This is a genomic window from Corynebacterium sp. HMSC074A01 (assembly GCF_001831515.1).
In the GTDB taxonomy this organism is placed as follows: domain Bacteria; phylum Actinomycetota; class Actinomycetes; order Mycobacteriales; family Mycobacteriaceae; genus Corynebacterium.
On the sequence record NZ_KV825615.1, the window covers coordinates 131,270 to 187,645 of the forward strand.

At 65.2% G+C, this 56,376-nt stretch carries 51 protein-coding genes (2 of these 51 only partly in view); 12 read left to right on the forward strand and 39 right to left on the reverse strand.

Annotated features, from left to right (window positions below; genetic code table 11):
* The 4 genes from HMPREF2550_RS04375 to guaB form a co-directional block, all read right to left on the reverse strand.
* A protein-coding gene (locus tag HMPREF2550_RS04375; protein WP_141760524.1) for a Rib/alpha-like domain-containing protein crosses the window boundary here: on the reverse strand, positions 1–2,791 show its 5' portion. Its footprint begins 251 nt before the window's first position; the window shows 2,791 of its 3,042 coding nt (coding positions 1–2,791); the start codon lies at positions 2,789–2,791; the stop codon falls past the left edge of the window.
* Between the two features lie 161 nt (positions 2,792–2,952).
* Entirely contained in the window at positions 2,953–4,245 is a 1,293-nt protein-coding gene (locus HMPREF2550_RS04380; RefSeq protein ID WP_070789953.1) for a PAS domain-containing protein, read from the reverse strand.
* A 35-nt stretch (positions 4,246–4,280) separates the two neighbouring features.
* Positions 4,281–5,426, reverse strand: a complete 1,146-nt coding sequence (locus HMPREF2550_RS04385; RefSeq protein ID WP_070789955.1) for a GuaB3 family IMP dehydrogenase-related protein — start codon at positions 5,424–5,426, stop codon at positions 4,281–4,283.
* A gap of 18 nt (positions 5,427–5,444) precedes the next feature.
* Entirely contained in the window at positions 5,445–6,968 is a 1,524-nt protein-coding gene (gene guaB / locus HMPREF2550_RS04390) for an IMP dehydrogenase (protein WP_070789957.1), read from the reverse strand.
* 117 nt (positions 6,969–7,085) lie between these two features.
* On the opposite strand from guaB, the gene HMPREF2550_RS04395 reads away from it, so the two are divergent.
* Positions 7,086–7,466 carry a DUF5319 domain-containing protein gene (locus tag HMPREF2550_RS04395; protein ID WP_095066744.1) on the forward strand — a complete coding sequence of 127 codons (381 nt, stop codon included), beginning with the start codon at positions 7,086–7,088 and terminating at the stop codon, positions 7,464–7,466.
* Between the two features lie 87 nt (positions 7,467–7,553).
* On the opposite strand, the gene HMPREF2550_RS04400 is transcribed toward HMPREF2550_RS04395, so the two are convergent.
* Positions 7,554–8,528, reverse strand: a complete 975-nt coding sequence (locus HMPREF2550_RS04400; protein ID WP_070789958.1) for a hypothetical protein — start codon at positions 8,526–8,528, stop codon at positions 7,554–7,556.
* Positions 8,512–9,099 carry a sigma-70 family RNA polymerase sigma factor gene (locus HMPREF2550_RS04405; RefSeq protein ID WP_070789961.1) on the reverse strand — a complete coding sequence of 196 codons (588 nt, stop codon included), beginning with the start codon at positions 9,097–9,099 and terminating at the stop codon, positions 8,512–8,514. Before HMPREF2550_RS04405 ends, HMPREF2550_RS04400 begins: the two co-directional genes overlap by 17 nt.
* Before the next feature lie 360 nt (positions 9,100–9,459).
* Between HMPREF2550_RS04405 and HMPREF2550_RS04410 the strand changes: the two genes are divergently transcribed.
* Positions 9,460–9,777 (forward strand): WhiB family transcriptional regulator, encoded by a 318-nt coding sequence (locus HMPREF2550_RS04410; protein ID WP_070763201.1) that lies wholly within the window; start codon positions 9,460–9,462, stop codon positions 9,775–9,777.
* A gap of 72 nt (positions 9,778–9,849) precedes the next feature.
* On the opposite strand, the gene groL is transcribed toward HMPREF2550_RS04410, so the two are convergent.
* The 10 genes from groL to HMPREF2550_RS04460 form a co-directional block, all read right to left on the reverse strand.
* On the reverse strand, positions 9,850–11,466 hold the full coding sequence (groL, locus tag HMPREF2550_RS04415) for a chaperonin GroEL (protein ID WP_070789963.1): 1,617 nt from the start codon (positions 11,464–11,466) through the stop codon (positions 9,850–9,852).
* A 22-nt stretch (positions 11,467–11,488) separates the two neighbouring features.
* Positions 11,489–11,788, reverse strand: a complete 300-nt coding sequence (groES, locus tag HMPREF2550_RS04420) for a co-chaperone GroES (RefSeq protein ID WP_070789965.1) — start codon at positions 11,786–11,788, stop codon at positions 11,489–11,491.
* Between the two features lie 185 nt (positions 11,789–11,973).
* Positions 11,974–12,456: a hypothetical protein gene (locus tag HMPREF2550_RS04425; RefSeq protein WP_246819760.1), complete on the reverse strand. Its 483-nt coding sequence runs from the start codon at positions 12,454–12,456 to the stop codon at positions 11,974–11,976.
* A gap of 111 nt (positions 12,457–12,567) precedes the next feature.
* Positions 12,568–13,620 carry a tRNA (adenosine(37)-N6)-threonylcarbamoyltransferase complex transferase subunit TsaD gene (gene tsaD / locus HMPREF2550_RS04430; RefSeq protein ID WP_070789969.1) on the reverse strand — a complete coding sequence of 351 codons (1,053 nt, stop codon included), beginning with the start codon at positions 13,618–13,620 and terminating at the stop codon, positions 12,568–12,570.
* 9 nt (positions 13,621–13,629) lie between these two features.
* On the reverse strand, positions 13,630–14,112 hold the full coding sequence (gene rimI, locus HMPREF2550_RS04435; RefSeq protein WP_070789970.1) for a ribosomal protein S18-alanine N-acetyltransferase: 483 nt from the start codon (positions 14,110–14,112) through the stop codon (positions 13,630–13,632).
* Between the two features lie 2 nt (positions 14,113–14,114).
* Positions 14,115–14,813, reverse strand: a complete 699-nt coding sequence (gene tsaB, locus HMPREF2550_RS04440; RefSeq protein WP_070789972.1) for a tRNA (adenosine(37)-N6)-threonylcarbamoyltransferase complex dimerization subunit type 1 TsaB — start codon at positions 14,811–14,813, stop codon at positions 14,115–14,117.
* A complete protein-coding gene (locus HMPREF2550_RS04445) occupies positions 14,813–15,319 on the reverse strand; it encodes a hypothetical protein (RefSeq protein WP_070763211.1) in 507 nt (168 codons plus the stop codon). Before HMPREF2550_RS04445 ends, tsaB begins: the two co-directional genes overlap by 1 nt.
* A gap of 10 nt (positions 15,320–15,329) precedes the next feature.
* Positions 15,330–15,827 (reverse strand): tRNA (adenosine(37)-N6)-threonylcarbamoyltransferase complex ATPase subunit type 1 TsaE, encoded by a 498-nt coding sequence (tsaE, locus tag HMPREF2550_RS04450; protein ID WP_070789974.1) that lies wholly within the window; start codon positions 15,825–15,827, stop codon positions 15,330–15,332.
* A 35-nt stretch (positions 15,828–15,862) separates the two neighbouring features.
* Positions 15,863–16,960, reverse strand: coding sequence for an alanine racemase (gene alr / locus HMPREF2550_RS04455; protein ID WP_070790215.1), 1,098 nt, complete (start codon positions 16,958–16,960; stop codon positions 15,863–15,865).
* Positions 16,961–16,985: 25 nt separating this feature from the next.
* A complete protein-coding gene (locus HMPREF2550_RS04460) occupies positions 16,986–17,645 on the reverse strand; it encodes a hypothetical protein (RefSeq protein WP_038588514.1) in 660 nt (219 codons plus the stop codon).
* 83 nt (positions 17,646–17,728) lie between these two features.
* Here HMPREF2550_RS04460 and HMPREF2550_RS04465 point away from each other — a divergent pair, with 83 nt between their 5' ends.
* Entirely contained in the window at positions 17,729–18,583 is an 855-nt protein-coding gene (locus HMPREF2550_RS04465; protein WP_070789976.1) for a poly(ethylene terephthalate) hydrolase family protein, read from the forward strand.
* A gap of 122 nt (positions 18,584–18,705) precedes the next feature.
* Here the strand turns inward: HMPREF2550_RS04465 and HMPREF2550_RS04470 are convergent, their stop codons facing one another.
* The 10 genes from HMPREF2550_RS04470 to eccCa form a co-directional block, all read right to left on the reverse strand.
* A complete protein-coding gene (locus tag HMPREF2550_RS04470; protein ID WP_141757819.1) occupies positions 18,706–18,987 on the reverse strand; it encodes a hypothetical protein in 282 nt (93 codons plus the stop codon).
* Positions 18,987–20,513 (reverse strand): hypothetical protein, encoded by a 1,527-nt coding sequence (locus HMPREF2550_RS12240; RefSeq protein WP_168167684.1) that lies wholly within the window; start codon positions 20,511–20,513, stop codon positions 18,987–18,989. The genes HMPREF2550_RS04470 and HMPREF2550_RS12240 overlap by 1 nt, the downstream gene beginning before the upstream one ends.
* A complete protein-coding gene (locus HMPREF2550_RS04480; RefSeq protein ID WP_070789979.1) occupies positions 20,510–20,836 on the reverse strand; it encodes a hypothetical protein in 327 nt (108 codons plus the stop codon). The genes HMPREF2550_RS12240 and HMPREF2550_RS04480 overlap by 4 nt, the downstream gene beginning before the upstream one ends.
* A gap of 143 nt (positions 20,837–20,979) precedes the next feature.
* Positions 20,980–22,323 carry a phosphoglucosamine mutase gene (glmM, locus tag HMPREF2550_RS04485; protein ID WP_070789981.1) on the reverse strand — a complete coding sequence of 448 codons (1,344 nt, stop codon included), beginning with the start codon at positions 22,321–22,323 and terminating at the stop codon, positions 20,980–20,982.
* Between the two features lie 127 nt (positions 22,324–22,450).
* Positions 22,451–22,999, reverse strand: a complete 549-nt coding sequence (gene rpsI, locus HMPREF2550_RS04490; protein WP_038588496.1) for a 30S ribosomal protein S9 — start codon at positions 22,997–22,999, stop codon at positions 22,451–22,453.
* Positions 22,999–23,442 (reverse strand): 50S ribosomal protein L13, encoded by a 444-nt coding sequence (gene rplM, locus HMPREF2550_RS04495; protein WP_070789982.1) that lies wholly within the window; start codon positions 23,440–23,442, stop codon positions 22,999–23,001. The genes rpsI and rplM overlap by 1 nt, the downstream gene beginning before the upstream one ends.
* Positions 23,443–23,818: 376 nt before the next feature.
* A complete protein-coding gene (locus HMPREF2550_RS04500) occupies positions 23,819–24,103 on the reverse strand; it encodes a WXG100 family type VII secretion target (RefSeq protein WP_038588490.1) in 285 nt (94 codons plus the stop codon).
* Positions 24,104–24,140: 37 nt separating this feature from the next.
* A complete protein-coding gene (locus tag HMPREF2550_RS04505; RefSeq protein ID WP_070763227.1) occupies positions 24,141–24,458 on the reverse strand; it encodes a WXG100 family type VII secretion target in 318 nt (105 codons plus the stop codon).
* A 124-nt stretch (positions 24,459–24,582) separates the two neighbouring features.
* A complete protein-coding gene (locus HMPREF2550_RS04510) occupies positions 24,583–25,548 on the reverse strand; it encodes a type VII secretion-associated protein (protein WP_070789986.1) in 966 nt (321 codons plus the stop codon).
* The gene (eccCa, locus tag HMPREF2550_RS04515) at positions 25,545–29,213 is read right to left on the reverse strand and encodes a type VII secretion protein EccCa (RefSeq protein ID WP_070789987.1); all 3,669 of its coding nucleotides are present in this window, start codon (positions 29,211–29,213) and stop codon (positions 25,545–25,547) included. The genes HMPREF2550_RS04510 and eccCa overlap by 4 nt, the downstream gene beginning before the upstream one ends.
* A 178-nt stretch (positions 29,214–29,391) precedes the next feature.
* Here eccCa and eccD point away from each other — a divergent pair, with 178 nt between their 5' ends.
* Together eccD and HMPREF2550_RS04525 are read left to right on the forward strand one after the other, a co-directional pair.
* Positions 29,392–30,675, forward strand: a complete 1,284-nt coding sequence (gene eccD / locus HMPREF2550_RS04520; protein ID WP_070789988.1) for a type VII secretion integral membrane protein EccD — start codon at positions 29,392–29,394, stop codon at positions 30,673–30,675.
* Between the two features lie 2 nt (positions 30,676–30,677).
* Entirely contained in the window at positions 30,678–31,859 is a 1,182-nt protein-coding gene (locus tag HMPREF2550_RS04525; protein ID WP_070789991.1) for a S8 family serine peptidase, read from the forward strand.
* A 188-nt stretch (positions 31,860–32,047) separates the two neighbouring features.
* Here the strand turns inward: HMPREF2550_RS04525 and eccB are convergent, their stop codons facing one another.
* The 3 genes from eccB to truA form a co-directional block, all read right to left on the reverse strand.
* A complete protein-coding gene (eccB, locus tag HMPREF2550_RS04530; RefSeq protein WP_070789992.1) occupies positions 32,048–33,325 on the reverse strand; it encodes a type VII secretion protein EccB in 1,278 nt (425 codons plus the stop codon).
* 63 nt (positions 33,326–33,388) lie between these two features.
* A complete protein-coding gene (locus tag HMPREF2550_RS04535) occupies positions 33,389–35,545 on the reverse strand; it encodes a DUF6541 family protein (RefSeq protein WP_070789993.1) in 2,157 nt (718 codons plus the stop codon).
* A 43-nt stretch (positions 35,546–35,588) separates the two neighbouring features.
* Positions 35,589–36,458, reverse strand: coding sequence for a tRNA pseudouridine(38-40) synthase TruA (gene truA / locus HMPREF2550_RS04540; protein ID WP_246819761.1), 870 nt, complete (start codon positions 36,456–36,458; stop codon positions 35,589–35,591).
* A gap of 297 nt (positions 36,459–36,755) precedes the next feature.
* On the opposite strand from truA, the gene HMPREF2550_RS04545 reads away from it, so the two are divergent.
* The 4 genes from HMPREF2550_RS04545 to HMPREF2550_RS04560 all read left to right on the forward strand — a co-directional run bounded on the left by HMPREF2550_RS04545 (position 36,756) and on the right by HMPREF2550_RS04560 (position 46,136).
* Positions 36,756–38,387 carry a SpaH/EbpB family LPXTG-anchored major pilin gene (locus tag HMPREF2550_RS04545; RefSeq protein ID WP_070789995.1) on the forward strand — a complete coding sequence of 544 codons (1,632 nt, stop codon included), beginning with the start codon at positions 36,756–36,758 and terminating at the stop codon, positions 38,385–38,387.
* A gap of 63 nt (positions 38,388–38,450) precedes the next feature.
* On the forward strand, positions 38,451–39,353 hold the full coding sequence (locus HMPREF2550_RS04550) for a class C sortase (RefSeq protein WP_070789996.1): 903 nt from the start codon (positions 38,451–38,453) through the stop codon (positions 39,351–39,353).
* Positions 39,307–39,954: a hypothetical protein gene (locus HMPREF2550_RS04555; protein WP_070789997.1), complete on the forward strand. Its 648-nt coding sequence runs from the start codon at positions 39,307–39,309 to the stop codon at positions 39,952–39,954. The genes HMPREF2550_RS04550 and HMPREF2550_RS04555 overlap by 47 nt, the downstream gene beginning before the upstream one ends.
* Complete coding sequence (locus tag HMPREF2550_RS04560; protein ID WP_070790001.1) at positions 39,951–46,136, forward strand: DUF5979 domain-containing protein; 6,186 nt, start codon at positions 39,951–39,953, stop codon at positions 46,134–46,136. The genes HMPREF2550_RS04555 and HMPREF2550_RS04560 overlap by 4 nt, the downstream gene beginning before the upstream one ends.
* A gap of 404 nt (positions 46,137–46,540) precedes the next feature.
* Here the strand turns inward: HMPREF2550_RS04560 and rplQ are convergent, their stop codons facing one another.
* The 10 genes from rplQ to secY form a co-directional block, all read right to left on the reverse strand.
* Complete coding sequence (gene rplQ, locus HMPREF2550_RS04565) at positions 46,541–47,023, reverse strand: 50S ribosomal protein L17 (protein ID WP_070790002.1); 483 nt, start codon at positions 47,021–47,023, stop codon at positions 46,541–46,543.
* 54 nt (positions 47,024–47,077) lie between these two features.
* Positions 47,078–48,091 carry a DNA-directed RNA polymerase subunit alpha gene (locus tag HMPREF2550_RS04570; protein ID WP_070763249.1) on the reverse strand — a complete coding sequence of 338 codons (1,014 nt, stop codon included), beginning with the start codon at positions 48,089–48,091 and terminating at the stop codon, positions 47,078–47,080.
* A gap of 108 nt (positions 48,092–48,199) precedes the next feature.
* Positions 48,200–48,805: a 30S ribosomal protein S4 gene (rpsD, locus tag HMPREF2550_RS04575; RefSeq protein ID WP_038588446.1), complete on the reverse strand. Its 606-nt coding sequence runs from the start codon at positions 48,803–48,805 to the stop codon at positions 48,200–48,202.
* Positions 48,806–48,832: 27 nt separating this feature from the next.
* Complete coding sequence (gene rpsK, locus HMPREF2550_RS04580; protein WP_038588443.1) at positions 48,833–49,228, reverse strand: 30S ribosomal protein S11; 396 nt, start codon at positions 49,226–49,228, stop codon at positions 48,833–48,835.
* A gap of 3 nt (positions 49,229–49,231) precedes the next feature.
* The gene (rpsM, locus tag HMPREF2550_RS04585) at positions 49,232–49,600 is read right to left on the reverse strand and encodes a 30S ribosomal protein S13 (protein WP_038588440.1); all 369 of its coding nucleotides are present in this window, start codon (positions 49,598–49,600) and stop codon (positions 49,232–49,234) included.
* Between the two features lie 179 nt (positions 49,601–49,779).
* Positions 49,780–49,998: a translation initiation factor IF-1 gene (infA, locus tag HMPREF2550_RS04590; RefSeq protein ID WP_038588435.1), complete on the reverse strand. Its 219-nt coding sequence runs from the start codon at positions 49,996–49,998 to the stop codon at positions 49,780–49,782.
* Between the two features lie 190 nt (positions 49,999–50,188).
* Positions 50,189–51,025 carry a L,D-transpeptidase gene (locus tag HMPREF2550_RS04595; protein ID WP_038588430.1) on the reverse strand — a complete coding sequence of 279 codons (837 nt, stop codon included), beginning with the start codon at positions 51,023–51,025 and terminating at the stop codon, positions 50,189–50,191.
* Positions 51,026–51,063: 38 nt separating this feature from the next.
* Positions 51,064–51,873 (reverse strand): type I methionyl aminopeptidase, encoded by an 810-nt coding sequence (gene map, locus HMPREF2550_RS04600; RefSeq protein WP_070790004.1) that lies wholly within the window; start codon positions 51,871–51,873, stop codon positions 51,064–51,066.
* A 79-nt stretch (positions 51,874–51,952) separates the two neighbouring features.
* Positions 51,953–52,504 carry an adenylate kinase gene (locus tag HMPREF2550_RS04605; RefSeq protein WP_038588421.1) on the reverse strand — a complete coding sequence of 184 codons (552 nt, stop codon included), beginning with the start codon at positions 52,502–52,504 and terminating at the stop codon, positions 51,953–51,955.
* Positions 52,504–53,832, reverse strand: coding sequence for a preprotein translocase subunit SecY (gene secY, locus HMPREF2550_RS04610; protein ID WP_038588416.1), 1,329 nt, complete (start codon positions 53,830–53,832; stop codon positions 52,504–52,506). The genes HMPREF2550_RS04605 and secY overlap by 1 nt, the downstream gene beginning before the upstream one ends.
* A gap of 339 nt (positions 53,833–54,171) precedes the next feature.
* Here secY and HMPREF2550_RS04615 point away from each other — a divergent pair, with 339 nt between their 5' ends.
* The 3 genes in view from HMPREF2550_RS04615 to HMPREF2550_RS04625 are tightly spaced (at most 16 nt apart) and all read left to right on the forward strand, a layout consistent with a single transcriptional unit that may run on beyond the window.
* The gene (locus HMPREF2550_RS04615) at positions 54,172–55,002 is read left to right on the forward strand and encodes a MetQ/NlpA family ABC transporter substrate-binding protein (protein WP_070790005.1); all 831 of its coding nucleotides are present in this window, start codon (positions 54,172–54,174) and stop codon (positions 55,000–55,002) included.
* A gap of 16 nt (positions 55,003–55,018) precedes the next feature.
* On the forward strand, positions 55,019–56,065 hold the full coding sequence (locus HMPREF2550_RS04620; RefSeq protein ID WP_070790007.1) for a methionine ABC transporter ATP-binding protein: 1,047 nt from the start codon (positions 55,019–55,021) through the stop codon (positions 56,063–56,065).
* A 4-nt stretch (positions 56,066–56,069) separates the two neighbouring features.
* Positions 56,070–56,376 carry the 5' portion of a methionine ABC transporter permease gene (locus HMPREF2550_RS04625; RefSeq protein ID WP_070790009.1) on the forward strand. The gene runs 380 nt beyond the window's last position, so 307 of the gene's 687 nt are visible here — the first part of the coding sequence; the start codon lies at positions 56,070–56,072; its stop codon lies beyond the right edge, outside the window.

The window sequence follows — 56,376 nt, forward strand, 5'->3', positions numbered from 1 at the left end:
TGAGCAGCATGAGCGGGCTCATCGCAAGCGCAAGGCCCCTGCTTATCGACGTCCCACTCGACCCCTCCCCAGGCACCGTCGGTAGTGGCGTCTGCACCTGGGCTGTCTGGGTTGGCTGGGTTGGTTGCGTCGTCGGCGCTTCCGTCGGCGCGGTCGGGGTGGTTGGGACGGCTGGGGCCGCAGTCGTGGGCTGCGGTGCTGCGGTCGGCGTCGCCGTGGTTGCGGACGTGCTCACCGTTGCCGACGGGGCGCTCGTTGTCGCACTCGTTGCCGCACTCGTTGCCACAGTCGGTGTCGCAGGTGGCACAGTGCTCGTTTCCGCGCTCAGCGCAGGCACGGTTGTCGTGGGCTCCAGTGCCTCGCCGGGCGTGACCTGCGCGTTGAACTCCGCGTCCGCGTGGCTGCCATCCGGGAACCACAGCGAGATCTGCACTGCGGCGTGCTCGTCCGCCTTGGCGTTTTCCGGTGGGGTGAGGGTGATGGTGCCGGCGCCGTCGATAAGCTCGATGCCCCACTCGGAAGGGCCGGAGGCGGAGATGGCCGTGCCCTCCGGCAGCGGATCGCCCGTGTTCGCGGCGCGCAGCAGGTGCCCGCGCGGCCCGGCGACGTCCTCCCAGTTCACCGAGAGGCTTTCTGCCAGCGAGCGCATCCGCACCGTCACCACCTGCGTGTCGGTGCTTTCGTCGCTGTAGGTCGCGGTGATGCGCAGGCGCGCCGTGTCGCCGGGCTTCGCGTCTGGGCCCGGGGTGACTTCGACGGTGTCGCCGTCGACGGCGGTGTGCCACGACGGGGCGTCGAGAAGCGATGCCTCGACCACCGCATCGATAGCATCGCCGGAGTTGCGCACCGTGAGCTGCTCGCCCCACGGCGCGGAGGTGTCGGCCCACGACGGGTTGAAGCGCTCGCTGACTGTGCGCAGCGTGACCGGGATTTCCACGACGCGAACGTCGCCGCGGCCATCCTCGGCGCGCACCGGCACCGTGGTCTCCCCGCGCGGCAGGTTCGCGCTCGGGGTGAGCACCACCGTGCCATCGGGAGCGACCTGCGCCCATTCTGGCGTTGGCGTGCCGTCGGCATCCGTGGCCGGCGCGAATGTCACGTTGCGCACCTGCGGTGCTGGCACCGTCAGCGACTCGCCGCGGGTGAGCTCCTGGGCCGGGTAGCGCACCGCGTCGACGGTATCGCCCTCCGGCGCAACGACGGTGACGGTGAATTCGTCGGTACCGATGCTTCCAGGCACTGCCTCCGTGGAATCCGGATACCGCGTGGTCACCGTAAACGTCGCGGTCGTGCCAACCGGGGCGTTCGCCGGCGCAGTGACCTCGATGCTGCCGTCTGGGCGTGCGACGGCTGCAAAGCCCTCCGCATCGGTGCGGGCCGTGGCCTGTGCCCCGTCCAGCAGCGTGCCCGACTGCGGCACCTCCAGGCGCGTCGTGCCGCGCGCCACCTGCGCGTTAGCCCACGCGGGCTGCGCCGTGGACGCCAAGGGTGCCACGTGCACCGGCACGTGAAACTCAGGCGAGACGGTCCTGTCCTTAAACGTCACCCGCATTGGTACCTCGTGATCCCCCAAGTGCTCCGCTGTGCGCGGGCGCGCCACGAGCTGGCCGCTGGCGGCATCCACGCTGATCCAATCGGTGTAGGTGGCGCCGTCGCCGTCCAGCACCGAAAACTCCGGGTCGACGGGTTGCTCCGGCAGGCCGTCGATGCCTGCAGAGTCGAACGTGGGCAGTGGGATTGCCGCCGCGCGGCCAGTGACCGTCGAGATGTGCTCGGCTGGGCGGACAACGTAGTTGTCATTGTCCGGCAGCCGGTTGAAGAACACGTACAGCGGCACGACGTCCCACACGTCGCCCTCCGACCACGTGAACTGCTGCCCCTCACGAGGCGACCACCGGAAGCGAATCGGGACGTTGCCTCCGCGGTAGCCCTGGATATTCAGCTCTTCCAGCTTCTTGTGCGCGTGGATCTTGAGTTCCTGGAACTCGCCCTCATCGTCGGTAATGACCTCGGTGGTCACGTAATCCAGCAGCGGATTGTCCACGTGCGGCTGCGGTTCCACGGTGAGATCCGCGTCCCACACCCCACTCGGCCAGAAGCCAGGGATCTCGCGCTCGATGCACTTTACGTCTTCGGCCCCCGGCTTGTCTCCGCACGTAACCTGCGGGTCCTTCCAGGAAATGTCCTCGCGCGTGAGCGTAAGCGTCTGCCCCGGTGTCAGGTGTAGGGGGCGGCGGGGAAAGCGCGGTTCTTCCAGCGTGGCCGGGTTGTTGTACAGCAAGTAGCTGGTCCAGTTGTTAAACAGCGCGACGGAGATGTGCTGCGTCCACGTATTGTCGTCCGGGAAGGCCACCTCCACCTTCAGCGTATAAAGCTTCTCCGGTACCGTCTTCTTGCTGTAGCGCAGCTTCTTGTACTCAAACAGATCCGAGGTAACAGTCACCCGGCCGGTGTCCGGGTCCACGTCCAACCACTCAGGGCCGTCCACCTTCTTGTACGTAATACCCTCGGGCGGGTCGATCAGCTGGTACTCCGGGGAAAACTTCGCGTACACCGGCGGGCGAAACCCAATGCCCCGCTCCACCTCCGAGCGGATGAGATACAGCCAGTTGCCAAACTCGGGGCGGTAGGAGGCGAACAGCGGGTATGCAAAGGTGCCAGCCGGTTCGAGCAGCATGTCGGTGCCGCCGCTAGGTTCCTCCGACGCGGTAGCCGTAAGCGCGATACTAGGGGCGCACAATGCGCAGGTCGTGAGCACGGCAAGTGCGGAACGGGCAACCCGGGAAGCCATCTGCAATTCTCCTACTCTTCTGCGGCGGTGCCTTACACACGCGCGCGAAAAGGAGCTGACGTGTTGGCCACCTGTATAAATTAGTAGCAGTTTGCCTAAAACACCATTAAGGGCTGCGGAGGTGACTCCACAGCCCTTACACGTTTTCGTTGTCTAGCCCCTTAGAACACCGCTTTGCGCAGGCGCTCGAGCGCCTCGTGTACACCGTCGACCGACGGGTCTTCATCCAGGTCGCGAGAGGACAGCTGCAGCTGTTCAATGGACGCATCGGCCGCCTGGATCGCGTGCTCCACCTGGGTGACCAGCGGATCGATGTTCTCGCCGAAGGGCTGCTTCGCAGTGGACTGCGACCAGCGACGAATCATCTCCAGCGGCATCTTGGTCAGCTCGGAAATCGAGTTGACCTTCAGCTCGACGCGGTTTGCCAAGGAGGAGTGCAAGAAGACCGCGTTGTCCATGTCGCGCAGCGCGACCTCCATCGCCTCGTACAGCATGCGCATCGACTCGATGCGATCCTCCTCAGCAGAGAAGGTCGCCGTCTGCGCAGCCTGGAGACGCGCCAGCGCAATTGCGGTACGTGCCTTTGCCGCACGCGCCTGCAGCTCTTCGGCCACCTCGGACAGCGACTGCGCGTTCTCGTCGATAATGCCGCGCATCGTTGCCCAGACCTGCAGCGGTGCGAGCAGCAGCGTGCGCGACGCGCCTTCTGCCACCACGTTTTCCATCTCGCTCTTGACCTGGTTGGTCACAGAGTTCTCCTGCAGCAACGTGTCGCAGGCAACCAGGAGCTCCTCAGCGGACTTTTTAATGGAGGTCTGGATGCCCATGAAGGTCTCCAGCTCCTTGTACAGCGCCGCAGTGGCCTCGTATACCTCGCCTTCGCCGTCTGGCAGGACGAAGCCGGCTTCCTCGCGGGCTGCGACCTCGGCGGGGAGGACCTCCGACATGAATGCGTCGTAGTCCGGAACCAGCTCACAAATTCGCTCCCAGCCCAGCTCCGCGCGGCGACGGCGGCCTACACCGTCGCGCTTGGCCTGGTGCTCGACGATGTTGGCTTCCTGGTAGACCTCGGCGGCGACCTTGAAAAAGTCCGTCATCGGGCGGGTACGCACCGACAGGTAGCGCCCGCCCGACAGCGGTGTCACCGTGGCCACCACGTCATAGGCCGAGCCACTCTTAGCCAGGTTGCGCACGTAGCCGACGAAGGGCTTGCCTGCCTCGATCCAGTCCCACATGGCCTTGAACACACCACCGGGCATCTCGACCTGACGGATGAGATTGTGCGGCTTGCCGATCATCTCTTCCAGCGGGTACTGGGCATAGTGCATGAACACTTCGTTCACGTCGGTCATGATGCCCTTGGCATCGGTGACCGAGAAGAAGATGTCATCAACCGCGACCAGGTGCTGTGGACCATCGGTCACATCCCGGTCAATAATCACTTCGTAGGCCATGATTACACAATCTAGCAGGAACTAACAGGATCTTTTTATTTTCGGACAGTCAAGCTTACCTTTTGGAACGACTTGGCGTCCTCGTATCCGCACTTCGCCATGATCCGACGCAGACCGCCAACCAAGTTCATTGTCCCGTACGGATCGTGCGAAGGCCCATGCAGCACCGTTTGCAGCGACTCACGCTGCTCGGCGGGCACCACCTGGCGCATCTCGCCGCGCGGGAAACGCGGGTGCGCGATCGCGGACTCCCAGTACACGCCCTCTCCCGAGGCCTCGCTGGCGCGCGCAAGGGGCTCACCCAGCATGACCGCGTCAGCGCCCACGCCGAGCGCGACGGCGATCAGCCCGGAGGTGTCCACCGGCGCATTAGCGATGACGTGCACGTAGCGCCCGCCGGTCTCGTCCAGGTAATCGCGACGGGCCGCGGCGACGTCGGCAATTGCGGTGGCCAGCGGCACATCCAGCGACATGCTCTGGTTCGACTGCCCGGAGCCGACGATCACGCCGGCCGCACCGGAGCGCATGAGGTGCATCGCGGTGCTGTAGTCGAACACACCACCGGCGATCACCGGCACATCCAGCGAGCCGATGAACTCCTTGAGGTTCAGCGGTTCACCGCCCTGCTGCACGTGCTCGGCGGAGATGATCGTGCCCTGGATGAACAACAGCTCCGCGCCAGCCTTGACCAGCTGCGGTGCTAGCTCGCGCGCGTTCTGCGGGCTCACTCGCACCGCGACGGTCGCGCCCGAGTCGCGCACGCGCGCCATGTGCTCTGCAAACAGGTCCATGTCCAGCGGTGCCTGGTGCAGCTCCTGCAGGATGGCGGTCCCGCTGGACTGGGACTTCAGCAGCGACTCTAGGTCGTCCCACTCAATGCTTGCCGCGCCGATGACCCGCTTGATCGCGTCCGCAAAAGAGGCATGCCGACCCAAGAGGCCTTCGGCGTTAAGCACGCCGAGGCCGCCCTGCTTGCCCATCTCGATAACAAATTCCGGGCTGGCCAGCGCGTCGGTGGGGTGCGAGACCAACGGCACGTCGAAACCGTAGGCGTCGATATGCCAAGTGGTGTCCACCACCTTGGAGGAACGCGTACGACGCGCGGGGACGAGCGAGAGGGCGTGCAGATCATAGGCGGCGCGAGCCTCGCGCCCTTTACCTATTTCGACATATTCGTGCATGGTTGTTACAGCTCACTCCTAGTGGCGGTAGTTCGGTGCCTCGACGGTCTGGGTGATGTCGTGCGGGTGGGACTCGCGCAGACCAGCAGCGGTGATCTGCACAAACTGCTTCGTCTGCAGCTCCTCGATGGAGGAAGAACCGGTGTAGCCCATCGCCGCACGGAGGCCGCCGACGATCTGGTGGGTAATCGAGTCCAGGTCGCCGCGGAAGGGCACGCGACCCTCGATGCCCTCCGGCACCAGCTTGTCCTCGCTGGTCACGTCGGCCTGGAAGTAGCGGTCCTTGGAGAAGGAGCGCTTCTCACCGGTCAGGCCACGGCCCTGCATCGCACCCATGGAGCCCATGCCGCGGTAGCGCTTGTACTGCTTGCCGCCAACCACGACGATCTCGCCCGGTGCCTCGGTGGTGCCGGCGAGCATGGAGCCCAGCATGACGGTGGATGCACCAGCGGCAAGCGCCTTGGCGACGTCGCCGGAGAACTGCATGCCGCCATCGGCGATAATCGGCACACCAGCCTTGTGTGCAGGCACGGAGGCCTCCAGGATCGAGGTGATCTGCGGCGCGCCAACACCGGCGACCACGCGGGTGGTGCAGATCGAGCCCGGGCCAATGCCCACCTTGATCGCGTCCGCGCCAGCGTCGATCATCGCCTGGGCGGCCGAGCGGGTGGCCAGGTTGCCGCCGATGACGTCGAGGCGGTCGCCGAAGTCCTTCTGCACGCGCGCGACCATCTCGAGTACACGGTTGTTGTGTGCGTGCGCGGAGTCAACCACGAGCGCGTCCACGCCCGCCTCGGCCAGCAGGCCCGCACGGTCGTAGGAGTCCTCGCCGGTACCGATGCCAGCGGCGACCAGCAGGCGGCCGTTCGCGTCCTTCGAAGCGTTGGGGTACTGCTCCGTCTTCACGAAGTCCTTGACGGTAATCAGACCGACAAGTTTGCCGTCCTTGGACACGATCGGCAGCTTCTCCACCTTGTTGGCGGACAAAAGCTCGAGCGCTTCCTCCTTGGTCACGCCCTCCTCGGCGACAACCAGCGGCATGGCGGTCATAATCTCGGCGACCTTGCGCTCGTAGTCGCGCTCGAAACGCATGTCGCGGTTGGTAATGATGCCGACCAGGCGCCCCTCATCATCCACGACCGGCAGGCCAGAAATACGGAAGCGGGCGCACAGCGCGTCCACGTCGTTGACGGTCATGTCAGGCGTCGCGGTGACCGGGTTGGTCACCATCCCAGACTCGGAGCGCTTCACCACATCCACGTTCTCCGCCTGGTCCTGGGCGCTCAGGTTGCGGTGCAGAACGCCAATGCCGCCCTGGCGGGCCATCGCGATCGCCATACGGGACTCGGTCACCGTGTCCATCGCGGCGGACGCGATCGGCATGCCCAGGGTGATGTTGCGGCTGAACTTCGAGGTCGTGGAGACCTCAGCCGGCACGATGTGGGACTCCGCGGGCAGCAGCAGCACGTCGTCGAAGGTCAGGCCGCGCAGTGCGACCTTGTTCGGATCGTCCCCACCTGTAAGAATTCGTTCGTTTGCCATAATTACTGCTTCTCCTCTCCCGCGCGGGCCGCACCTTTTTGCTTTCAGCCATGATATATCCTCACCCCGACTTGTACATAGGCGGGGGAATTGGCAGGGATTGAAAAAGCACATAGTGTGGGTGGCGTGAACTTTGATGACATGATGCCCAAGGATCCCTTCGCGGACGATCCGAATGATCCGGCGTCGTTTATTGAGGATGACGCACTGCCGGAACCGCTCTCCCCGCAGGAGCGCACCGACGTGCTGCGCGACCTGCAGTACGTGCGCGACTGCCAGCGTCGCCTGCGCCCGCGCGGCATTCGCGGCATTTACTTCATGTGCGAGGACTGCGACCAGTGGCACTACTACGACTGGGACATCATGGAGCAGAACATGCTGGCTACCCTGCGCAACCAGCTCCCGGCCGTGCATGAGCCGAGCGCCGAGATTGCTTACGACGCCTACGTGTCCTGGGACTACGCCCTAGGCTTCCTCGACGGCCTCGAGGCGCGCTAAGGGCCCGCTTATCGACGGCGCGCTTACGCATTCCAGCCCCGCACACTTTCCCAAAGTGTGCGGGGCTGTTTTTGTTAGTTCACGCCGCTAGTAGTTCTGCGCCTCACCCAGGGTGCCGCCACCCGGTGCGGTGTTGCGCTCCGATGAGCCGGGCACCACCGTTTCCTGGGGTGTGTGCCCCGCGTCGCCAGTCGCTCCGGACCCGCCCTCTGGGGCGGACGTAGGTGCCGAGGGGCTCTCGAGCGGGTTGGGCCGTACCGGCGCTTCGCGCGACTCGCTCGGCTGCTGCGCGGGAGGCTGTGCCTGGCTCGGCTGCGGGCTCTGCTCTGCGGGCTGGCTCTGCTGTACCGTTTCCGTGACCACCTGTGGCTCGGGCGGCGGCGGGGTGACAGTCACGGTGCTGACCTTGGTGCGCACGATTGGCTCAGGTGCTTCCGCGTCGCGACCTTCGCGGCCCTGGTTCGCCCGCGGCTCCATGGAGGCGAGCAGCTTGCGTGCCTGGTCGAACAGTGCGCTGGCCGCGTCGTGGTCGCCGGAGTCGTTCGCAGCCTGCAGCTCGTCGAGCGTGGAGGCAAGCTCCACCGCCGCGGTACGGTCGCCGAAGACCGCGGTCGCCGGGCCCCACAGCGGGGAGCCGGGCGTGGCGTTGTAGAGCGCCGCACCGCTGCCGGTGACCACGGCGGTCGCCGCAGCCGCACCGACGAGTCCGGCGACCCAGGGGCTCGGCTGGGTACGGCCGCGGCGCGCGCCCGCGCTGCGGCGGCCGAAGAGCTTGCGGCGCAGCGGCACCACGGTGGTGTCTTCTGCTTCTTCGGTGTCCCCTGCCGCTTCTCGTGCTGCCTCCACTCGCGGTGGCGCGGGCATCGGCCGGTCGATGTCGGCCTTCAGCTCAAGCAGCATCGCCGCGAGGGGGTCGCTCCCGTCGGAAGGGTCGACGCCAGCTGCGAGTGCATCAAGGAACGCGTCATCGTTCGCCACGGCGGCGAACTCTTCCGTCACGTTGTCCGCCTCGCCGTGCCCGTAGTCGTCTCCGTAGCCATGTCCGTCACTGCGCCGAGTCATCGTGCAACTCCCCTTCCTCCAAATGTTTGCGCAGCGTCGCAAGCGCACGGAACTGGGCGACGCGCACCGCTCCCGCGGTACTGCCCACAATTTGCGCCGTTTCCTCTGCGGAAAGGCCCATGAAGACTCTCAGGATGATGATGTCACGGGCCTTGTCACTGAGTACATCGAGCAACTCACGCACTCTGTTACTACCATCCGCTACCAGGGCAAATTCCTCTGGAGTTTCCCCGTGCGACTCGGTCTCAGGCACCTCTTCAGTTGGCGTAAGTTTATCGCGCGACAGCGCCCGGTGCGCGTCGGCAACTTTGTTAAACGCAATCCCGTAGACAAACGCCATAAACGGCTTACCCTGGTCCCGGTAGCGGTCGATTGAGGTTGCCACGGCCAGGCACACGTCCTGGGCCACGTCCTCGGCGGTAGGCATGCGTCCGCCGCCGATGCGGGCGCGGGTATAGCGCAGCACGAGCGGGTGGATCAGGCGGATTACCTGCTGCAGCGCACGCTCATCGCCGTCGACAGCGAGGGGGACGAGTCGGGCTAACTCGTCATTGACTTCCGGCGTGGCCATCCGTCTCCTTTCCTCCCTCGCAACTTCCTACATTAAACGCCGCAGTAGCGCTCGCACCTTCGCAGCAATCATAGGGAGTCTAACCGCAGACCACCGCACGGGCGACAAGACACCTGCCCAAAGGGAAGTGTTTTCCGTAACATTTCCAAGGTTCCCTTAAAGTTCATTCTCGGTTTACCTTCGGCATTTTCCCAGCTCACACAAGGCCCAAACGGGAGCTCGCTGGCAAAGACAGACAGCAGTCACCCACAGGACACCTATCGTTTACCCACGGGGAGAACACTTCGGATTCGGCACCGGCGCTGCTCGCCGGCACAAGCATGCACATGTCAATAGTTTCTACAAGGAGTCTCTACCACCATGTCCCTGCCGCAATATCTCCCCGGTCCGAACGCTGACTTCTGGGACTGGCAGCTGCACGGCGCGTGCCGCGGCGAAGCATCGGAGGTCTTCTACCACCCCGACGGGGAGCGCGGCCGCGCCCGCACCCAGCGCGAGAACCGCGCGAAGGCCATCTGCTACAACTGCCCCGTGCTTGAGCAGTGCCGCGAGCACGCCCTGCGCGTTGCGGAGCCCTACGGCATTTGGGGCGGCATGAGCGAATCCGAGCGCCAGGCCATCCTGCGCAGCGGCCACGGCGGTGCCGTGAAGGTCCCCGCCGCGGCTTCCGCGAAGTAAGAAACCAAAAAGCGCTGCCGGAACCCTCTTCACAACAAGGGGCTCCGGCAGCGCTTCGTGCGCGAAGAAGAATTAGTGCGCGTGGCCTGCGTGGCCCGCAGCTTCTTCCTCTTCTGCCGGCTTGGTCACCACGGAGGCTTCCGTGGTGAGCACCATGCGGGCAACCGACGCGGCGTTAACCACAGCAGAGTGGGTCACCTTCACCGGATCGATGATGCCCTGCTCGACAAGGTTGCCGTACTCCAGCGTCGCGGCGTTGAAGCCCTCATCGTTGCTCAGCTCGCCGATCTTGGACACGACCACGGAGCCGTCCAGGCCCGCGTTGTCAGCGATCCAGAAGGCGGGCTTGCGCAGCGCGCGGGCAACGGCCAGCACGCCGGTCTTCTGCTCGCCAGCAAACTCCTCGGCGTAAGCCTCGAGCTCCTTGGCAATCTGCACGAGCGCGGAACCGCCACCGGCGATCACGCCCTCCTGCACGGCAGCGCGTGCGGCGTTGATGGCGTCCTCGACGCGCAGCTTGCGCTCGTTGACCTCAGTCTCGGTCGCGGCACCGACGCGGATCACGGCCACACCACCGGACAGCTTGGCCAGGCGCTCTTCCGCCTTCTCGCGATCCCAGGTGGAGTCGGTCGTCTCGATCTCGCGGCGGATCTGCTCGCGACGATCCTCGATGGCCTCGAGCGTCCCCGCCCCGTCGACAAGCACGGTGTCATCCTTCGTCACGGTGACGCGGCGTGCGCGGCCGAGGTGCTCCGGGGTGGCGTCCTTGAGGTTGACGCCCACCTCCGGGTCGATCACAGTGGCCTGGGTGACCACGGCGAGGTCGTCCATGAAGGCCTTGCGGCGCTCGCCGAAGTACGGAGCCTTGACGGCGACGACCTTGAGCGACTTGCGCATCGTGTTGACCACGAGCGTCTGCAGCGGCTCACCCTCGACGTCTTCCGCGATGATCAGCAGCGGCACCGAGGACTCGGCGATCTGCTCCAGCAGCGGCAGGAAGTCCGGCAGGGAAGAGATCTTGTTGCGCACCAGCAGCACGCGCGCATCATCCAGCACGGCCTGGCCTGCGTCCGGGTCCGTCATGAAGTAGGGCGACAGGAAGCCCTTGTCAAAGGAGATACCCTCGGTCAGGTCCACGTAGGACTCGATGGACTGGGACTCCTCGACGGTGAGCACACCGTCCTTGCCCACCTTGTCCATCGCGCCGGCGACCATCTCGCCGACCTCCGGGTCGCCGGAGGAGACGGTAGCCACGTTTGCGATCTCCGCGGAAGCGGACACCGGGGTGGCGCGCTCGCGCAGCTCCTCGACGACCTTTTCCGCAGCCGCGGAAATGCCCTTGTTCAACTCGATCGGGTTCGCGCCCGCAGCGACGTTGCGCAGCCCCTCCGCCACGAGTGCCTGCGCCAGCAGGGTCGCGGTGGTGGTGCCGTCACCGGCGATGTCGTTCGTCTTCACAGCGACGGACTTGACCAGCTGCGCACCGAGGTTTTCAAAAGGATCTTCCAGATCGATGTCGCGGGCGATGGTCACGCCGTCGTTGGTCACGGTCGGCCCGCCCCAGGACTTGGAGAGAACCACGTTGCGGCCGCGCGGGCCGAGGGTGACCTTTACCGCGTCAGCGAGGATGTCCACGCCGCGCTGGATGCCCTCGCGGGCCTCCTGGTCAAATGCAATAAGTTTTGCCATTGGTGGCTTCAGCCCCCTTCGCTTACTTTTCGACGACAGCGAGCAGGTCGCGAGCCGACAGGAGGAGGTACTCCTCGCCGTTGTACTTCAGCTCGGTGCCGCCGTACTTGGAGAACACGACGGTGTCGCCCTCCTTCACGTCCGGGGCGATGCGGTTGCCGTTGTCGTCCAGGCGGCCCGGGCCAACAGCGATGACGACGGCTTCCTGCGGCTTCTCTGCAGCGGAGTCCGGGATAACCAGGCCAGAGGCGGTGGTGGTCTCAGCCTCAGCGATCTGCACGAGGACCTTGTCTTCCAGCGGCTTGATATTGACGTTTGCCATAATCGTTTACCTTGGTGACCTTTCGTAGATGTTGCGTTGCAATCCTTATTTAGGATTTGCAGTTGTAACGATTGTCTCGATGCGCAGCCGTCGTCGCGGGTGAACAACTGTGCTCTACACAACCTGTTTAGCACTCTACCCACGTGAGTGCTAAGCCACAACATCACTCCCCCGGCAACGCCAGACTACTGGGTGTGCGTCGCATTGAGCACGGCGTTGCGCCAGAGCTCGTACTCCTCCGGGTTGTCCTCACGGTAGTTCTCCACGGCACGGATCGCCTGGTCCACCGACGCGATAGTGCGCTCCTCCACGCTCTTGCCTTCGCGATTGGTAAAGATCACCGGCCCGCAGATCGCGCGAGTGGGATCGGTAAGAAACGCCGGGTTGTTCGTCGCCGCGGTGTTGCGCGCCAGCGAGGCCACCGGGTTCGGCTCCGCGCCCTGTGCGCGGGCATCCGGGTTGAACAGGGCGTGGAAGCGGTTGCCCTCCTGCTCAAACGCCACGTCGACAAAATCGTCCTCAATGCCGCCGAGGAAGTTCCGCGCCGTGTCCTCATCAAACACGATGCGCCGGTACGTCAGATCCGGGTTCACCAGGAAGCCGAAGCGCTCCCGGTCCGCCTGCTCGGCGTTCGTCGTGTACTCCGGGGTGTGGGAAAGCTCACTCATGGCCGCTGCAACCTCCGTGGTGTATCAAAAGGGCCTACTTGCTAGTGAACATAGCCGCTTCCACCCACGCTCGCAGTGCATGAAATTTTCCCGCACGTCACGGGCCTGAAGTTAGGCCCCGACGAGCGGCGTTTCCACCTCGAGCGAGGTATCCGTCGCCGCCGACAGCGGCGAAGGCTCTGCCCCCTCGTGGATGAGCTGGCCGGCCACCGCCGCGATCATCACACCGTTGTCCGTGCACAGCCCGAAGCGCGGCACGCGCAGCTCGATCCCGCGGGCCTCGCAGCGCTCGGCGGCGAGCGAACGCAGCCGGGAGTTCGCCGCCACCCCGCCACCGAGCAGCAGGGTCGACGCGCCGGTGTCTTCGCAGGCCATCACGGCCTTTGCGGTCAGTACGTCGCAGACCGCCTCCTGGAAGGACGCGCAGACGTCCTCCATGCTCACTACACGACCTTCTCGCTCTGCGGCCTCCACGTAGCGGGCCACCGCGGTCTTCAGCCCGGAGAAGGAGAAGTCGTAGCGGTGCTCGCCGCGCAAGTCCTGGGCCTTCGACAGCCCGCGCGGGAACGCAATCGCTTCCGGGTCACCGGCTTGCGCCAGCTTGTCCACCACCGGGCCGCCCGGGTAGCCGAGGCCGAGGAGACGGGCGACTTTGTCGTAGGCCTCCCCCGCGGCGTCGTCAAGCGTCGAGCCCAGCTCGCGCATCGGGCGGCCGACCGCCTCGACCTCGAGGAGTTGTGTGTGCCCGCCGGAGACCAACAGCGCCACCGAGTGCGGCAGCGCGGACTCGCCCTCCAGGTTCGCCACCGCGACGTGGCCGCCGAGGTGGTTGACCCCGTAGAAGGGCACACCCCACGCGGCCGCATACGCCTTCGCCGCCGAAGCACCGACCAGCAGCGCGCCAGCCAGGCCCGGGCCCACGGTGGCCGCCACCGCGTCCGGCTTCTCCACACCGGCTTGTTTGAGCGCGGCCTCCATCACCTGCGGCATGGCCTCGAGGTGCGCGCGCGAGGCGATCTCCGGCACCACGCCGCCGAAGCGGGCGTGCTGCTCCATCGAGGACGCGACCGCATCCGCGAGGACCTCCATCGTTCCGTCCTCATGCAGGCGAATGATGCCCACGCCTGTCTCATCGCAGGAGGATTCAATCCCGAGCACGATCATGGGTGGCACTTACCTTTCTGTCTCGTTGGTAGCGCTCTTGCGCGGGCGCATCATCGCGTACGCGTCCGCGCCGGAGGCCTGGTAGTAGTTCTTGCGCACGCCGGTGGTGACAAAACCGTAGTCCTCGTACATGCGCAGCGCCGGCACGTTATCGGTGCGCACCTCTAGAAACATGGGCCCGTCGAGCAGGTCCGCGGTGTGGACGAGCTGGTCCATCAGCGCGCGGCCCACGCCTCGGCGCTGGTAGGCGGGGTCCACGCCGATGGTGTGGATCTCAAACTCCGGATCCTCTTTCGGCCCCAGCATGGCCACACCCGCGTAGCCGACGAGCGTCTCAGTACCGTCTTCAAAGGCACCAACGTAGAAGGTGTATCGCTGGGAAAGCTCCGCGCGCACCATCGATTCCGTCCACGGCTGATCGCCTTGAAACAGGAGCGCCTCCAGCTCCGCGATGCGCGGGGCGTGTGCAGGGCCAAGCTCGCGAAATTCCACGGCTAGCCCAGCTTCTTTACGTCAACGTCCGGCAGGGCGGGCGAACGCGGCTTCTGCTTCGGCGGCACCGCGTCGGGACGGCGCAGGTAGTGCGGCACGAGCGAGGCCGGCGGTACCGAAAAGTCTGCGGCGGCGACCAGACCAGCCGTGTGCGGCGGAAGGTAGGTCACCTCGCCCGCGTCGACGCCCAACTGCGGGGCAAGCTGCTCCGGGACCGAGCACACGTCCACGGCCGGGCAGTCCAGCTCCGCGGGTTTGACAACCTCGGGTCCGGCGACGCGCTGGCCGCTCTCGTAGCGCGCCCAGTACACCTCGCGTCGGCGGGCGTCGGTGACGATTAGCGCAGACTGCGCGTCCACACCGTGGGCCACCGCGTCGTGGGTGACCACGCCGTAGACCGGGATCCCCAGCGCCTGGCCCAGCGCCTGCGCGGTAGCCATGCCGACGCGCAGGCCGGTAAACGGGCCGGGGCCGCAGCCGACCACGATCGCCTCGAGGTCCGAAAAGGCAAGGCCCGCGCCCGCGAGCAGTTCCTGAATGGTCGGAATGAGCAGCTCGTTGTGGGCGCGGGTGGAGACGACCTTCTCGGCGATGACGTCGACGGCGTTTGGCTCGTCGACGCCACCGGATACGGTGGCGGAGACTGCAGCCAGGCCCGCGACAAGCTCGGTAGTGGCCGTGTCGAGGGCGAGCACGCGCATTACTGCGTCAGCCCCAGGACCCACTGGCCGTTCTGCTTCGCCACGATCAGCGGGCTCTGCAGCGGGTATGCCGCCATTGCGGGCTGCTGGCAGATATCGATGTTGCGCAGGTCGACCTTGTCAAAGTCGGCCTTGGCGTTCTCGTCGGCAGGCAGAAGCACCATGTAGCCGGTGTTCTCGTCCAGCTCGAGCTCGTCAGCGGTGGCGTGGAAGGCCTCCAGCTTGCTGTCGCGCAGCTCCTGCGGCTCGGCCGGGCACAGGGTGGTGAATCCGACGTACTTCTCCGCGTCGTACACCCGCGAGGCGTCGATCATCTGCGCAGCCAAGGCGTCGCCCTGCGGGTTGAGCTGGGAGACGGAGCGCGTCAGGGAGTTCGTCGGCGTGACGCCTGCGGCCTGCGCGTTCTTGTTGGACAGAGGAATGAAAATCATGGCGACGAGCAGCACGACCCACAGAGCGCAGGCAAGCGCTACCCATCCACGACTGGTGTTGGAGAGCTTTAGCATGGGCTAAAGCCTACATCCCCGTTGCCTTATCGCCAGTTTTCGGTGTGCCCTGCCACTGCCAGGTGATGATGCGACCTTCCGACTCCGGGTTCTCGCGCACCAGCGTTTCGCGATCCAGCGATACAAGAAGATACGCGGAGCTGAGCTGTTCGATCAGTCCCCCGCCCCACTCGGCGACCACCACCGCGTGGTCAAGCTCCGTGTCCAAGTCCAGCGCGTCGAGCTCGCCGAGCGGGTCGCCGCTGGAGCCCTCGCCAAGCAGCCGGTAGGCGTCCACGTGGATCAGCCCCGGGCCGCCGGTCCGCGAGGCGTGCTCGCGCGCGATCACGAAGGTCGGGCTGGTCACCCGCCCCTTCACCCCGAGCCCCTCGGCGATGCCCTGCGTCAGCGTCGTCTTGCCCGCGCCCAGCGGCCCGTCCAGGATCACCACATCGCCCGCGCTAAGCTCCGCGCCGAGCTCACGGCCCAGGGCTTTGGTCTCGGCCGCAGTCTCACACACTCTTCGCACGTGTCCTCCTCGCGTATCGCTTCTCGACGCCCCGTTTACCCCCGCCCAACATACTCCCGCACCGTCCTGCCCTTGGGCGCGCACAGCACCTCGTAGCTGATCGTGCCGGTGGCCGTGGCCAGCTCGTCCGCGCTCATGCCGCCGGGACCGAACAGGATCGCTTCGTCGCCCGCGCGCACCTGCGGTTCCGCGCTGCCCAACCACACGACGATCTGGTCCATGCACACACGTCCCACCTGCGGGTACCACTGCCCGTCGATCGTCCCCCCGAAGCGCCCCTGCCACGAGCGGCTAATCCCGTCGGCGTAACCAGCCGGAATGAGCGCGGTGTAGCCATCCTCCGGGGCTTGCCAGGTCAGCCCGTAGCTCACGGACTCGCCGCGGGCAATCGGCTTGACCGCCACCACGCGCGCAACCCAACTCATCGCGGGGCGCAGCCCGTGGTCCTGGCCCGCAACCGGCTCGCTGCCGTAGAGGCTCACGCCGGGGCGCACCTGGTCCAAGTGCGCGTCCTCACGCGTCCACACTCCAGACGAGTTCGCGATGTGGGTGACCCCCGGGCGCAGACCTGCGCGCCGTGCCGCCTGGGTAGCGCGTTCGAAGGTCTCGAGCTGCTCCTGGGTAAAGGGGTGCTCCGGTTGGTCCGCGCAGGCAAGGTGGCTCATAATGCCTTTCACTCGCAGCGTGCCTGCGGCCTCTGCTTCGGCGGCGAGGGCGAAGGCCTCATCCCAGGCTTCCTCGTCGATGCCGGAGCGGTTCATCCCCGTGTCCACGACGAGGTGGACCGGAATCGGGGTAGGGAGGGTTGGCGCGGCGTCGATAAGCGAGCGCAGGTGCGCAATGCTTGGGGCACCGACCTCGATGCCGGCGGGGATCTCCTCCCCTGGTGCCCACAGCCAGGCGAGCACAGGCTTGGTGGTGAGGCGGGCCACCTCGCGCGCCTCGGCGAAGGTGGCCACGCCGAACGCGTCCGCGCCGTTGGCCTCCATCACGGGCACGCAGGCGTCGACGCCGTGGTTGTACGCATCCGCTTTGATCACGCACATCAGCTGCCGGTCGCCGACATGTGTTCTGATGCAGCGGGTGTTGTGCGCGATTGCGTCCAGATCAATCCGAGTAACCAGAGGGTGCATGGCCATATTGTGCACCATCGCGCACCTAGAACAGGTGGAGCACACCCAGAAGAATCAGCATGGCAGCAACAGCCCAGGTAGCACCCAGGGTGACCGGGCGCGGATTCTTGCGCGCCCACGCAAACCCGCGACCCGCCGCACTGTCCGGCTTCGCGCGCACCCACCCCACGAGCAGCGCCGAAACGGTTGGCAAGGACAGCGCCACCGTCGCGTACAAGATCAGGGAGGTGTAGCGCAGCGTCGGATCGATGCCCGCAGCCGATAGCAGGGCGAGCCCGCCATAAAAGGGAATGGAGGTGGCCGACTGCACCAGGCCCAGGACGAAGCCGGTGAGTACTGTCAGCGCGTTCGGCTTACGCAGCGGTCGCAGCACCGTGGCGATAAGCTTCGAGTTATCCCCGCCTTTGAGCGCCAGCACCCCGGTGAGTAGACCCGTGACCAGCAGGAGGATGCCAAAAATAGGGCCTTCAACGAAGCTTTGGACGACGGGACCGAGGCCGTCGAAAATGGCGAGCATGAGCAGCGCCAGGCTTGCCACCCCCAGCCAATCGCCCGCGATAAGCAGCGCCACGATCGCCGCATATTTTGGTTGATGGCGCGGCACAATGATCCCCACCGCCACGATCACGCCGATGAGCAACAGGTTCACCGAATCCACAAACGCCAGCGAAAGCGCACCAAGCATCAGCGATCCTCCAATCATTTTCCGGCCCACACTAACCTACGCGTTGCCCACGCGCCCAAGCGTGCTCGAGTACCATTGTCTGCGTGTCTGCGAAGCTGAAGAATTTCTCCGAACTGTCCAAGCGCGGCCCGCACCGCGTACTCGAAGGCGACCTGGGCTATACCGGGCTGCCCGGCAAGGTCTACACCCCCGCCGAGGGGCGCGACCTGCCCGCAGTCGCCTTCGGCCACGACTGGACGAAGAACGTCGACGATTACCACCGCTTCCTGCGTCACCTAGCCAGCTGGGGTATCGTCGCCGCAGCGCCGAACACAGAGACCGGGCTGCGCCCGGACCACGCCGGGTTCGCCGCCGACCTAGAAACCGCACTGCAGATCTGCGCAGGCGTGCGCCTGGGCAATGGCAACATCACCGTCTCGCCGCAAAAGCTCGGCATCGTGGGCCACGGGATGGGCGGCGGCGCTGCCGTCCTCGCCGCCGTGGACAACGAAAAGGTCCACGCAGTGGCATCCATCTACCCCGCCAACGTCGCCCCCTCCTCTACCCAGGCGGCCCGCTCCCTGTTCGTCCCCGGCCTGATCATCGGGCCCGGTGTGGACGCTGACGCCCTGTTCAATCCGGGCAACCCGGCGAAGCTGGCCTACAACTGGGCCGGCAAGGCCTGCTACCGCACTATTAAGAAGGGCGACCAGCAGGAGTTCTCCGAGGACGGCCTGCTCAAGCGCGTCCTCGGCCTGGGCAAATCCAACCGCGGCATCCAGGAAACCGCGCGAGGCCTGGTCACCGGTTTCTTGCTCCACCAGCTCGCTGGCGAGAAGAAGTACGCCGCCTACTCCGACCCCGAGGCCGCGGGCAGCGGCGTCGAGTCCCTGGTGGGTGATGACCTGGCAGAGGCAGCCGGGCTAAGCCGCGACGATAGCGGGTTCTCGCTGTTCTAGGGTTTGGTTTGTTGGGGTTTGTCGCGGGTTGCGGTGAGCCAGTGAAAGATTCAACATTTTCCGGGCCGTTTTTTGCATAACCCCAGCTCGCGAGAAGCCCCTCGTCGAATTTTTCACGCCCCCTACCGCGGACGCCTCCCGTTCGGTGGTTCCCTTCGCAGCACCGCACGGATCGGCTTCTTGCCGTCTTCCGGAGGCTGCAGCAACTTCGAATTCCGTAGCGGGTAGCTGTACTCGCCGCGCGGCACAACCAGCGGCGGCTTGTCCGGGTTCGCCTGTGCCATCGCGTGGTACTTCGCGGTCTGGGCCATTTTGCGCTGGTTGTCACGAAGCATCGCTTCGAAATCCAGCATGCGCTTCTCTGTGCGTCGCCGGTACTGCTCGGCAAACTCTGCGAAATCCATCACCATTCCCCTGTCTTCTTCATGGCCCACGGCTCCGCAGAGTCCGCAGCTGCCGGTGTGTCGTTGTCAGTGTGTTCGGTCTGCTTGGCGTCTTCAGTTGCATCGGCCGGTGCCGGATCCGGCGGCACCTGGGCTACCTCGGTGGCTGGACTCTCGATGTGTTCCAGCTTCTTCGGCGGCGGGGCCGGTTCCTCTACCTGTGAGAGCTCGGGCGGTGGAGGGATCACACCATCCTCGGGCACAGGCTCGGGCTCGGGTGCTGGCTCCGGCTCGGGCACAGGCTCCGGGCATTCGGGCTCAGGCTCCGGTTCCGGGTTTTCAGGCACATCGTGCGTGCAGCACTCGGCCCCTGGGCATTCCGCGACCGCTTCCAGCGAGGCGGCGAAGCAGTCCAGCCCCTCGAGTACTGCCGCCGCACCGGCTTGCACCAGCGTGCCCACCCACGCGGCGGTCTCGGTCTGCGGTGCTGGAGGCTGGAACTGCTCTACTGTCTCGCAGTCCACGGTTTCAATACCTGCGTTGATTGCGCCATCGATGTCGAAGTTGAAGTTGAGCTCAACATTGACCGGTGCGGGCTGTCCGACCAACCCCGCAACGGCGGAAGCGGCCGCGGTGCCAACACTTGCGGTGTCGACGCAGCGCGTTTCCAGCCGTGGGCACTCCGTCACCCTCGGCTCCGGCGCTGGCTTCGGCTCCGGTGCCGGAGGCGGTGCAGGCGGATCAACAGGCGCAGCGGGCTTGGGCGGCGGCTCCGGCGCAGGCTCAGGCGCTGGTTTCGGTGCCGGTTTCGGTGCGGGCGTCTGCGCCGGCTCGGTCGCTGCTGTACCGCCACCCTCGCACTCGCAGCTGCCGTCGTACTCCACCGGCGGCTCGGGCTGCTGCACGGCGACGTCTTCCACGCACTTCGCGATGGCCTCGAGGCAGTCCTCGATGACGCAGTTGCGGTCCTTCGCCGTCGCGCTCGCCTGGGTGAGTGCGCCGATTGCCACGTCGATGACCTGGTCGGTCAGCTGTGGGAACCCAAACTTCACAATCATTTCCAGCATCCGGCACGCCGGTGAGAGGATTTCCTGCATGGCGATGTCGCCGGTGGTGCAAACCTCCTCGATCGTCTTGCAGCACGCTTGGATCTGACAGCCGACCTCGTCGACGTGGTTGAAGTGCTCGGCCTCGCGGTTGGCGTCTTCGGCCTCTCGCTGTGTGATGCCCAGCTCTTCGAACCAGCGCTCCTCGGCCCCCGGATTGGCCCCGGGCTCGCCGAAAATGAAGTCCGCGATCGGACCGTCGGCCCTGGTTTTTGAGCGATCCAAGCCGGTATAGACCGAGCCACTCCCGCTGAGCTGGAAGCGGCCTTGCAGCTGCGCGCCCGTAGAGGCGAACCCACTCAAATTCTGGCCGCGCAGCCGGTCGATCTGTTGTAATAAATCGTCGGCTATCCCTTGCGCCACTGCTTGCTTCCCCGGCGAGGCGGGGGCAGCGCAGATCAGCGACATAACGCGCTGTACTTCTGCTTCAACGGCACTCATAGGTTGGCCTCCCCCGCGGCAAAGCCTGTGGCGTTGCCCGCATCGTGGTGCGCAACGTCACCGCTGAGCCGCACGATCTGTTCCCAGTTCCGCGCCCGCGTGGACAGGTATGCGGCCGTCGTTTCGTCCATGCGCGACAGCGCCGCCGCGATCCGCGCGCCCTGGTGCGAAAAGCCCTGCCCGAAACTGTCTGGCGCGACCTGCGCCGGGTCCGCCGCAAGTGCTTCCCCAGCTGCGCGATAGGCACCGATAGCGCGTGTGTAGCGTGCACGTACGGCATCGACGTCGACATCAACGCCAACGCCGTGTTGCGATGCGCTCATAGTTCCACCCCCGAATATCCCCCCGGCCCACCGTTGTGGACCTTGTCAAAATTTTTCCTGGCCCCTATTAGACGCAGCCAGACCCCCTGCGGTTCCCTCGTCCCCGAAAGAATTTCCGGGGACGAGGTCCTTATGCCCGCAGACTACACCGCAGCGACGACTGCCGCGAGGCGACCGGCGACCTCGCGGGCGTGCTTCTCGTCGGAGGCCTCCACCATCACGCGGAACAGCTCCTCGGTGCCAGACGGGCGCAGAAGGACGCGGCCGGTATCCCCCAGCTCAGCCTCAGCGTCTTCCTTTGCCGCGATGACCTCCGGGTCGCTCATGATCGCGGACTTGTCAGAGACCGGAACGTTGATCAGCTGCTGCGGCAGCACTTGCATGACAGCGGCGAGCTCAGCGATCGTCTTGCCGGTCTCCGCCATGCGGGCCATGAGAAGCAGGCCGGACAGCGTCCCGTCGCCAGTCGTGGCGTGCGAGGGTACGACGATGTGGCCGGACTGCTCGCCACCGAGCGAGAAGTCGCCGCGGTTGAGCGCCTCGAGCACGTAGCGGTCGCCCACCGCGGTCTCCTCAACGTGGATTCCCTCGCGCTCCATGGCGAGCTTCAGGCCCAGGTTGCTCATCACTGTGGCAACCAGCGTGTTGTCGGTCAAGGAGTTGCGCTCCTTCATACCGGTGGCGAGGATGGCCATGATCTGGTCGCCGTCGACAATGTTGCCCTCCGCGTCGACGGCGAGGCAGCGGTCCGCGTCGCCGTCATGGGCGAGCCCGATGTCGGCGCCGTGCTCGACGACGGCGGCCTGCACCTGGTCCATGTGGGTGGAGCCCGAGCCGTCGTTGATGTTGAAGGCGTTCGGGGTGTTGTAGATGGCAACCACCTCTGCGCCGGCGGCGGCGTAGGCCTTCGGTGCGACCTCGGAAGCCGCGCCGTTAGCACAGTCGACGACGACCTTGATCCCGGTCAGATCCGTCGTCATCGCCTCAGCTAGGTGCGCCAGGTAGCGCTCCTGCGCATCGGGAGCCTCCTCGATCACGCGCCCGATGCCGGTGCCGGTCGGACCTGTCTCGTCAAGGGTGGCCATAGTCTGCTCAATCTCGTCCTCCACGGCATCCGGCAGCTTCTTGCCGCCGGCGGAGAAGAACTTGATGCCGTTGTCCGGCATCGGGTTGTGCGAGGCGGAGATCATCACGCCGATGTCGGCACCGTAGTCGTCGGTAAGAAATGCCAGGCCCGGAGTGGGGATGACGCCGACGCGCAGCACGTCGACGCCCTTCGAGGCCATGCCCGCCGCCATGGCCGCGGCCAGCATCTCGCCGGAGACGCGCGGGTCGCGCCCGATCAGCGCGGTTGGGCGGCGCTTGGTGGAGCGTCGGTCGCGGGTGAGCACGGTCGCGGCTGCCGCGCCGAGCTTCATTGCCAAAGGCGCCGTGAGCTTCTCATTTGCCAGTCCGCGGACGCCGTCAGTTCCAAACATTCGAGTCATAGGCACAATTATGCAGTACTGGCCGACACTGGTCAGGCACGGGGCCTGCCCAATCACCCCTATAGACGGCAAAACGCCGCCACCCCAGCGAGAGGGGCGGCGGCGTAGCACCTGGCAGTGGAAGCGATTAACGCTTGGAGTACTGCGGTGCGCGACGGGCCTTGTGCAGACCTGCCTTCTTGCGCTCGACGGCACGTGCGTCGCGGGTGAGCAGGCCAGCCTTCTTCAGGGTCGGGCGCTCAGCCGGGTTGTACACGTTGAGTGCGCGGGCGATAGCCAGACGCAGTGCACCAGCCTGGCCGGTCGGGCCGCCACCGTTGAGGGTGGCCTTGATGGTGAACTGGCCCTCGCGCTCGAGCAGCGTCAGCGGGGACAGGATGTCCTGCTGGTGCAGCTTGTTCGGGAAGTAGTCCTCGAACTCGCGGCCGTTGACGGTGATGGTGCCGTCGCCTTCGGTGACGGTCACACGCGCGATGGCGCGCTTACGGCGGCCCACGGTCTGGATCGGGCCCTCGTGCAGGTTCACCGGCTCGGCGACGGCCTCCTCGGACTCGTCAACCTCGGGTGCGACTGCATCGCCGATGGTGTAGTTGAACTCCTCGGTTGCGGCGGTGGCGGCGTCGATGTCGCCAGCGTCTGCAACGTTGTTCTCTGCGTTGGTGTTCGGCTCGGTCATTACTGTGCCACCTGCTTAAACTCGTAGGTTTCCGGCTTCTGAGCAGCGTACGGGTGCTCATCGCCGACGAAGACGTGCAGCTTCTTGATGGACTGACGGGAAAGCTTGTTGTGCGGCATCATGCCCTTCACAGCCTCCTCGATCACGCGGTCCGGACGCTCGTCCAGCGCGCGGCCCAGGGTCATGGACTTCAGACCACCCGGGTAGCCGGAGTGGCGGTAACGCATCTCGCGATCGCGCTTGTTGGAGGAGATGTGGATCTTTTCGGCGTTGATCACGATGACGTGATCGCCGGTGTCGACGTTCGGTGCGAACTGCGGCTTGTGCTTGCCACGCAGGATGTCAGCTGCGGTGGAAGCGAGCTTGCCCAGCACCACGTCGGTTGCGTCGATGACGTACCACTTACGGGTAATGTCACCGCTCTTCGGGTGGTAAGTAGACATGCATGACTCCTTAAAGTCTGTCTAGATGGCTGCCGGCCATATCTTTTGTGCCCACACCCCCAACGGCGGCCGGTGGAGACCCGATGGGCGTGGTACCAACTTCGAAGTTGGCAGGACACACAGGGGCATAAGCTTACGCGAAGTCCGGCCCAGCTCCAAAAAGAGCTTTCGCTTGCCGACGCCGCGTCGTCCCCTCCCCTGCCGAAGACAGCCCAACGCCGCCGCGGGATCCCCCCCAATCCCGACGGCGGCGCCGAAGCTATGTTTACTAACGAACAATCGCAGGTGTGTGTACCCGCGCCACTTCCCCCGCAGCAGCGCAGGTAGTTGGCCTCACCTCCTTCCTAAATACCCAGCCCGGCGAGCAGTTAAGGCGCTAGCCCCAGCTGTTCGCCGCGGCGTTGTTGACTGCGTGCATGGTGTTGTTGCCGTCCTCAACGGTGTTGGCGATCTGGTTGAGGATCTCGTTGAGGTCAGCCGCGGCCTGGTCCCACTTGGCCTGGTGCGCCATGTAGCTGGTGGCCGCCTCGCCTTCCCAGGTCTGGGTCATCGGGCGGATGACCTCCTTGAGCTCGTTCAGCTGGCCGTTGATGTTGGCCGCGGAGCTGCGGATATCCTGCGCGGTGTTGCCGATCTGGCCGAAGTCGTACTTAATGTGCATGTCAGCAGTGTCCTTTCGGTGCGTGTGTGTTCTTGAATTACAGGGCCAGGCCAGCGGAGCCTGAGAGGCTGTCCAGGCTCTCGGTCGTAGAGACGTCGGCGTGCTCGTAGTGCTTGGCGTTGTCGCGGATGTTGTGCGAGATGTCAGTCAGCGCCTCAGTCAGTCGACGCTGCGCATCGTCGTACCTTGCCATCAGTCCATCGAAGCTGCGCTGAGCGCTGCCCTGCCAGAAGGTACGGACAGACTCGGCGACCCCCTGGATGCGATCGATCTCACGGTTGACGTCGGCGTTCACGTTGTCGGCGTGGTCGGCCGTGGAGCGCATCACATCGGCTTCGGTCTGAAAATTGCTCATGGTTCCCCCTCATAGAAAGCGTGGAATGTGTGTGGTTGTAAACAGTGGCCGCCGGCGGCGGTTTCCCGTTCATATATTGGACGTTGAAACACGCCCTGCGGTTCCCTTCAAAGGCGAAAAATTTTTAACCTTCCAAGGCAACCACCCCCTCATGGTCTTGTGAGCTGCGGCTTTCCGGGGTATAGCGGGCGGAATTCATCGCCATCGTGCACGTCGCCTGCTGCACTTTGGTGGGCTCGTAGCGTGTGTGGCACCCCACCGAGAGCTGTACGGCACCGTCAGGCCACGTCTTCCATAGCGCCTGCGAGCCGTCCGCCGCGCGCTCTAGATACGTCACTGCGTGCCCGTCGGTGCCCACCAGTTCCACCTCGGGGTCGCGCTCGATGTCTTCGCGCAGCTGCTCCGCGAGCGCTTGGGCGGGCACGTTGTAGCGCTCGTCCACACTCAGCTGCAGGCGGAAGTTGGGGTCCGGTCCTACCGCCCGCCACATGTCCCCGTCCTCTTCGATACTGAACCCGGCGGGTAGCTGCACGCTCAGCCCGTCCTGTTCGAGCACTTCCGGTTCGGGCTCCGGCGGGGCCGTGCTCGGCGCGGCTGAGCTCGACGGGGCGGGAGCTGGTTCTGGGGCGGTCTCGTGGGCGTCGTCAAGCGAAGGCCCGAACGTCCACCACAACACGAGCCCGCAGGCGGCCGCCACCACGACGACCAGGCCGACGATGAGCCACATGGCGCGCCGTGATTCGTGGTCTTCGCTGGTATCGCGCGGGCGCGCAACCGGCAGCGGCTCGGGCGTGTGCACGGCGGGCAGCGTGGTGGTGGGTGCCTCATCAGCGGGCAGCTCGGCGGTGAGGTGGATGCCGTAGTCCGCGAGCGCCTGGTCGATGAGGTGGATCATCTGCTCTTGGGCGATGAGGTGCACGTGCGCGCCGTGAGGCTCGTCCCCGAAGACGCTGCGAATATAGGTGGCGATTTCCAAGGCAGTGGGCGCGTCACAGCGGCGCAGGTTCGCGGCGCCGCTAAAGACAGTCGCGTCCTCGGTGACGCGCACTTGCAGGGTATCTGTGTCGTGTGAGGTCTCGGCGCGAGTCATAGGGTTGCTCCTTCCTCGTAGGGCGCGCACAGCTGGACGGTGCCTTGCGTGGACCCGGCTTGTACCAGGGTGGCGCGGCCGGGAGCTTGCGGCTTTGGTTTCACTCCGAAGAGCGCGCCCTCCTCACGGGTGCCGTCCATGATGAGCACGTCCGGGTGGGTGTCTTTGAGCGCGCCGAGGAAGCCGCCGAACATCGCGCGCGCCACCCCGCCGAACTTGCGGGCGGCAACCACGTGCAGGCCGATGTCGCGCGCGTGTGGCAAAAGCGCGACCACCTCGCGTAAGTGCTCCTCGCCGACGAGCTCAAGATCGTCGATGACCAGGTAAATATCAGGCCCGGTCCACCAGGAACGATCAGCGAGCTGAGCGGGCGTGACGTCTGAGCCGGGCAGCCGATCGCGCATCGTGGTCACCAGCGCGCGGATCGCCTCGGCAATGGCGGTGGACGAGGCGGCGTAGGCGGCCGTCATGTCGTCTGCGGCGCGCCCGAGGTGGGCCCGGCGCGGGTCGCAGATCACCATGCGGGCATCTTCGCGATCCATCGCTTGAATCGCGGTAATAGCGCTGGCGATCACGGTGGATTTGCCGGCGCCGCCGGCCCCGATAGCCAGGAGGTGCCCGGATTGGCTGTGCAGCGGCGCAAGGCGCGGCCCGCCAACCCCGATCGGTAGAGCGTGCGGTTGCTCCTGGACCAGCTCCGCGGTGCGCACGTGTGTGGGCAGCACCTTGAGTTTCGGCACCGGCTCCTGACCGGCGGCGGTCGCGGCGATGTGCGCGAGATCCTGCGCATTCGCGTGAGCGAACAGCATGTGCGTGCCGTCGGGGGTCAGCCCGTGACCTGGCTTCGCGGGCAGCTTTTGTTGCAGCTTGCGGTCGATCAGCGAGTCCATGGGCTCGGTCAGGTGCAGCTCGTAGCGGGTGCCAATCAGGTCGCGCACGTTCGGCCGAATCGCGTTCCAGCGCTGCGTGGTCACCGCCAGGTGCACCCCCGCGGCAGGGCCTTCGGAGGCGATGCGCGCCAGCGGCTCCTTCAAGTCTTCGAATTTGGAGTCGGGTGCGCACAGGGTGTGCCAGCCGTCGAGAAGCAGCAGGGTGTGCTTCTCGACGCCACCGCGGCCCTCCCCCGCGTCCAACAGCTCCACCACCTCATCGACGACGCGGCGCACGCGCTCCTCGTCCGTGCGCAGCGCGACACCCGCGACGTGCGGGAGGCGCTCCAGGTCGTCGAGGCCGCCCGAGCCGGCGTCGATGCCGTAGATGGCCAGCTGGTCGGTCGTGTGCGCCAGTGCGAGTGCTGCCGCGATCGTGCGCAGCGCGGCAGACTTGCCGGTCTGCGGCCCGCCCGCAATCGCGATGTGTCCGCCAGACGCGCCCAAGTCGATGACCAGCGGATCCTGGCGCTGGCGGTAGGGCAGGTCGATGAGCCCGACGGGCGCGGTGAGCGCCGCGCCTGTCTGCGCGACAGGGCTGCCGGGGCTTACCGCGTGCAGCGCGAGCGTATCCGGCAGCGGCGGCAGCCACACCTGGTGTGCACGCATCCCGTCCGCTGCGGCAAGCTCGCCCGCCTTGCTCACGATCGCCTCAAAGGTCGTACTCGTCTCCACGGTTTCAACGGTGTCCACTGTGTCTACTGTGTCCACTGCCGCCGCTTCGGCGGCTGCCGTCTCCCAGCCATCAAAGAGACGAACTGTCGGAACCTCCGAGCTACCGCGCACCGCGACGCGCCGGGTCAGCGCGCCGGAGACGTAGGAGGCGCGGAAGCGCACCAGGTCCGGCGAGCCCGCCTTGAGAAAGCCCGAGCCGGGCTCGCCCGGTAGCTCGTAGGCGTCCGGCACGCCGAGGACCTGGCGCGACTCGCCGGCAGAGAAGGTCTTCAGGCCAATGCGATACGACAGGTGCGAATCCAGCCCGCGCAGCTTGCCCTCTTCCAAACGCTGCGAGGCCAGAAGCAAATGCACCCCGAGCGACCGGCCGAGCCTGCCCACAGCCACGAAGAGCTCCGCGAAGTGCGGGTGCTGGGTGAGCAGCTCGGAGAACTCGTCCACGATGATCACCAGCGCGGGCAGCGGGGCGAGCTCCTCCCCACGCAGGCGGGCGGCGGTGTAATAGGTGATGTTGGCGTAGTTGCCCGCGGTGCGCAGGAGCTCTTGGCGACGGTGCATCTCCCCCGAGATCGCGTCATACATGCGCTCGACCAGCACGGCCTCGTCCTCTAAGTTGGTAATCACCGCCGAGGTGTGCGGCAGGCCCTCGCAGCCTAGGAAGGTCGCCCCGCCCTTAAAGTCGACGAGCACCAGGTTGATCTCCTCTGGCGAATGCGTGGCCACGAGCGCTGCGACCAGGCTTTTCAGCAATTCCGACTTTCCGGATCCCGTTGCCCCGATGCACAGCCCGTGCGGCCCCATACCTCCGTGGGCCGCCTCCTTCAGATCCAGGTAGACGGGCTCGCCCTCGGGCGTGGCCCCGATGGGGACGGTGAGCCGTTGACGGGTGCCCTCCCTGCCCGGCCACATCGTAGCTGCATCGAGCACGTCGATGTCGTCGATGCCCAGCATGGCGAGCAGGTCGCCCCCGGTTTTTCGCACATTGCTGGTACCGGTGGGGCGTCGATAAAAGGCCAAGTGGCGCGCGATCAGTGCCGCCTCCTCAGCACTAAAAGGATCGGGCACGCCGAGATACTCGCGGCCCGACTCGGTGACCGCGGCCAGCTCGTCTGTGCACACGACGTGGAAGGCGTGCTCGCTGACGAAGGCCTCCGGGTCCTCGTCCACCGTGATCACGCACTCGGCGCTGGCGTGCGCGGGCGCGAACGCCGCATCGTCGGCACCCCGGCGCGCTTGCGCCACCACCACGCGGAACTGGGCGCGCTCCGGCTCGCGCGCGTGCGGCAGCCACTTCGCCCACGGCATTGCCGCATGCTCCAGCTCAAGGCCAATTGTCTCCGGGCCGTGGAAGAAGGCCAGCTGCGACACCACCGCACTGGCCACGTCGTGGGCGCGCGGCCCTGCGAGCGTAATGGCGGGGAAGGCGGCCAGCTGCACCACGATCGGCATCCCGGGCACGGTGCCCACCGCCGCGACCGCCCGACGCAAGCTCACCGCGCATACCGGGTCGAGGTCCTCCGGCGAGCCGGGATCGTCCACCTCCACCGGCGTGCACAGCGCCATCGCACCAGTGCCGAGCCGCACCTGTAGCGCCTCTGGCGTGTCCGCGCCGCGCTCCCACACCCGTGCGCTGTCCACCCCGGTGAGCAGCATCGCCGGCTCCGGGTGCAGGTAGGAAAAGTGGGCGCGCTGTTTGACCGCGTTGGCGCGAGCCTGCTTGGTCAGCGCGTCCAGGTGTCGCAGGTAGACCCGCCGCGTCTCGTCGATATCGCTCTGCTGCTCCTGCGGCTGGAACATGGCGATGAGCCCGAAGGCCATCATGAGCGGGAAGATCAACATCATCGGCCCCATCGCTCTGCCGGAGAGCAGCATCAGCGCCATGACCGCGCCGACGGCCACCATCATCACGATCGGCAGCAGGATACGTAGCAGAGGCAGCGGCTGGTGCTTCTGCGCGTTGGGCACAGCTTCTGCGTGGAGTGCGCCGCTGGGCAGCGGCGGGGCGTCGGCAAGCGGCATGCGCGTGGGCACGAGTACCGGATTGTGGTCGACTCCGAGCACGAAAAATTCCCCCCAAGATCTGCCACAGCCGCTGGTTCCCCCGAACCAGACGTGCGAGCTGTGGACGTGCCCGGCAGTTTACGCCATACTTGGAAACACCGCGCGGCAAATGGGGGTTCGCGCACACACTTTTCGGGGGTTTTCCTTGGTAGCTACATCTGCCCATCACATTGTTCGCATGACCGTGCGCGTTTCCGCCGTGTCCTTCCACCGCGACATCGACCTGGTATTGCCCACCTCGTCGACTTTCGCGGAAGTGCTGCCTGAGCTGGCCACATTCGTCGACCTGCCGCGCATCCACCGCCCGTGGGAGGCCACCACCGTCGGCGGCGCGCCGCTGGATATGCACACCCCGCTGCACAAGCTCAAGCTTCGCGACGGCGCCGTGATCGTCCTGAGGCCTCAAGAGTCAATCGAGCCGCCAGTGGTTCGCGACGCCGCCGAGTCACTTGCCGCGGCAGCCGTCGGCACCCGCGACACCACAGGCCTGGCCCACCTGGCCAGCTTCGCCGGTGTGCTCGGGCTGGCTGTCCTCGCCGGGATGTTCACCTCCCTTCCTGTCGCGCTCGGTGTGGGCGCGCTCGCCGTGTTTGCGCTGGCCGTGTTGTCGCGCGTCTCCACGCTGTTCGCCCCGCTGCCGGGTGTGGCGGCGATTTCGGTGGCCTGCTGGGTCGCAGGTCTGCCCGGCGCGTGGGAGCCCGTCGATGTGGCACTCGGCGTCTTCGCGGGAGCCGCAACTGCCTGCGCGCTCGTCGTCCTCGGTGCCGTACTCGGGTTGGCCAGGCCTTTCGCCTCCGCGTGCACGGTCACGTTAAGCGTCCTGCTGAGCATCGGGGCGTGCGGGGTGTGGCTGCCGAGCGCGCAAGCCCCGGCGGCGCTGACGGTGCTCGCCGGACTCCTCACCGTCCTCTCCACCCCGGCTGTAGCCACCCGCGCCGCGGGTCTGAAGGTCCCGCGCGTGCCCACCGCGGGCGAAGCCTTCGCGACTGCCGACGGCTACCAGCCTGATGTCGACGAGCGCAGCCAACGTGCGATCACGCTCGTCGCCGCCATCTCCTGTGCGGTGGCCGCCAGCATGCTGCCTGCACTTTTTGCCATTGCCTGGGCAGGCGGGGCGTGGGTGTGCGCGCTTGCCGTGTGCACCGCCGGAGCACTGGGCATCTACGCCTCCCGCCACCACTACCCCGTGCCCCGGGCAGCACTTGTCACCGCCGCACTCGGCGCGGTGTGCGCGTGCGCGCTCGCCGTGGCGCGCACCGACAGCCCGCACCCCGTGGCAATCGCGGTGGCACTGCTGGTCACGCTCACCGCCGCGACCGCCGCGATTTGGGTACGCAACGTGCCGGAGCTGGAACCCACCACCGTGGTGTGGTTTGAGCGCGCGGAGACCGCCGCCATCATCGCTGCGCTCCCGCTCGCGCTCCACGTCGCCGGACTGTTCGCGCTGATCAGGGGGCTGTGAGCATGAAACGTTTCACCGCCATTGCCGCAGCCGCGCTGCTGTGCGCCCCGCTGCCGCTTGCCACAACTGCGTACGCTCAGGACTACGCCTGCGCCGTGCCCGTCCACGCCAGCCCGCCGGCACCGCCAAGCGTCGATGAGCAGGCCCGGCAGGCGCGCACCGATCCGATTGCCCGCGCGCACCGCTTCGCCACCGGCGATGGGGTGCGCATCGCCGTCATCGACACCGGCGTCCACCCTCACCCCGAGCTCGCCCGCCTTCACCCGGGCCGCGACTTCGTCGACCACGACAACCCCGACCCGTTTGCCGACTGCGACTCGCACGGCACCGTCGTCGCCGGCATCATCGCCGGGAATACCCACGGCGTTGCACCGGACGCGGAGCTCATCGCCATCCGCCAGACCTCCGCGCACTACCGTGACCGCGAAAGCGACGACCCCAGCGCGGGCTCGCTCGCCACGCTTGCTAGCGCTATCCACAACGCCATCGACGAGCGCGCCGACATCATCAACATCTCCGTCGTCTCCTGCCAACCACCCGAGATCGCCGAGCGCATCGACACCCAGCCCCTCGACGCCGCACTGGCGCGCGCCGAGGTCGAAGGCGTCCTGGTCGTCGCCGCAGCCGGCAACGAGTCCGGCGAGTGCGCCCAGGGCTACACCGTCTTCCCTGCGCACTCGCCCACCGTGCTCGCCGTCGCTGCCCGCGAGGGCTCACACGACATCGCGGGCTACTCCATCCGCGTGCCCGGCCCGGCGCTGTCCGCCCAGGGCACGGTCCCACTCGCCCTGGCTTCCGACGGCACCGGGTTTGCCACCGGCACCCACAGCGACAACGGGCCCGCCCCGTACGCGGGCACCAGCTTCGCCGCCCCGGTCGTTACCGGTACTGCGGCCCTGCTCATGCAGCGCTACCCGCACCTGCACCCCGCCGAGGTGCGCGCGCACCTCTACGCCGCATCCCAACCCAGCGGGGGCGCGCTCGACCCGCTCGCCGCGGTGACCCAGCTGCCGCCGGCGTCTCCCGCGGACGCGGAACCGCTGGCTCTGCGCCCTGCCGAGGAGCAGGTGTCGGCGTCAGTAGGCAAGATGGGCAACGTACTGCTCGCCGCGGCGATGCTCCTGATCTGCCTGTTCGCAGCACCGCTGGTGCGAGCCCAGGTCGCGGGACGCCGATCTTCCTAAATGGAGCTAGCTCCATTTAGACCAGCGCCGGTTGCAAAGCCCCAGGTCGCGGGACGCCGATCTTCCTAAACGGAGCTAGCTCCATTTGGACCAGGGCCGTCGGGTGTGCTTCGCTGTCAGCTTTTCCGGCCGCGGAAGAGCCCAAAACCGGCCCAACACTTCGGCATCAATTTGAGCCAAGTCAAGACTTAGTACGTCGCCGTGAGCGCCGCAGTTCGCTCTAGCGCTTCCCCACGCGGTAGCAGCTGCACGAGTCGCCACGGCACCTGCTCCACCTTGGCGGCACCGATAGCCTCGAGGGTCGCCTCGTCCGGCACGCCGTGGCGCAGGCCTGTCTGGTCCACCACGTGGTAGCCGTTGCCGGTGTCCACGGCTACCGCGCCGGACGGCAGGCCGACAAAATACGATGCCGCACCTGCGCCGGAAAGGCGCACGTGGCCGGCCATCGCCTCTGATGCGGGAAGCGTCGCCGCCCCGCCGTCTTCTGTAATACAGGTCGCCTCCGGCTCGTCTGCGGGCTCGCCCGCTGGGTCGAGCAGGCGCAGATCATGCTCGGGCAAGCGGATCGGCGCTGGGTTCTCCGCGTCGGGCTTCTCCGCCACAGCCTGGGCGGGCACCTCCGTGACTTGCGCGCCCGCCTCCAGCAGAATCTCCGTCTGCACGCTGGTAATCGGTTGCACGCCGCCGGAGGTCTCAGCCCATTCCCGCTCGCCGGTACGCAGCACGCGTGGCAGCGGATCCGGCAGCGCAAACGACGGCTGCTCCTGCAGCGCTCCGAAAAGCTGCGCGGGCGGACGCCAACGCGGTGTGGACGCATCAATCCCTAAGACGCGGCGCACGATCCGGCCGTCCGGGGTTGTCGACGGCGGCAGCTGGGTGCGTCCCTGCGCGGTAACCAGCCAGTCGCGGTGATCCACCTCCGCCACGATCGCGGACTCCAGCCCAAGCGACGGCACCTGCGCGTCCACCGCGCGCACCACCACCTCGGGCTCGGCGTCTCGCTCGCCGGGTACCGTGCACGCCGACCAGTACGTATCCGCCGCGTCCTCCGGCGCGAACACCGAAGGAGCGACGCCGATGCCGACGGGCACGCCGCGGGCGAGCTTTGCCAAGTGCTCGTCGCCGGCCCGCACCGGTTCTTCCGGCGCACCCACGATCAGGCGTGCCGAAGTCAGATTCGTCACCGGGTGGACGGTGTCATCCACCCGCGCGAACAGGCTCCCGTCGGTGGCGCGGATAATCGCCGCCTCGCCCGGATTCGGGTTCGGCCGCATCCAGGCGAACAGTCCCATGACGCCCGAGATCATCACCACCGCCACCACCCCGAAGATCATGGCGCGACGCCGCGAGGAAAGCGGATCGTGGATCATGCGGATATCCCCCAGGATCAGGCCGTGTTCCACCCTGCGTCGCAGAAAGCGGTGCCCGGAAACCTGCGTCTTTGTCGTTGGCAGCAAGCGCGCCATAGGTCTTGTCCCCCGATGCGTGTTGTGCGGTCACTGGCTCCCCCCGAGCCAGGCCGCTTCATTTTACTGCAGGGGCGCAAACTCCGCAGTGCCAGCAGGTGCCTCAACGAAGAGGTCGTCGGAGCCGTGCTCGCGGGCGTCGGCAAGCATGCGCTCAAGCTCGTCCTGGGTGAACTCCTTGTTTACCGCGAAGATCACCACATCGCCCTTGCGGTAGACGGGCGTGAGCCCGCGCGAGGTCCAAAAGCCACGCTGCATCTGCAGGCGCTCGAGCTGGAACGGCCAGAAAGCTGACGGGCTGAGCATGTAGAACTTGATCCCCAGCTCGGCTGCGGCGCGATCCACCACGTTCTCCGCGTCCGCATTACCGCGCAGGCCCTCGCCGATCTCGCGCGCCTGCCAGTACGCAATGTCCGTATTCGACCCACGCCCGCCGGTCGGCCACAGGTAGTGCCGCGACAGCATCGGCAGCCCGTTGTAGGCGTACCCCCAGCTGTGCCCGTCGGCGGGGTCACCAAAGATCGTGCCCTCCCAAGCTGCAGGCTGCGTGGCCAGCCAGTCCCAGGCCGCCCGGTCGTCGTCGCTGACCATGCGGTCGACCACCCGTGCGTCCAGAAACGCCGACTGCGCGCCAGCCACAGCGGTGTCACGCACCGTCGGCGCGGCAATCATCGCCACCACAAGGGCCATGCTTATCGACGCCACACCTGTCCCCCGCTCCCACGCCTTGGACCCCAAGCGTGCAGCAACCGGCGCGAGTGTGAACAGGCGCACCATAGCGGCAACTCCGATCGCGGCAGCCACCAACACGCTGAGCACCACCGGGAAGATCAGGCGGTGGGCGGTGTTGTAGTGCAGGTTGCCCGCCAGCGTGAGCAGACCGCTGAGCGGGCCCGCCACGGGTGCGATCGCGTTGGCGGTAATGGTCAGCGACAGGGCGTAGAACAGCGCAGGCCACACCTGGCGGCGCCACAGCAGGCACACCAGCGCGCCGAAACCGGCCAGCCACAGCCACACGGTGGCGTCGTAGTCCGGGAAGAACTCGTGGACGTGGCGGGTCTGCATGGAAAAGGCGATGTCCCACCCGCTGTCGAAGTCCTTGCTTTCCTTCGTCGCCCAGCCGGAAACTTCCCCGGCCTGTTCCGAACCGGCGAACACCTGCGGGAGGTACACAAACGCGGCGACGGCACCGGGGACGGCCATCCACACGGTGTCGGAGAGGCGGCCGCGCTCCGGGCTGATGAGTGTCGAGGTCAGCCAGTACAGGCCCACGCCCAGCACCACGACGGTCAGCGCCGCCGGGTGCGCCGTGAGCACGCCGAGCAGCCCCACCGTAGCCGGGAGGGCACCCGCGTGACGGGCGGGCAGGCGTGTGAACTGGTAGATCACTGTGCCGGTCAGCGACATGGCGAACAGGTAGGGCCACATGCCGACGAAGTCGCCCACCCAGGCAAGCTGCGGCGCGCCGTATACGAAGATGGCAGCGAGCCCGGCCGCGATCTGCGCCGTCAGCCCGCGTGAAGCGGTAAACGCGAACGCCAGGCACGCCGCGGTGATCGGCAGCGCGATGCCGGTGAGCACGATCATGCCTATGTTCAGCGTCGGGATCGGGTCCAGCCCAGCCGCTTCACCGAACAGCGCGATGCCGGTGTGGAACGCGGAAGGATACAGCAGGTTGGCGTGGGTCTCGACGTTCTGCAGCTCGCCCATCCGCGTCGGCGAAGCCACGCCGGTGTCCATGATGAAGCGCACCAGGTTCGCATGCCACTGCACGTCCCAGCCCTGCACGATGTTGTAGGCGCCGTGCGGCGAGCGCACCAACCAACCTAAACGGTCCGAGATAAGCATCCAGGATCCGCCGACGACACCGGCCGTCGGCAAGAGCCAGAAGGGGTCGAGGATACTGCCCTTCTTCCACTTGCCCGGAAACAGCGCGCGACGCCACGAGATGCGCCCGCCGCGCCGCGCCTTCCGCGCAAAGGCGTAGCGCCACGCCGCAGCCGCCGCGAGCGCGAACACCAGGCTCACCGCGTAAGTCCACAGGTTCAGCGGTGCAGAGGTCAGGCCCCATATCCAGGCGCTCATGCCGAAAATGCCAAAGCTGACCGGCAGCGCCATCGCCAACGCGTGCGGGCCTTTTACCCCGGCGACGAGGTTAAACGCCAGGCCCGGGAGGAGGAAGAACGGTATGGCAAGCACAGCTACTGCCGCAGGTGTCATTGTCCCTCCTCGGATATGTGTGCGTGAAAAGTATTCTAGGCCTTTAGTCCTCCGGCAACGTGCGTCGGTCGCGTGTCACGGCGGTCCGCTTCGCAAAGGCATCAGGGTGCGGGTACTCCACCCCGGTCAGCGTTAGTCCGCACGCCGGGGCGAGTGGCACCTGCGAGTCCCGCTTCGTCGCCTCGAGCAGCTGCGCGACCCATTCTTCCTGCCGCTTGCCCTCCCCTATCTTCAGGCAGGTCGCGACCAGAGCGCGGACCATGTTCCAGCAGAAAGCATCTGCGGTGATGCGGGCCTCGTAGACCTCGAGCTCGTGCTGCGTACTCACGTCGTGCCAGGTAAAGGCGTGGACGTCGCGGATCGTGGTCGCGTGCGGCTTCGGCTTGCAGAAAGCCGCAAAGTCGTGCAGCCCGACGAGCAGGTCCGCCGCCTGCTGCATGCGGTGAAGGTCGACAGGCTTGCCCCAGACGGCGGTGTCGGCGCGGCGCGTCGGCAGGGCACCGGCGGGGCTGGTGGTCACGCGGTAGGTGTACGACCTGTGCAGGGCGGCGAAGCGGGCGTCGAAGGCTGGTGGTGCCTCGTGGACGTCGAGCACCCGCACGTCGGCGGGCAAAAGTTTGGCTAGGCGGCGCACCAGTTTGGTGGGGTCGCCGTCGATGGAACGCTGCTCGAGCGCGGCCTGCGGAATATCCGTGTGCGCGACCTGCGCGCTCGCGTGCACACCGGCGTCGGTGCGACCGGCCACCGTGAGCGACACCGGGGTGCGCAGTACGAGCGCGAGCGCGTCCTCGATGGTCTCCTGCACGGTCCGCACGCCCGAGGTTTGGCGAGCCCAACCGTGGAAGTCCGTGCCGTCGTAGGCGATATCCAGGCGCAAGCGCATGTCCGTGCCCGATGCTGGCGGTGTGGTCATTCGGATAAGGCTAGCAGGTGGGGCATGGGATGGACCGGCTCACTGACGACACGGCTCAAGAAGTGCAAAAGCGAGACCATCGTGGTCTGCTTTTATGCACTCTAGTGCATAGAGTATCCCGAACATCAATAGAATTAGTAATCCCTTTAGCTATTCTTCAGCAATCAGCCCACTTCAGTAGCCATTTGTCAGCGATACTTAAGTGTTGCCAGGTGATTGCCAAGCAAATATAATGCATTGGCTGGAAGCCATGATTTTTCTCGCGCACCGCGCATTCTCCCCCGAAAGCTGAGTCCCATGACCACACGTGCCGCCCGTTCTCTCATCGCTGCTGTTGCCGCAACGTCGCTTTTCATCGGCGGCGTGGGCGTTGCCCCGACTGCACTCTCTCAGCCGGTTCCGCCGGCGAACTCCGTTGCCCAGGGTATCCCCGCTACCGGTAACCTGCAGATCCACAAGATCCTCGGCCTCCCGCAGAATACCCAGGCAGACGGTACCGAGAAGACCGTTGCCGGAGATCCGGGTGCGGGCATCACCTTCACCGTCTCACGCGTGAACAACGCCAACGGGCCGATCGACCTGACTAAGCAAGAAGGCTGGACGGCCATTTCCGGCATTCAGCTGCAGGACAACGGCTCCCTGCCTGACGGGTTCACCAAGGGCGAGACCACGACCAAGAAAACCGTCAACGACGGCACCGCCGCCTTTTCCGACTTGCCCGCCGGCCTCTACTTGGTAGAGGAGCCTGCCAACCAGGTGGACTCGAACGGCAAGGCCGTGACCCCATCCGCCCCCTTCCTAGTTACTGTGCCGATGACAAACCCGGGCGGCGACGGCTGGCTCGATACGGTGCACATCTACCCCAAGAACCAGGTCACGGAAGCGCCCACCAAGAAGATCAACCAGATCATCGATAGCAACACCGGTCCCGGCCTGCACGTGGGCGACTCCATCCAGTACCAGGTTGACTCGACCGTGCCGGTCATCTCCGCGCCTTCCCAGGGCCAGGATGGCAAGTTGCAGCCGGGGACGGCGCTGCCCAAGGCCTTCACGATCACCGATAAGCTGCCCGCAACGCTGGGTGAGCCCACCAACATCAAGGTGAACTTCGCTGGCACCGAGCTGCAGAATTCGCAGTTCGCCACCGAGGCCCACCAGGTTGATGGCCGCTGGGTGCTGCGCGTGCAGATCAACCCAGCCGAGTTGAACGACACCAACGCCGTGGAGGCCAAGCAGCTCAGCGTCACTTTCGACGCGCCTGTCACCGAGATTCCGGAAACCCTCGACAACGTTGCCTGGGCCCTGCCGGATGAAATTACGGATCCCGAGCCGTGGGACCCCGAGAACCCAGGCGACGGCACCAGGCCGGGTACCACCACCAGCGCTCCGGCCACGTTGAATTTCGCGGACATCGCCGTCAACAAGCTCGACGCCGCCAATGCACAGACCAAGCTGGCTGGCGCCGAGTTCCAGCTGCACCGCTGCGACGCTGACGGCAAGGCGGTCGGTGATGCCCTCACGCTGGGGGCTACGGACACCTGGACCACCAGCGATCAAGGCACCTTGCTCATCAAGGATCTCACCTACAACCGCGTGGACTCCACGGGCAACGCCGATGACTTCTGGACCAGCATTAAGGGCTTTGAGAACACCACCCAGTTCTGCCTGGTGGAGACCAAGGCCCCCGCCGGCTACGCGCTGTCCTCCGCACCGGTGCTGCTGACTTTCACCGCTCCCGTTGCGGACGATGACACCGCAACCCCGGTGAACGAGGCCCGCTACAACGCCACCGCCGACATCCAGAACGCGAAGACCAGCGGCATCCTTGACCGCCTGCCGCTGACCGGTGGCTTGGGTGTCTGGCTCATCATCGCCTTTGGCCTCGCATTGGCCGCCATCAGTATCGCCCTGTCGCGCAAGAAGGCCTAAGCGCCTCCGCGTGGTCGGCGCTACGCGACAACATTATAGGAAGGAAAGGGAGGGGATTTCCCCTTGAGCAGCGCACTTGTTGCCGGATCCTCCCCTGCGGAGACATCGCGCGGCCGTGGCCGCTCGATGCTCTCCGTCCTGTTTCTCATCGCCAGCCTGCTCGTGCTGCTCTACCCCGTAGTCACCACCTACTACCAGAATGAGAAGCAGGCCAGTATCGCGGATGCCTACCGCAACTCGACGGTCAAGGGCAAGGATTTCACCGAGCTTATCGACGCGGCGCACGCCTACAACAAGGAAAATGCCGGTGCCCCAATCCTTGACCCCTGGCTGGCCCGTGTGGCCAAAGACAACCGCCCCTACCAGGACTACCTGGAGCAACTCAACGTCACAGGCGACCCGGAAGATCCCATGGGCGTGATTGCCATCCCCAGCATCAAGGTCAAGCTTCCCGTCTACCACGGCACAGAGCCCGAGGTGCTGGAGCGAGGCATCGGCCATCTTTATGGCTCCCCGCTGCCGGTCGGTGGTGAGGGCATGCATTCGGTGCTCACCGCCCACACGGGGCTTGCGCACGCCACGCTTTTCGACGACCTGGACAAGGTCATCGAAGGCGATCGCATCTACCTCAACGTGGCGGGTCAGCAGATGACCTATCAGGTCCACAGCATCGAGACCGTGTTGCCAACGGAAATCTCTTCCCTGCAGCCGGTTCCCGGCAAGGATCTCATCACGCTGATTACCTGCACTCCCTACGGCATCAACTCGCACCGCCTGCTCGTGCATGCCCATCGCGTTCCCAACGATCCGGCCGCCGAGGATGCCTTTGACAGCAAGAACAGCATCCAGTGGTGGATGGTCCTGGTCCTCGTCCTCATCGTCCTGATTGTGCTGGCGTACTTTGCTCGAAGGAGGATGAATGCGCGCCAAGATTCTGCCGACAGCAGCACTCGTCCTGTTGCTTAGCGCTACTCCGGCCGCGGCCACCGTCGTCAATGTCGAGCTCGACCCCGGCAACCCTAATGGTGACGCTCCCCAAATCAACGTCGAGGACGTGCCCATTGTGCTTATCGACGCCTCCGGCAACCGCACCACTCTGCGCACCGTAGGCGGTGCCGTGGACTTTCAGGATGTCGCCGATGGGCATTACACGCTCACTTTCCCCGAAAACCCCGAGTACCGCTCCGTGGATTTCTCCGTGCCTGTGCGTGATCCCCAGACCGGTAAAGCGCTCGCCGGTGTGAAGGTCTACCCCAAACACAAGAACCTCCCTGGCGGCAGCGGCGGGGAGCAAAAGCCCACGCCAACCATCCCGTCGTGGGCGGAGCCTAGCTACCCACAACAACCAAGTTCCTCGAGGCCTGCCACCCCACCCGCCTCTTCCACCACCAGTCTGGCGCAGACGCCACCCGGCACACACGGTGGTACGCGCTGGTCGGACCGGTTGGCTTCCACCGGCACCAACGTGTGGTGGCTGCTCGCAGCGGCAGGCCTGGCCATCCTTGTCGGTCTCGGCCTGGTGAGTAGAGGCACACGGGACACAATGCAGACAGGAGACCAACGATGAAACGCATACAGACGCTCAGCGCGCGGATGATGGCGTTGTTCGCTGTCATCGTCCTCAGTATTGCCGCTGTTTTCGTCGTCCTGCCCTTCCCCGGTAGCTCTGCTCCCACCGCACAAGCCCAGCAGAATCCCCCGGCAACCCCGGCTGCGCAGCCGTGGGACAAGCCGAATACTCGCTGCGGCACGTCCACCGCGGTGGTCATCGACGCTTCCCACAGGATCGGATTAGACTACCTGCACTTTGGCACTTTTGAGTACCCCCAGCTGTTTTCGCGCATGCTCGAGCCGGGTCTCGAGTCTCTTCTTCAGAAGGACCCGGCAGCCAAGGTCGGTATCTACACTTATGATTCGGTATCCCCGGCAACGCTGGTTAACTCACCCAACCTGAGCGAGACGCCTATTGCAGATCCCCACAATCCCGGCAAGCTCAATCCAACACTGGCGAATAGGCTGTCAGACACTCGGCGTCGCGGTTCCAATGAAACACACAACATGCACGCTGGCCTGGTAGCAGTACTTAATGACATCAACAAGGGCGCCCGCTATGACCAGGTCATGGTGTTCACCGAGTGGGGGCCTACCGCCATGCTCAACCCGGACGGCACTGTCAACGACGGCGGCAGCGCGCGCGGAGTGGATCAGCAGGAGCTCGACGCCACCAAGGACATCATTCGTAAGTTGGCCGCCAAAGGCGTGCAGGTGATCCCTGTGGGCTTCGGTAATCAGCACTATCCCGATGAGCCAGGTGTCGCGGTTCCTGGGTACTACGACCGCAGCCCCAGGGATGCGAACCCCAACAGGGGTGATTCCTACGGCTTCAAAATCTTCCAGTCCGACAATTCGGCGCTGTACTACCTCACTGGGCCTAGCTTGCTGAAGGAGCTAGCCTCGGCCTCCATCGATAGCAACGCCTACTACAGCGTGTGGGTTCCGAGTAATCCGGAAATTCAGACCAGTAATACCGGCCGCAAAGGCGAGCAGTTCAGCATCGCGGACTTCGTCAGCCCCTGCCTTACCGCCAGCGTCAACGTGGTGGACAAAAACCAAAAGCTCGTCGAGCGTGTCTCGGGGCGCGGCGTAGAGATCGTTCCCAACCCCACGAAGCCTTATACGGCAATCGTTCCTACCGATCCCGCAGATGGTTTTGCCCGCGAGTCCATCCCAGGCAACCAGCCCGCCTCGCAGGCCGCGATGTCCTACACGCTCAATGCGCCGCTGGAAATGCACGCGGACGCGCAGTGCTTCGCCCAGCAGCCGGGGCAGCAGGAATGGACTGAAGTCAGCGGTGAAAAGGTCGAGCGTAACGGCGACAAGCTCACCGCGAACTTCACACGCGAGCGCAACGTCAGCTATCACTGCGCTTTCCTACTCCGAGAAACCACGCAGCTATCCATCTCCAAGCTCATCCAGGCCACCGGACCGGTCAACCACGCACTCAATTCCGAAGAGTACGGGCAATTCCACTTTGCCTACCGGTGCACCGACATCGGCGCGCCGTACTCGGAAACACACCCCTTCACCCTCAAGGGAATACTTTCGCCCGCGTTTGCTGAGGACTCCCCGTTGGCTGGTGCCTTCGATGGAGGCACCACCTTGCCCTACACTATCGACGAGCGCATCCCAGTCGGCGCGAGCTGCACCGTCACCGAGCTCGAGCCACGCACCCGACCGGGATACTTCTCCAGCACGACCAACTGGGAACTCAACGGCAAGGAAGTCCCCGGGAAACTCACTCGCGATGTGGCTGGAGAGGGGTACCAGTGGTACGTCGATAAGCAGCTCCAGCCTTACTCACCGGCAGAGGCCGCCCAGCACCCGCAAACCGCCTTCGAAGCGATGCCCGCCCAGCGCGGCGGTGCCGTAGCGCTCAAGGCGACCAACGTGTATGACTCGCCCCACGTCACCCAGAAGGTCAACATCACCGTAGACAACCCCGAGGTTTTCCGGGGTGGAAACACCGACCTCGCACCGAGGAATGTGTGGGTCAACTACCGCTGCCGCTATATTCCGGACGCCGGCGACCGCCCCGAAATCGCCGATAACCCGAGCCTGTCCCCCATCTTCGTGCCTGGCGACGGGGAGAACCCCATCCAAGTTCCGCTCAGCGAGTCCAACGGCACGCTCAGCGGCAGCGCCACACTCGGTTCCTTCCCCGTGGGGACGCAGTGCCTCTACGAGGTCACCGGCAAACCCACCGCAGACGGCTCCTCCGCCGACCCTATTGCCCAGGGCTTTTCCCTCGCTAAGCCGCAGTGGTCCTCGCAGGCATGTATGAAGGACACCGCTGCGTCCCCGGGCTACACCCCGAGCCCGCGCGAGTGCCCCGGCAACTACTCCTATGTCTACCCGGAGCTCAATGACAAGAGCGAAGCCCTCACCATGTCCGCGCACCTGGAGTTCCGCAGGAATCTGCGGCAGGTGGACGTGGCCAAGGAACTCGCGGGCGCTGCGGGCGGTGAATTCCACGGCACCGACTTCCCGGTCACCATGGTCTGCACCCAGGCAGGTGACAGCACCTGGCAGGTCTTTGGCCCGAAGGACTTCGCCATCAACTCCGCCAAGCAAGTAGAGATCGCGGATGTCCCGGCCGGATCCACATGCACCATCGAGGAGAAGATGCCGGAAGGCTTTGATTCCGAGGCCTACGACTTCACCCTGCCGGGACCCGTCACCGTCGACATCCCTGCCGACGCCGGGGCCGCATCCGCAGAGCCGATCACGGCCACCGTGAAAAACACCATCGAGGACAACTACGGCCAGCTCACCCTCAATTACAGGGTCAACACCGACAACGTCAATGCGAGCAACACCAACGACCTCACCGGTGTGGAAGGCAACGTCAACGCAGTGTGCACCTTGCCCGATGGCAGCCCCCTCAAGCTGATGAAGTCGCTGCGCCACGGTGACTCCTGGGAGGTGCAAGCCCAGGGCGGGATGAGCGAGCGCTACGACGCCGCCCGCGGCCTGCCCGTAGGCACCAAGTGCAGCATCAGCGTGACCCCCACGGAGGACCTCGAGGATCTCGAGGTGGAACAGAAGCCGGGCACCGCGCTGCAGTACCCGGAATACACCGTGCACGCAGGACCCAACGACCTCGACGTCGAGCTGGTTCTGGCTGAGCCGGCTAAGGTGCTCGAAATTGCTTTCTCCCGGGCGCTGCTGCAGGCACCCGACGCCGACGTCTACCTGCCGCGTGAGTACACGGTGAACTACGTCTGCACGCCCAACGACGGCTCTGCACCTAATCTCGGTAGGGAAACCGTCTTTGCTTCTGCGGCCGACGGCCCCCAGTCCGTCATCGTAGACAACGTGCGCGGTGGTGACTACTGCACAGTGACCGTGGAAGAAGGCCGCGCTGACAAGCCGTACACGGACGTCTTCTCCCGCGAGGTGCTCTTCACCGCTGGTCCTCCGCTCAACACGGAGGAAACGCTCACCGCTGACGGGCCGGCCCGCTTTCACCTAACCGTTGGGAGCGGAAACCAGAGTGAGCTGGTTCGAGCGCAGTTCACCTATACCCCGGTTTTCGCGGAGATGAACCTGTTCAAGGCGCTTCACGTCACCCAAGATGGTGCCCCCTTGGCGTCGGATTCTCCGGTCTACCAGGCGATTTTCAAGGACCCGCTGTTCAGTTCCTCGGTCGTGTGTACTCGTAATACCCACACTGTGCTGCAGACCGCAGCAGAGTTTGGACCGGGTTCGCCTGCGGCGCTGAAGGTGCCGGCGGGCAGCGAGTGCACGGTCACCGAAGAGGCGAAAAGCACCGTCTACTCCGGGGCACCGGAGGTCAGCATCGACGTCGGCGGCACCACCACACAGGGCAACGAGGCCGCCGTGCAGGTTGGCACCGGCACAAGTGCCACCGCTCCTGCGGTCACCGTAACCAACGCCTACGACATCAAGTCCGCTTCGATGCACGTGAAGAAGAAGGTAGATGGCACCGGCATGCCCTCCGTCTCCGCCGAAAAGCAGTTCCCGGTGGCGTGGACCTGCACGCTCAACGGCGTGGAGGTCGGCTCCGGTGTGCTCCGCATGGGCCGCTTTTCCGCAGCCCCGGAGAGTGCCATCGAGGGGATCCCGGTCGGTGCTAGCTGCCGCCTCAGCGAGGATCCCGCCAAGGTCAAAGACCCAGAAGCCAACGATCCTGAGCAGCAAGGTGACGCCTTCTACTCCACCTGGCGTCCGCGCTGGGCGGTCGACGAAAGCGAGACCGGTTTTGCCACCGAAAACCGCTGTAGCGATGTCGATCAGTGCGCCGTCGTTCCGGGTACTCCGCACGCCGCGACCTATGAAATCCGCAACGCCGGTTTCAACTACACCGCCGTTCTGTGGAACAGCTACGACTTCTTCACGGTGCCGGTCAGCGTGCACAAGCAGCTGGACAAAAGACAAGGTCAGAAGCTGGCCCAAAACACTCAACTCGCGCCCGCAACGGGTACGCTGCGCTGCACGGATCCTTCAGCCCCGAAGCACCCCTTCATTGCAGACCCCACCCGCACCGCGTCCGTGAAGTTCCCGCCGGGTGGCGGTCAAGGCGAGCTGACGTATGTCCCGGCCTCCACTACCGACGGTGCTTCCCAGGTCACCAGTGACACCATGGAGGTGCCCGCCAATTTCGTCTGTACCTTCATCGAGGACGAGCCACAGACGCAGTTCGAGGTCCCCGGCGCCAACGGCACCCTCGTGACGGTGGGCAGCACGGTCGAAACCAGCTTTACTACGACGACCGTGGACAACGGAGCTGCACCGCAGCCTGGGCCGGTCCCCTCCCCTGCCGAGGGCAAGCGCGGTGCCACGTTTGCCGTCGACAGTGAACTGGTGCGCAACAACGCGGACCTCTCTGGCGAGGCGGAGGGTGACCGCCACACGCTCCAGGTGACCAACTCCTACACGCTGGACACCACGACCATCACCGCGGAATTTGCCAAAGACCGGGTAAGCAGTGGTGATGTTTCCGAGTGGCTGCCGAATATCTTGAAGCCTTCCGTGGTGTGCGCGGATCCACTACTCGGCACCAGGGAAGAAAAGTCCGTGACTCTGGTGTCCGGGGCGCCGGCCACCCCAATCGGTGACTTCACCGTGGGCACTGCCTGCGAGGTCACGTCGAATGCGGAGGCCCTGGCCGCAGGGTACGACTTCGTCAACGTGGACGGGCGCAGCGTGCACACCCGCGGCGATGCGACCACCGGGGTCATCGCCAGCGCCGCCGTAACCGAGCCGCTCCAGGTGCAGACCCAGGGCTCCGGCACTGATCGGGTCATCATTGCACCCACGTACACGGTGCTGCAGCTGGCTCCTGCGGTGTCCAAGGACTTCGCTGGGTACAAGGTGTCGGAAATCGTTACCGGCGCAGACTCCTTCGAGTTCACCTACGCCTGCACCTTTAAGAACCTCGTTGGCGGCCAGCCCGAGCCTTTCCCCTCCACGGGAAGCTTTACGCTCAGCCGCCAGGATGGCAACTGGGCTGCCCCTGCCACGATGCCCCGGGGCTCCGAGTGCATCGTTAAAGAGCAGGCCCCGCCACAGGAGGTACAAGAAAGGCTCGATGCAGAGAACCTGCGGATGACCCCCTACTACACCACCTATGACGATCAGGGCGAGGAATTCCTCCACGCAATCGGCGCGGAGGGCGTCGCGCTGAACGGCGAGCTGCCTACTGCCGCAATCACCAACGGCATCTACCGCAAGGACGCCGAAGTCCAGGTCCAAAAAGTCCAGGCAGACCTCATCACCGCCCTGGGTGGTGCAAAGTTCTCCATCTACGGCACGGCTGCCGACGGCTCCCTGGCTGACAAGGTCTCCGAGATGACCACCGTCGATGGCGCGGCCGGCGAAGCGAGCAACACGTTCACCACGCGCCTGGAGCCGGGAACCTACATCCTGGTGGAAACCAAGGCCGGCAATGGTGCCTCACTCCTGCCCGGTGCATGGAAGTTCACCGTCGCAGCGGCGAACGACCCGGCCCTCGCGGACCTGCGAATCTCCATCGCTGGCCTAACGGAGAATTCCGGACTCATCACCCTCGTCGAAGCGAAGCCGGAGGCTCACAAACCGGCCATCATTCAAGTGGCCAACGTGGAGCAAGGTGCTCTGCCCCTCACCGGCAGCAGGGCCTTGGTGCTGTGGTTGCTGGCCGGAATCGGTCTTGCTGGCATAGCGTTCCGGTTGAGGAAACGCGCCTAGAGCGGCAGCTAGGGCGAAGCGGGCAAGCGTGCTCGTTTCGCCCCCAACCCGCCGACCGGACGCTGGGCAACAGGCTCGCGGATTGCGCGCGGGCGTGGGTTGCGCGTTTTCGCCGCTGCGGCTTTACGGGCTGTGGCGGCGTTATTCTTTGCGCGCTGCCCGGGCTGTTCGAGTGTGTCCGCGCTAGATGTCGAGACCGGCAGGTCGAGATCATCGGTTTCTGCACGGGTGATCGACAACCCGGTCTCGACATTTGCGGTCGTTCCACGCAGTTAGCGCAAGTAGGACAGCGTTTATCCCTGTTTGGGGACCGACAAACGCTGTCCAACTTGCGCTATCTAGAGACGCACAAAGGCCCCACCCGAACGTGTCGGGTGGGGCCTAAGCCACAAGGCGAGAAGGAACTAGTCCTCCTTGGCCTCGGTTTCAGCCTCAGAAGCCTCAGCGGACTCGGCCTCCTCGGCCTTCTCCTCTTCAGCCTTCTTGGAAGCTGCGGCGCGGGCGGTGCGCTCAGCCTCGTTGGCGGCAGTCTGCTCGAGGACGAGCGAGATCTGCGTCATCGGGGCGTTGTCGCCCGGACGGTTCTCCAGCTTGATCAGGCGGGTGTAGCCGCCCTCGCGGCCCTCGAACATCGGGGCCAGCTGGTTGAACAGGTAAGCGACGACCTCCTTGTTCGGCAGTTCAGCGGCAACGGCGCGGCGGTCCGCGATGGTGCCCTTCTTTGCCTTGGTGATCAGCTTCTCAGCGTAGGGACGCAGCGTGCGTGCCTTCGCATCGGTCGTGGTGATAGCGCCGTGCTGGAAGAGAGCCATAGCCAGGTTGGACAGAATGTGCTTCTGGTGGCTAGCGGACCCTCCGAGACGGGCACCCTTCTTCGGGGTAGGCATTTTCGTACTCCTCGTGTGCGTTAGTTGAGCGCGTGCTCTTTTATGGACTCGGCTTTACTCGGTCTCGTCCCCGCTCGGGTCAACGAAGTCGCCGGTCTCGGCGTCGTAGCCCTCGATCTGGGTCGGGTCGAAATCTTCCGGTGCATCCTTCAAGGTCAGGTTCTGCGAAGCGAGCTTGATCTTGACCTCGTTGATGGACTTCTGGCCGAAGTTGCGGATATCCAGCAGCTCAGACTCGGTGCACTCTGCGAGCTGACCGACGGTGTGGATCTCCTGGCGCTTCAGGCAGTTGTAGGAGCGGACGGTGAAGTTCAGGTCCTCGATCGGCGTGTTGTACGCGGCAATGTACTCGGACTCCTGCGGGGAGGGGCCGATCTCAATGCCCTCGGACTCCGTGTTCAGCTCGCGGGCCAGGCCGAACAGCTCCACCAGGGTGGAACCTGCCGACGCCAGCGCGTCGCGCGCTGCCATGGAGTTCTTGGTCTCCACGTCGATGATCAGCTTGTCAAAGTCGGTGCGCTGCTCGACACGGGTCGCCTCAACCTTGTAGGCGACGCGAGTGACCGGGGAGTAAATCTGGTCGACCGGGATACGGCCGGGCTCCCCGCCCGAGTTCGGCATGGCCGGGACGTAGCCGCGGCCGCGCTCGACGACAAGCTCCATCTCCAGACGAGCACCCTCGCTCAGGGAGGCGATGTGCAGATCCGGGTTGTGGATCTCCACGTCGGCAGGCGGCTCGATGGAGCCCGCGGTGACGTCGCCGGGGCCCTCAACCGACAGGTACATGACGACCGGCTCGTCGGAATCCGACGACAGGACCATGTCCTTGATGTTGAGGATGATCTCGGAAACGTTCTCCTTCACGCCAGCAATCGTGGTGAACTCGTGGAGCACACCATCGATCTTGATGGAGGTCACGGCCGCGCCCGGGATGGACGACAGCAGCGTACGGCGCAGGGAGTTACCAAGGGTGTAGCCGAAACCAGGCTCGAGCGGCTCGATGACGAACTTCGAGCGGTTGGTATCGATGTACTCCTCGGTCAACTGCGGACGGTGAGAGATGAGCATGAACTTCTCCTTTGTCGGCTCCCGCTATATGAAGCCGGTAGGAACGGATGATGTTGGAAGTTTTCGCGCCACGCTTCGTCGATAAGCAAAGGGCGCGAGACGAAGTGATTACTTCGAGTAAAGCTCGACGATGAGCTGCTCCTGCAGGGGCACCTCAATCTGAGCGCGCTCGGGCAGCTGGTGCACGAGGATGCGCAGGGTGTCCGGAACGACCTGGAGCCATGCCGGGACGACGGCGTCGAGCAGGTTGTCCTGAGCATCCTCAAACCAGAGCATGCTGCGGGACTTCTCGCGGACGTCGATGATGTCGTACTGGGTCACCTTGAACGACGGGACATCAACGCGCTTGCCGTTCACGGTGAAGTGACCGTGGGAAACAAGCTGGCGAGCCTGGCGGCGGGTGCGAGCCAGACCAGCGCGGTAGACGACGTTGTCCAGACGGGACTCCAGCAGGATCAGCAGGTTATCGCCGGTCTTACCGGGGAGACGGTTGGCCTCCTCGTAGTAGCGACGGAACTGCTTCTCCATCACGCCGTAGGTGAAGCGAGCCTTCTGCTTCTCCTGCAGCTGGAGCAGGTACTCGGACTCCTTGATGCGAGCGCGGCCAGCCTGCCCCGGGGGGTACGGGCGACGCTCGAAGGACATGTCACCGCCGACGAGGTCGACGCGGAGGCGACGGGACTTACGGGTAGCAGGGCCGGTATAACGAGCCATGGTGTTTTACCTCTTTTCCTTTCTGCCTTAAACGCGACGACGCTTCGGCGGACGGCAGCCGTTGAACGGCTGGGGCGTCACGTCCGAGATCGAGGACACCTCCAGGCCAGCAGCCTGGAGAGAACGGATAGCGGTCTCACGGCCGGAGCCGGGACCCTTGACAAAGACGTCAACCTTCTTCATGCCGTGATCCATTGCCTTGCGGGCAGCGTTCTCGGCAGCCATCTGCGCAGCGAACGGGGTGGACTTACGGGAGCCCTTGAACCCGACGTGGCCGGAAGAGGCCCAGGAGATGACAGCACCGTTGGCGTCCGTGATGGACACGATGGTGTTGTTGAAGGTGGACTTGATGTAGGCGTGGCCTGCGGCCACGTTCTTCTTTACGACGCGACGACGCGCGCCGGAACGAGTCTTCGGTGGCATAGGTTACTTCTTCTTTCCTGCGATAGTCTTCTTCGGGCCCTTGCGGGTACGCGCGTTAGTCTTCGTGCGCTGGCCGCGGACGGGCAGGCCACGACGGTGGCGCAGACCCTGGTAGGAGCCGATTTCAATCTTGCGGCGGATGTCTGCCTGCACCTCACGACGCAGGTCGCCCTCAACGGTGTAGGAGGACTCGATTGCGTCGCGCAGAGCTGCGAGCTGATCGTCGCTCAGGTTGTCCGTACGCAGGTCGGGAGAAATGCCGGTCTTTTCGAGCAGTTCCTTAGCACGGGTAGCCCCGATGCCGTAAATGTAGGTGAGAGCGATCTCCATACGCTTGTTGCGCGGGAGATCAACACCAGCGAGACGTGCCATGTGGCTACGTTCCTTTCGGGTTGTTACGGTGGTTTTCTCCCTACCCGTCCACGCCAAACAACGCTTTGTCCGGGCCGAGCCGGAGGATGGGTTGTGGTTCACGCGGCTCCAGCCACCGTGGCCGGAGGTAGACGACGCGACACAGTGCGTGCCGCGCCTGGGTAAGGAGGCTTACGTACTTACTTGTAGCGGTACGTGATACGTCCCTTGTCCAGGTCGTACGGGGAAAGCTCCACGACGACGCGGTCCTCAGGGAGGATGCGGATGTAGTGCTGGCGCATCTTGCCACTGATGTGAGCAAGGACGGTGTGCCCGTTATCAAGCTCAACGCGGAACGTTGCGTTCTTCAGCGGCTCGATTACGCGGCCTTCGACCTCAATTGCGCCTTCTTTTGCCATTCAATCCACTTCCTACTGCCCCGCATTTATGCAGGTACTAGTCGTTTTTCACGTCTGCTACTCGGTGCCAAACATAGCGAAACATGCAGTGCTTGCACACCAAACGACAACTATAGCCATTTACCTGCGACAACACAAACCCCGCCTCCCGGTACGCACGCGGGAGGCGGGGTTTTGAGTTCAGGCGCGATTAGTAAACGAAGACCTTGTCGCCGATCTGCAGATCGTTGAAGTAACGCTGCGCGTCAGCTTGGTACATGCGGACGCAGCCAGCGGACAGGATCGTCGGGTCGCCCTGGTGGAAGGCGATGCCGTTGTAGGTGAAGTAGGTCGCGTACGGCATCGGGGCGTTGTTGAATTCGTAGGAGATCTCGTCCTTGACCTTGCGGTTGACGTAGAACGTACCGCGCGGGGTCTCCTGGCCCGGGCGACCGGGGCCGACGAGGTCAGCGGTGTAGTAGACCTGGCCGTTGTTCTGCAGCCAGGAGCGGCGACCGTCCACGTCCACGCAGGCCTTGGCGTCCTTCGGGCACGGGCCGTAATCGAAGGCCGGGCGCTGCTGCTGGGCCGGAGCCTGTGCCGGGGCGGGAGCCGGCTGCGGCTTCGGCTTTGGCTTGGGCTTCGGCTTCGGGGTGCGCTCGGCGATGAGCCCCGGGAAGAGGCGCTCGACGGTCTGGTCGATCGACGCCTTGGCCTGCGCCGGCAGGTCCGGGTTGATCGCGGCGAGGCCGTCGGCCTGGGCACGCAGGCTGTTGCGCAGGTTCCAGGCCGCGTCGCGCACTGCCTGGTCGGTGCTGGAGCCCAGGTTCTCCAGCTGAGTGTTCGCGCTCTTCAGGAACACGTCCAGGCCGGAGTTGGAAGACAGTTGGGCGATGGAAGACCCGCCGACAGGCTGCTGAGGTGCCGGCGCGGCTTCTGCGGTGGTCGGGTTGACAGCAAGCGAGGCAAACACGCCTGCGGCAGCAGCGAAGGCGGCGGCACGACGCTTGGTGGCCGAGGGCTTCGCGTGGCGAGGTTTGTAAGACATAGACAGCAGTCTAACCACCTTTTGGCAGTTTTGAACAGTTAGGCGCGCGGAGAGTCTGCCTCGCGCGGGGTCAGGATGCGGGGACCCTGGGCAGTGGCGGCCACGGTGTGCTCCCAGTGCGCGGCGGGTGAACCGTCGGCGGTGACGACCGTCCAGTCGTCGGCAAGCACGCGCGAGTCGAACTCGCCACCCAGGATGAGCATCGGCTCGATCGCGAGCACGGAGCCGTCCTGGATGACCGGGCCGCGGTGCGGTTTGCCCTCGTTGGCCAGGAACGGATCCTCGTGCATGGTGCGGCCGATACCGTGGCCGCCGTACCCATCGAGGATGCCGAGGGTGACACCGAAGCGCTCCTCGGCACGGTAGGTGGCCTGCTCGAGCGCGTGCGAGACGTCGGTAAGCCGGTTGCCCGGCACCATTGCCTTGAGCCCCTCGTGGAGCACCCACTCGGTGGCGCGGTTGAGCGCGTCGACTTCGGGGGCGAGCGTACCCACACCGAAGCTCAGCGCGGAGTCCCCTACCCAGCCGTCGAGGGTGGCGCCGCAGTCGATGGAGACCAGGTCGCCGTCCGCGAGCACAGTGTCCGCGTGCGGGATACCGTGGACGACAACCTCATTGACCGAGGCGCAGATGGAGCCCGGGAAGCCCTGGTAGCCCTTGAACGTCGGGGTTGCGCCGTGCTCGCGGATCACGGTCTCGGCCATCTCGTCCAGCTCGAGCGTGCTTACCCCGGGGCGGGCGGCCGCCTTGACTGCGTTCAGCGCCAGGCCGACGATGCGCCCGGCGGCCTCCATCGCGTCCAACTCCGCGGCCGACTTCGCGGCGATCTTGCGCTTCCGGAATCCCATTGTCCTGCCTTCCTTTAAGTCGTGAAAACGAAAAACGGGGCCGGTGTAGGCGATACACCGGCCCCCGTCGTTGACGCTGCTACTTCAGCGCGTTCAGCTTGTCCATCGCGCGGGCGTTGATCTCGTCCACGTCGCCGACAGCGTCGATGGAGATGATCTCCTCGCCGTAGTGGTCGATCAACGGAGCGGTCTCGTCGCGGTAGACGCCGAGGCGGGTGCGGATGGTTTCCTCGTTGTCGTCGGCGCGGCCGCGGGCGAGCATGCGCTCGACCACCACGTCCTCGTCAACCACAAAGTTCAGCACGCCGTCCAGCTTCTGGCCTGCCTTGGTCAGCAGCTCGGTGAGGATCTCTGCCTGCTCCACCGTGCGCGGGAAGCCGTCGAGCAGGAAGCCGTCCTTCGCATCTTCCTCCTGAAGGCGGGACTCCACCATGCGCGCGGTGACGTCGGTAGGCACGAGCTTGCCGGCGTCGATGTAGCTCTTGGCCTCTACACCCAGCGGGGTGCCCTCGCCGATGTTGGCGCGGAACAGGTCGCCGGTAGAGATGTGCGGGACGCCGAGCTTTTCGGAAAGAATTGCGGCCTGGGTGCCCTTGCCAGCACCAGGAGGGCCAAGAAGTACGAGACGCATTATCGCAGAAGTCCTTCGTAGTTGGATTGCAGGAGTTGGGATTCAATTTGCTTGACCGTGGTCAGGGCCACGGACACCATAATCAGGATAGCCGTACCGCCAAACGCGCTCATACCCATCTGGCCGGAGCCGGCCAGGCCCGCGTCCAGCGCCAGGTTCGGCAGAACAGCGATGAAAGCCAGGTAGAGCGAGCCGACGACGAGCAGGCGGTTCATCACGTACGCCAGGTACTCGGCGGTCGGGCGGCCCGGGCGGATATCCGGAATAAACCCACCGTACTTCTTCATGTTCTCCGCCTGGTCGACCGGGTCGTACTGCACGGAGACGTAGAAGTAGGAGAAGAAGATGATCATGACGAAGTAGGCCACGATGTACTGCCAGGAACCCGGGTTCTGCAGCCACGCCATCACGTTGTTCATCCACCAGTTATCCGGCGGGGTGGGGTCATTCATGGTGACGATCTGAGTGATCAGCACCGGCACGTACATCAGCGAGGACGCGAAGATGACCGGGATCACGCCCGCCTGGTTGACCTTCAGCGGCAGGTAGGTCGCGGAGCCACCGTACTGGCGACGGCCCACCATACGCTTGGCGTACTGCACCGGAATGCGGCGCTGACCCTGCTCGATGAAGATGATGCCGACAACCAGCACGACGAGCGCCGCGATCACGATGGCGAGCGCCACGCCGCCGGAGTTCTGCAGAATGATCGCGCCCTCGGACGGCAGCTTGGTTGCGATACCGGCGAAGATGAGCAGGGACATGCCGTTGCCCACACCCTTTTCGGTGATGATCTCGCCGAGCCACATGATGATGATCGCACCGGAGGTCATGACGATGATCATCATCACGAGGGTCCACACGTTGCGGTCCTCGATCAGCACCGGCATGCCCTGGCCGAGCAGCTGCTCGCGGTCCGCCAGCGCCACGATGCCCGCAGACTGCAGCAGCGCCAGCGCCACGGTGAGGTAGCGCGTGTACTGCGTCATCTTCGCCTGGCCGGCCTGCCCCTCCTTCTTCAGTTCCTCGAACTTCGGGATCACCACGGTGAGCAGCTGGACGATAATCGACGCCGTAATGTACGGCATGATGCCGATCGCGAAGATCGACAGCTGAAGCAGCGCACCGCCGGAGAAGAGTCCGATGATGGAGAACATCGTCGCCTGGTCGCCCTGGGAAATATCCTGCAGGCGGGACTGGATCAAGCTGTAGTCCACGCCCGGGGTGGGGATTTGGGCACCGACGCGGTAGAGAATCATCAGCGCAAGGGTGATCAGAATCTTGCGGCGCAGATCATGGTCCTTAAACGCCTGAAAGATAGCGGACACAAAGCCTCCTGGCTCCCACTGCAAACTTAAGCAGGAGATCGCGAACAGAATTCGTCACGAGCTGGCCCTACCTACCAAAAAGGCATGCAAAAGCTCACCCGTACATATTTGACCCCACTACCCTACCAGCCCGAACACGAAACCCAAGAGTCGAGTCACGGTTTAAGGCTACTCCAACCTCACCCGAAGCGCGCTGGCACTTTTTCAGGTTGCGGCAAGGTGGGCGTGTGGGCGTCGAGAAGCAAAAGCTCTGTCGTAGACCGATCTGTCTTGAGTTTACGTACCAAGAGGTTTATCATTCCGTATGTTGAGAATAGAACTTCCCTTGAAAGGACCAACATGCTGAAGAAAATCGCAGCACTGACCACCGTCACCGCACTTACGCTGGGCCTGACAGCCTGCGGCGATGAGTCGAGCGACACGGCCGAAGGCGATTCGCAGACCATCCGCGTCGCCACCTCGCCGGGGCCCTACTCCGAGCTTTTCCAGGACGCCGTGGGCCCGATCCTGGAGAAGGACGGCTACACCGTCGAATACACCTCCTTTACCGACCTCACCCAGGCCGACATCGCGCTCAACGAGGGTTCCGCGGACCTGAACGTGGACCAGCACACCGCGTGGATGAACGTGTTTAACGAGGAAAAGGGCGGCAACCTCGCCTCCATTACCGAGGTTCCGACGGTCCCGGCGGGCCTCTACTCCGACAAGTACACCGACATCGAGGAGGTCGCCGACGGCCAGACCGTGGGCATCCCGATGGACGGTTCCAACAAGTCGCGCGCCCTGCACCTGCTTGTCGACGCCGGCTGGATCACGCTGCGCGACGACGCCGACGAGACCCTGATCGCAGAGTCCGACATCGCGGAGAACCCGCACAACCTGGACATCAAGCCGATGGACTCGGCAAATCTCTCGCGCTCCCTGCCCGACCTCGACTGGGCAGTGATCCCGGGCTCCATGTCGTACTCCGCGGGCCTGGACCCCAAGCTGCAGGTCTTCCAGGAGAACCTGCGCCCGGAGCTCATCCTCGTGGCCGTGACCACCGAGGACAAGGTCGACGAGCCGTGGACCGAGGCCGTCGCCGAGGCCTACCGCTCCGACGAGTTCAAGGAGTACTTCGACGCCAACAACGAGAACAACTACTGGTTCTTGCCGGAATCCCTGCAGTAGCCCGGAAAGGTAGCTCATGACGCACTCCCCCGGCACCGCGGTCGCCTTCGAGCGCGTGTCCAAAGTCTTCGACACCGCGAAAGGCGAGTTCACCGCGCTCGAAGACATCACCTTCACCGTGCCCACCGGCGGCATCTCCGGAGTCGTGGGCACCTCCGGGGCGGGCAAGTCGACGCTGATCCGCACGGTCAACGGCCTGGAGACGCCCACCTCGGGCACCGTGACTGTGCTCGGCCGCCAGCCCGCCGAACTCAGCCCGAAGCAGCTGCGCGAGCTGCGCCGCGAGGTCTCCATGGTCTTCCAGAACTACAACCTCCTGGAGACCAAGACCGTCGCGGAAAACGTCGCCACGCCACTGCTGCTCTCCAAGACGCCGAAGGGCGAAGTGTCGCGCCGCGTCGCCGAGGTCCTCGAGATGGTCGGACTCTCCGACCGCGCGGACCACAAGCCGCGCCAACTCTCCGGCGGCCAGCGGCAGCGCGTGGGCATCGCGCGTGCGCTCGTGACCAACCCGAGCATTTTGCTTTGCGACGAGCCAACGTCCGCCCTCGACCCACTCACCACCACCCAAATCCTCGAGCTGCTGCGCGACATCAACGCCAAGCTCGGAGTGACCATCCTGCTGATTACGCACCAGATGGACGTGGTGGCGCGCCTGGCCGACTCCGTCGCCGTACTCGAGGCCGGCCGGTTGGTCGAGTCCGGGCCGGTGGCCGAGGTCTTTGCTAACCCGCAGGCCACACTCACCCAGCGCTTCGTGGAGACGGTGATCCCCCGCGCAGTCCCCGACAGCGTGCGCGCCACGATCGAACGCGGCGACTACGACGAGGTCGTGCAGCTGATCCACACCGGCAGCGCCGTCGCCGACGTCTTTAGTGAGCTAGCGCGCCGCTTCGACACCGAGGCGCACCTGTTGTCCTCTGCCGAGACGGAACTCGCCGACACCAGCGTCGGTGCCACCATCCTCGGCCTCCGCGCGGGCGGCCCGCTTAACGACGCGGTGGCTTGGCTGGAGGGCCTCGACGGCATAACCGTCAACCGCATCACCGGAAAGGACGCTTAAACCCATGGAACAGCTCAACTCCTGGTGGCGCGACACCACCGGCTCCCGCGTCACCCCATCGATGTACGTCGACTCGTTCGGCGAGACCGTCTACATGGTCGGCATCTCCCTGTTCATCGGCGCACTCATCGGCATCCCGCTGGCGCTCGCGCTGGTGATCACCCGGCCCGGGGGCTTAAAGCCCAACGCGGTGATCTACGGCATCCTCAACGTGGTGGTCAACGTGATCCGCTCGCTGCCGTTCATCATCCTGCTCGTGGCGATCTCTCCGTTCACGCGCGTCATCGCCGGTACCGCGATCGGCACCACCG

What these genes read in the sequence shown, in the direction of transcription:
- rpsM (WP_038588440.1), bottom strand. Translation starts at nt 49,600, where the DNA reads ATGGCACGTCTCGCTGGTGTTGATCTCCCGCGCAACAAGCGTATGGAG.
- truA (WP_246819761.1), bottom strand. Translation starts at nt 36,458, where the DNA reads ATGACCACACCGCCAGCATCGGGCACGGACATGCGCTTGCGCCTGGAT.
- eccD (WP_070789988.1), top strand. Translation starts at nt 29,392, where the DNA reads ATGACCGTGCGCGTTTCCGCCGTGTCCTTCCACCGCGACATCGACCTG.
- tsaD (WP_070789969.1), bottom strand. Translation starts at nt 13,620, where the DNA reads ATGATCGTGCTCGGGATTGAATCCTCCTGCGATGAGACAGGCGTGGGC.
- HMPREF2550_RS04535 (WP_070789993.1), bottom strand. Translation starts at nt 35,545, where the DNA reads ATGACACCTGCGGCAGTAGCTGTGCTTGCCATACCGTTCTTCCTCCTC.
- HMPREF2550_RS04480 (WP_070789979.1), bottom strand. Translation starts at nt 20,836, where the DNA reads ATGAGCGCATCGCAACACGGCGTTGGCGTTGATGTCGACGTCGATGCC.
- infA (WP_038588435.1), bottom strand. Translation starts at nt 49,998, where the DNA reads ATGGCAAAAGAAGGCGCAATTGAGGTCGAAGGCCGCGTAATCGAGCCG.
- HMPREF2550_RS04385 (WP_070789955.1), bottom strand. Translation starts at nt 5,426, where the DNA reads ATGCACGAATATGTCGAAATAGGTAAAGGGCGCGAGGCTCGCGCCGCC.
- HMPREF2550_RS04470 (WP_141757819.1), bottom strand. Translation starts at nt 18,987, where the DNA reads ATGGATTTCGCAGAGTTTGCCGAGCAGTACCGGCGACGCACAGAGAAG.
- tsaB (WP_070789972.1), bottom strand. Translation starts at nt 14,813, where the DNA reads ATGCGCGTGCTCGCCCTCGACACGGCCACTACCGAGCTTGTCGCGGGC.
- eccB (WP_070789992.1), bottom strand. Translation starts at nt 33,325, where the DNA reads ATGGCGCGCTTGCTGCCAACGACAAAGACGCAGGTTTCCGGGCACCGC.
- rpsD (WP_038588446.1), bottom strand. Translation starts at nt 48,805, where the DNA reads ATGGCTCGTTATACCGGCCCTGCTACCCGTAAGTCCCGTCGCCTCCGC.
- HMPREF2550_RS04505 (WP_070763227.1), bottom strand. Translation starts at nt 24,458, where the DNA reads ATGAGCAATTTTCAGACCGAAGCCGATGTGATGCGCTCCACGGCCGAC.
- glmM (WP_070789981.1), bottom strand. Translation starts at nt 22,323, where the DNA reads ATGACTCGAATGTTTGGAACTGACGGCGTCCGCGGACTGGCAAATGAG.
- groL (WP_070789963.1), bottom strand. Translation starts at nt 11,466, where the DNA reads ATGGCAAAACTTATTGCATTTGACCAGGAGGCCCGCGAGGGCATCCAG.
- HMPREF2550_RS04560 (WP_070790001.1), top strand. Translation starts at nt 39,951, where the DNA reads ATGAAACGCATACAGACGCTCAGCGCGCGGATGATGGCGTTGTTCGCT.
- HMPREF2550_RS04545 (WP_070789995.1), top strand. Translation starts at nt 36,756, where the DNA reads ATGACCACACGTGCCGCCCGTTCTCTCATCGCTGCTGTTGCCGCAACG.
- HMPREF2550_RS04595 (WP_038588430.1), bottom strand. Translation starts at nt 51,025, where the DNA reads ATGTCTTACAAACCTCGCCACGCGAAGCCCTCGGCCACCAAGCGTCGT.
- groES (WP_070789965.1), bottom strand. Translation starts at nt 11,788, where the DNA reads ATGGCAAACGTCAATATCAAGCCGCTGGAAGACAAGGTCCTCGTGCAG.
- rplM (WP_070789982.1), bottom strand. Translation starts at nt 23,442, where the DNA reads ATGTCTACTTACCACCCGAAGAGCGGTGACATTACCCGTAAGTGGTAC.
- HMPREF2550_RS04615 (WP_070790005.1), top strand. Translation starts at nt 54,172, where the DNA reads ATGCTGAAGAAAATCGCAGCACTGACCACCGTCACCGCACTTACGCTG.
- HMPREF2550_RS04555 (WP_070789997.1), top strand. Translation starts at nt 39,307, where the DNA reads ATGCGCGCCAAGATTCTGCCGACAGCAGCACTCGTCCTGTTGCTTAGC.
- HMPREF2550_RS04445 (WP_070763211.1), bottom strand. Translation starts at nt 15,319, where the DNA reads ATGCTAAAGCTCTCCAACACCAGTCGTGGATGGGTAGCGCTTGCCTGC.
- HMPREF2550_RS04570 (WP_070763249.1), bottom strand. Translation starts at nt 48,091, where the DNA reads ATGCTCATCTCTCACCGTCCGCAGTTGACCGAGGAGTACATCGATACC.
- HMPREF2550_RS04460 (WP_038588514.1), bottom strand. Translation starts at nt 17,645, where the DNA reads ATGCTTGGTGCGCTTTCGCTGGCGTTTGTGGATTCGGTGAACCTGTTG.
- rpsI (WP_038588496.1), bottom strand. Translation starts at nt 22,999, where the DNA reads ATGACCGAGCCGAACACCAACGCAGAGAACAACGTTGCAGACGCTGGC.
- HMPREF2550_RS04500 (WP_038588490.1), bottom strand. Translation starts at nt 24,103, where the DNA reads ATGCACATTAAGTACGACTTCGGCCAGATCGGCAACACCGCGCAGGAT.
- HMPREF2550_RS04620 (WP_070790007.1), top strand. Translation starts at nt 55,019, where the DNA reads ATGACGCACTCCCCCGGCACCGCGGTCGCCTTCGAGCGCGTGTCCAAA.
- HMPREF2550_RS04405 (WP_070789961.1), bottom strand. Translation starts at nt 9,099, where the DNA reads ATGGCCACGCCGGAAGTCAATGACGAGTTAGCCCGACTCGTCCCCCTC.
- guaB (WP_070789957.1), bottom strand. Translation starts at nt 6,968, where the DNA reads ATGGCAAACGAACGAATTCTTACAGGTGGGGACGATCCGAACAAGGTC.
- HMPREF2550_RS04605 (WP_038588421.1), bottom strand. Translation starts at nt 52,504, where the DNA reads ATGCGTCTCGTACTTCTTGGCCCTCCTGGTGCTGGCAAGGGCACCCAG.
- HMPREF2550_RS04525 (WP_070789991.1), top strand. Translation starts at nt 30,678, where the DNA reads ATGAAACGTTTCACCGCCATTGCCGCAGCCGCGCTGCTGTGCGCCCCG.
- rplQ (WP_070790002.1), bottom strand. Translation starts at nt 47,023, where the DNA reads ATGCCTACCCCGAAGAAGGGTGCCCGTCTCGGAGGGTCCGCTAGCCAC.
- HMPREF2550_RS04410 (WP_070763201.1), top strand. Translation starts at nt 9,460, where the DNA reads ATGTCCCTGCCGCAATATCTCCCCGGTCCGAACGCTGACTTCTGGGAC.
- map (WP_070790004.1), bottom strand. Translation starts at nt 51,873, where the DNA reads ATGGGATTCCGGAAGCGCAAGATCGCCGCGAAGTCGGCCGCGGAGTTG.
- HMPREF2550_RS04380 (WP_070789953.1), bottom strand. Translation starts at nt 4,245, where the DNA reads ATGGCCTACGAAGTGATTATTGACCGGGATGTGACCGATGGTCCACAG.
- alr (WP_070790215.1), bottom strand. Translation starts at nt 16,960, where the DNA reads ATGCACCCTCTGGTTACTCGGATTGATCTGGACGCAATCGCGCACAAC.
- rpsK (WP_038588443.1), bottom strand. Translation starts at nt 49,228, where the DNA reads ATGCCACCGAAGACTCGTTCCGGCGCGCGTCGTCGCGTCGTAAAGAAG.
- HMPREF2550_RS04400 (WP_070789958.1), bottom strand. Translation starts at nt 8,528, where the DNA reads ATGACTCGGCGCAGTGACGGACATGGCTACGGAGACGACTACGGGCAC.
- HMPREF2550_RS04510 (WP_070789986.1), bottom strand. Translation starts at nt 25,548, where the DNA reads ATGACTCGCGCCGAGACCTCACACGACACAGATACCCTGCAAGTGCGC.
- HMPREF2550_RS12240 (WP_168167684.1), bottom strand. Translation starts at nt 20,513, where the DNA reads ATGAGTGCCGTTGAAGCAGAAGTACAGCGCGTTATGTCGCTGATCTGC.
- HMPREF2550_RS04425 (WP_246819760.1), bottom strand. Translation starts at nt 12,456, where the DNA reads ATGAGTGAGCTTTCCCACACCCCGGAGTACACGACGAACGCCGAGCAG.